We start from the raw sequence: 57,066 nt of genomic DNA, 5'->3' as shown, positions 1-57,066 counted from the left end.
TGAGGCCGCTGCTGGAGTCCGTTGGAATCCAGAAGGTCGGCTTCAACGTCAAGTTCACCTCGGTGATGCTGGCGCAGCACGGAATCACCCTGCGCAACATCGACGATGCGCAGCTCATGAGCTACGCGCTCGATGCCGGCCGCGGCTCGCATGCGCTGGAGGCGCTCGCCGAGCGCTGGTTCGGCCACGCCGTCGTCAATTACGGCGGCCTCGTCGGCAGCGGCAAGGGCAAGCTGACCTTCGATCAGGTCACGATCGACAAGGCCAGCGAATATGCGGCCGAAAGTGCCGACGTGATCCTGCGGCTGTGGCGGGTGCTGAAGCCGCGTCTCGTCGCCGAGCGGATGACGACGGTGTACGAGACGCTGGAGCGGCCGCTGGTCTCGGTGCTGGCGCGGATGGAGCGCCGCGGCATCTCGATCGATCGCCAGGTGCTGTCGCGGCTGTCGGGCGATTTCGCCCAGACCGCTGCGCGCGTCGAGGCCGAGATCCAGGAGATCGCCGGCGAGCCGGTCAATGTCGGCAGCCCGAAGCAGATCGGCGACATCATCTTCGGCAAGATGGGATTGCCCGGCGGCAGCAAGACCAAGACCGGCGCGTGGTCGACCACCGCGCAGGTGCTCGACGAGCTCGCCGAGCAAGGCCACGAATTCCCGAAGAAGATCCTGGAGTGGCGCCAGGTCTCGAAGCTGAAATCGACCTACACCGACGCGCTGCCGACCTATGTCAATCCGCAGACCCATCGCGTCCACACCACCTACGCGCTGGCCGCGACCACCACGGGCCGGCTGTCGTCGAACGAGCCGAACCTGCAGAACATCCCTGTTCGTACCGAGGACGGCCGCAAGATCCGCCGCGCGTTCATCGCGACGCCGGGCCACAAGCTGGTGTCGGCCGACTATTCCCAGATCGAGTTGCGGCTGCTCGCCGAGATCGCCGACGTGCCGGTGCTGCGCCAGGCCTTCCGCGACGGGCTCGACATTCACGCCATGACCGCTTCCGAAATGTTCGGCGTGCCGATCAAGGATATGCCGAGCGAGGTGCGCCGCCGCGCCAAGGCGATCAATTTCGGCATCATCTACGGCATCTCGGCGTTCGGCCTCGCCAACCAGCTCGGCATCGCGCGCGAGGAGGCCTCGGCCTACATCAAGAAATACTTCGAGCGCTTCCCGGGCATCCGCGCCTATATGGACGAGACCAAGGATTTCTGCCGCCGCAACGGCTATGTGACGACGCTGTTCGGGCGCAAGTGCTACTACCCCGACATCAAGGCCTCCAACGCCTCGGTGCGCGCCTTCAACGAGCGCGCCGCGATCAATGCGCGGCTGCAGGGCACCGCGGCCGACATCATCCGCCGCGCCATGATCCGCGTCGAGGACGCGCTCACCGAGAAAAAACTCTCGGCGCAGATGCTGCTCCAGGTGCATGACGAACTGATCTTCGAGGTGCCCGACGACGAGGTCGCGGCGACGCTGCCGGTGGTGCAGAAGGTGATGCAGGACGCGCCTTTCCCGGCGGTGATCCTGTCGCTGCCGCTGCAGGTCGACGCCCGCGCCGCGAACAATTGGGACGAGGCGCATTAGAATCCGCCTCGCCCCGCTTGCGGGGAGAGGTCGGATCGCTCTTGCGATCCGGGTGAGGGGGGACAGGTCTCACCTCGGTCCTTGCACGTTGAGAGAACCCCTCACCCCCAACCCTCTCAGAGCGAGCTTCGCTCGTCTCGACCCCGCATCCGCCTTCGCCCGAAGGCGGGCTTCGGCGGACAAGAGAGCGGGGCGAGGGAGCGCACCACCGCCCCGCCACATTGCTCCGAGAGCAATTCCGCGATGGCCGCGCGGCGGACGGCACGCTAGAAGCGTGCGCATCCCTCGCGAGACCCGTCATGCCCCACACATCCGCTTTGCTCGGCTTTGCGCTCATCTGCCTTGGCATGGTGCTGACGCCGGGGCCGAACATGATCTACCTGATCTCGCGCTCGATCACGCAGGGGCCCGCGGCGGGCATCGTCTCGCTCGGCGGCGTGGCGCTCGGCTTCGTGTTCTACATGCTGTGCGCGGCATTCGGCATCACCGCATTGCTGTTTGCGATTCCCTACGCCGATGACGCGCTGCGCTTTGCCGGCTCGGGCTATCTGCTCTGGCTGGCGTGGCAGGCATTGAAGCCCGGCGGCCGCTCGCCGTTCCAGGTCAAGGCGCTGAAGGTCGACGGCCCGCGCAAGCTGTTCGCGATGGGCTTCGTCACCAATCTGCTGAACCCGAAGATCGCGATGCTTTATCTGGCGCTGCTGCCGCAGTTCATCGATCCCGCCGGCGGCAGCGTGCTGACGCAGTCACTCGCGCTCGGCTCGATCCAGATCGTGATCAGCGTCAGCGTCAACGCGATGATCGCGCTCGCCGCCGGCTCGATCGCGGTGTTTCTCGGCACTCGCCCGACCTGGCTCCTGGTGCAGCGCTGGCTGATGGGCACGGTGCTCGCAGGGCTGGCGATGAAGATGGCGCTCGAGGCGCGGCGGGCCTAGCTTTCTTCACCTCGCCCCGCTCTTGCGGGGAGAGGTCGGCGCGTAGCGCCGGGTGAGGGGCGCATCCGCAAATTCAATTCCCACCGTTATCGGGGAGATAGCCCCTCACCCCACCCCTCTCCCCGCAAGGGCGGGGCGAGGGAGAAGATCAATCCAGCTTCGCCTCCATGCCCCGCTTCGTCGCCGGGCGAGCCATCAGCGTCTCGTACCAGCGCTTGACGTTGGGGAAGTCTGATAGCTCGACCTTGTGGCGCGGATGGCGCCAGGCCCAGCCGAGGATGGCGAAATCGGCGACCGAGAGATCGCCGGCGACGAATTCGCGCCCCTGAAGCCGGCGGTCGAGCACGCCGTAGAGCCGCCGCGTCTCGCCCATGTAGCGCTTCAGGCCGTAGGCGCGGTCCTGCTCGTTCTCCAGCGCGATGAAATGGTGCACCTGGCCCGGCATCGGGCCGAAGCCGCCCATCTGCCACATCAGCCACTCATAGACCGGGATTCGCTCGGAGAGCGGCTTCGGCAGGAACTTGCCGGTCTTCTCGCCGAGATAGAGCAGGATCGCGCCGGACTCGAAAATGCTGACCGGCTTGCCGCCCGGCCCATCCGGATCGACGATCGCGGGGATCTTGTTGTTCGGACTGATCGCGAGGAAGGCGGGCGCCATCTGCTCGCCCTTGCTGATGTTCACCGGGATCACCTGGTAGGGCAGCCCCATTTCCTCCAGCGCCACCGAGATCTTGCGGCCGTTGGGGGTGTTCCAGGTGTGCAGCTCGATGGTCATTTCCGTTTCCCGTGCAAGTGTTTGGGCAAGTGTTCGGCCGAGTGTTTGGCGCCTGCTTACGGGGAACGGAACGGCCGCACAACCGCGCTTTGCGGAAAGCACGCCCGCGGAAATCGCGGCTTGGGCACTGTTGACGGCCCGATTTCCACGCTGGAATGTGCCGGTAAGCGTGGATAGATTGCCGCCCGCCTCAAACCCTCAAGGGAAAAAGTCTTTGTCCAAATCAGCCTCCCGCGCCCGCCTCGCCGAGATCATCCGCAAGCGCTCGTTCGGCCGCGGCGAGATCACGCTGGCGTCGGGCCGCAAGAGCGACTTCTATTTCAACCTGAAGCCGACGATGCTCGATCCCGAGGGCGCGGCGCTGCTCGCCGAGCTCACCTATGAAGCGCTGAAGGACGACAAGCTTGATTTCGTCGGCGGGCTCGAGATGGGCGCGGTGCCGCTCGCCGGCGCCATCGCGCAACTGTCCTGGCTGAAGGGCCACCCGATCGCGGCGTTCTTCGTGCGCAAGAAGCCGAAGGAGCACGGCGCGAAGCTGTCCGTCGAAGGGCTGGCGAAGGGCGAGAGCCTTGCGGGCAAGCGCATCGTCATCGTCGAGGACGTCACCACGACGGGCGGCTCGGCGCTGAAGGCGGTGGAAGCCGTGCGCGAGGCCGGCGGCGAGATCGCCCTGGTCTTCACCATGGTCGACCGCGAGGAAGGCGCCACCGAGACGTTCGCCGAAGCCGGGCTCCAATTCCGCGCGCTGTACAAGGCGGGCGAGTTCCTGAAGGACTGACGGTCTCTCTTCTCCCTCGCCCCGTTCTTACCGGGGCCTCTCTCCGCGCTTGCAATTGTCGAGAGACCTGGACCCCCTCACCCGGATCGCATCTTACGATGCGACATAGCCGAAGCCTTGCTTCGGCGTTCTTGAGGACGGCCGCCGAAGGCGGCCTATGCCTCTCCCCGCAAGCGGGGCGAGGTAAGCGAGATTCGCTTTCCTGTGACGCAGTCACGCTCAATCAATCGCTCGTTTACCATCACGCCTTAAGGTGAAGCCGCCGGGGCAGCTTGTCGCCGCGGCGTGGCGCGTCGGGTGGAGTTGGCGTTGCGTACAGAGTTGAGTGATCGGCGCATGCGGCGCCGCGTGATGCTTGCCGCCGCGGCCTTTGCGGGTTCCATCCTGGTGGTGCCCGCGCCTGTGTCGGCCGAAGGGCTGTTCGACTTCTTCTTCGGCGGTTCCCAGAAGCAGCAGAGCCGGCAGGCGCCGCCGCAAGCCAATTTCTTCGCCGACCCGTTCGGCCTCAACCAGCAGGCTGAACGGCAGCCGTCCGCCCCCATCTCGGCGCCGCGCGTGGCCGGTTCCGGACCGGCGTATTGCGTGCGCAGCTGCGACGGCAAATATTTTCCGCTGACGATGCGCGGCAACGCCACGCCGGCGCAGCTTTGCCAGGCCTTCTGTCCGGCGAGCGCGACCAAGGTCTATTACGGCAGCCATATCGACAGCGCCGCATCGACCGCCGGCGAACGCTACGCCGACAGCGAGAACGCCTTCGCCTATCGCAAGGCGTTGCGCGCCGACTGCACCTGCAACGGCCGCGACCCGGCGGGGCTCGCGCCGGTCGACCTCGCGCTCGATGCCTCGCTGCGCGCCGGCGACGTGATCGCGACCACCGACGGCCTCGTCGCCTACACCGGCATCCGCGTCGGCAACGAGCAGTCGTTCGACTTCACGCCGGTCGCCTCCTATCCCGGACTGACTTCGGCGGTCCGCGCGCGGCTCGGCGAAATGAAGGTCGCCCCCGTCAGCGCCGAGATCGCGGGCGACGCACCACTGCCGGAAACCAGAAGCGATGTCGCGCCGTCGCCGCCGTCGCCGCCGTCGCCGCCGTCGTCTGTTGCGCCGAAAGGCAACGCCGCAAAGCCGGCAAGGCGCGCCGAAGTGAACTGACGGGCGTCAGCCCGTCATTCCGGGATGGTGCGTAAGCACCAGACCCGGAATCTCGAGATTCCGGGTTCGATGCTTCGCATCGCCCCGGAATGACATCGCGACAACTATCAGCGCGCCACGATCACGCCGATCACGTTCGGCGCGGCCATGTATTTCTCCTCGATCGCGGCCCGAGCGGCCGCGCGGTTCTCCGGATTGAGGATGCCGCGCTTCTCGGCGAGGATCATCCAGCAATAGCCCCACCAGTCCGTCAGCATGCCGTGGTCGTCGACGAGATCATAACCCTGCTCGCCGGCGAAGATCCGCGCATGCGCTTCATCGAGCGAATCGAGCCAGGCGTGATCCTCGTCCGAGAACAGTTCGTCGCTGAAATCATCCGTGGTGTAGCCCCAGATCGACATGCAGACCGCGTTGAACTCGCGATCGAGCTGGTCGTCGTCGATCGGCTGGCGGCGCGAGGCCTGGTGCAGCCGCGACAGCGACCGCGCGAAATCGGCAATCCGGGTCAGGGCGAATTGATCGAAGGCGATGGTGGACATGTAGTCCTCGCAGAGACTGAAAGACCATAGATATTGTGTCGGCGCAGCCGCCGAATCACAATGATATATCAAAGACTTGCTAAAGTGTTCTTAATTCGTTCCGCGCCTGATCCGAAGACGTGGAGACTTTCGCCAATTGGTAGGGGCACCAATTTTGGAGAGCTGAGGAATGAGACTACGAGATGCGATCCGGATGGCAGTAGAGCTTGGCCGCTCGACGGGAGCCATCACATTCGACCAATTCAACGACCTGCTGCCGCAAACGACGACAACGCCCGAAGACGTCGAGGCGGTCATGGAGGCTCTGAGCGACGAGGGAATAAACCTCATCGAGAACGACCAATCTTGACCCATCTAGAGCAGTGAGAAGCTGCAGAAGCGTTGCGGGCCCCGGCCTTCGCCGGGGCGACGAATTGCGGTGACTGCCCTCGCCTCATGAGAAAGCTGACACACAGCCCCCCAAAAGCAATTCGGGCCGCTGACCAGGTCAGCGGCCCGTTGAAAATGGCTTCGGAATGAAATGCGTCGGAGCTGAAAAACGTGCCCGCCCCACGGGCGACAGCTGTGTTTGTAAAGGCTCCGTTAAGGCTTGGAAATCCGTATCACCACGGTGTCCCGATCGAGCGTGAAAGCGCGTTGCGCGGCTGCTCAATTCATCGCCGAGAGCAGCTTGTCGCCGCAGGCATTCGCGAAGAACTTGCCGCCGCATTGCCGCTTGATGGCGGCACAGCGCGCGGCGGCCGATGCGTTCTGCGCCACGCTGAAGCCGCAACTCAGGCCGTCGGCGCTGCGGCCCGGTTTGCCCGCCGCATCGGCTGCGCTGGTCGCCGTGATGCACACCACGAGCAACGCCGCGGCCGCGATCTCGATCAAGAGTCTCATCACGCATCCTCCGGTCAATTTTCGCGAAATCCCGGCTTCTGCAGCGCCATCGTAGCACCCATGACCGCTGGTCCGGAAGGTTCCCGAAGCGGCCCGGTCCTTGCATAAAATCACGGCAGCGCTGTGTATGGCATCGTCCCTGACGGTTTCGATTGCCATGCAAGGCGGGTATCATTGCGCTGGAGCGTGATCGGAAGGCCGCGGAACCGGGATTTCCGGGGGAACCATGCTCGACCAATGAGATGAGGACATGATGCGGGTCGTCGCGTCGTGTTCCGGTTTGAACGGCAGGGATTGGGCGCGTTGCAGGAACAGACAAACTACCCGGCATTGAACCAGCCGATCGACGAGCTGGCGCTGACCGAGATCAAGAGCGCGATCCTGGCCAAGCTCCGGCTTGCAATCGGCAAGGACGCCACCGTTGCGACCAGGCGCGACTGGTACAAGGCCGCGGCGCTGGCGCTGCGCGACCGCATCGTGCACCACTGGCTGACGGCCGAGAAGCAGAGCTACGACGCCGGCGCCAAGCGCGTCTACTATCTCTCGCTCGAGTTCCTGATCGGCCGCCTGTTCACCGACGCGCTGAACAATATGGGACTGCTGCCGCTGTTCGAGGCGGCGCTCGGCGACCTCGGCGTCGATCTCTCGGACCTGCGCAAATGCGAGCCGGATGCGGCGCTCGGCAATGGCGGCCTCGGCCGGCTTGCGGCCTGCTTCATGGAGAGCATGGCGACGCTGGCGATCCCCGCGACCGGCTACGGCATCCGCTACGATTTCGGTCTGTTCCGCCAGATCATGAACCATGGCTGGCAGCAGGAATATCCCGACGAGTGGCTCGCCTTCGGCAACCCCTGGGAATTCCAGCGGCCGGAGGTGGTCTACAACGTCCACTTCGGCGGCAATGTCGAGCATGTCGACGACCGCGGCCGCGACCGCGCCACCTGGCACCCGGCGGAAACCGTCGAGGCCATGGCCTACGACACGCCGATCGTCGGCTGGCGCGGCCAGCACGTCAACGCGCTTCGCCTGTGGTCGGCGCATGCACCCGATCCGCTCGAGCTCGACGTCTTCAACACCGGCGACTACGTCTCGGCCAGCGCCGAGCAGGCGCGCGCGGAAGCAATCTGCAAATTCCTCTATCCGAACGACGAGAGCGCGGCAGGCCGCGAGCTCCGGCTGCGCCAGGAATATTTCTTCGTCTCGGCCTCGTTGCAGGATCTCGTCAAGCGGCATCTCGCCTCCGACGGCGGCCTGCGCAACCTTGCGCAGAAGGCGGCCGTGCAGCTCAACGATACCCATCCGAGCCTTGCGGTCACCGAGTTGATGCGCATCCTGGTCGACCTGCACAATTTCCGCTGGGACGAGGCCTGGAAGATCACGGTCGCGACCCTGTCCTACACCAACCACACGCTGCTGCCGGAGGCGCTCGAGACCTGGCCGGTCGAACTGTTCGAGCGGCTGCTGCCGCGGCATCTCGAGATCATCTACCGCATCAATGTGGCCCATCTCGCGCTCGCCGAGGAACGCTTCCCCGGCGACATCGAATATCGCGCCTCGGTCTCGCTGATCGACGAGCGCAGCGGCCGCCGCGTGCGGATGGGCCAGCTCGCCTTCGTCGGCTCGCACCGCATCAACGGCGTCTCCGCGATGCATTCCGACCTGATGAAGGAGACCGTGTTCCACGACCTGCATCATCTCTATCCGTCACGCATCACCAACAAGACCAACGGCATCACCTTCCGCCGCTGGCTGATGCTGGCCAACCCGCGGCTGACCGCGCTGCTGCGCGAAACCTGCGGCGAGGCCGTGCTCGACGACTTCTCGCTGCTCGAGCGCCTCGAGACCCATTCGAGCGACCTGGAATTCCAGAAGCGCTTCCGCGACGTCAAGCATCACAACAAGCTGGCGCTGGCGCGGTTGATCCGCGAGCGCAACGGCATCCAGGTCGATCCCTCGGCGCTGTTCGACGTGCAGATCAAGCGCATCCACGAATACAAGCGGCAGCTGCTCAACATCCTGGAGACGATCGCGCTGTATCACGCGATGAAGGACGATCCGCGGCGCGACTGGGTGCCGCGCGTGAAAATCTTCGCCGGCAAGGCGGCGGCGAGCTACCGCTACGCCAAGCTGATCATCAAGCTGATCAACGACGTCGCCGAGGTCGTCAACAACGACGCTTCGCTCCGCGGCAGGCTGAAGGTCGCCTTTCTCGCCGACTACAATGTCAGCCTCGCCGAGGTGATCATTCCGGCCGCCGATCTCTCCGAGCAGATCTCGACCGCCGGCATGGAGGCCTCCGGCACCGGCAACATGAAGCTCGCGCTGAACGGCGCACTGACGATCGGCACGCTCGACGGCGCCAATATCGAGATCCGCGACAATGTCGGCGAGGAGAACATCGCGATCTTCGGCCTCGAGGCCGGCGACGTCATGGTCCGCCGCAAGCAGGGATTGGACGCCAGCGACGCGATCCGCAAATCGCCACGGCTGGAGCGCGCGATCCGCGCCATCGAGAGCGGCGAGTTCTCGCCCGGCGATCCCGCACGCTTCGCCTCGATCGGGCACGCGCTGCGCTACCTCGACCACTACATGGTCTCGGCCGATTTCGATTCCTACTACGACGCGCAGCGCGGCATCGACGCCCGCTGGATGGTGGCGCCGGCCTGGACCCGCGCCTCGATCCTCAACGTCGCGCGTATGGCCTGGTTCTCCTCCGACCGCACCATCCGCGAATATGCCGAGGACATCTGGCACGTGCCGGTGCATCCGGGCGCCTCGCCGCAGCTCGGCAACCAGCGCGAGGCGAAGGGATAATCCCGGGACGCGGAAATCGATTACGCCCGACGTCATTGAAATCAGCGCAATTGCTCGCGATATTGCATGACGAACGTCATTGCTCGTCATTGCGTGTGGCGATACGGAAGCGCCAGTCGATATTGAAAGATCTGCATGCTCACCAAGACCCCGCACCTTTTCGATGAAGCAACCGCCGTGACCGCCGGCGACAGCCGCTGGCAGGGACGGACCAGCCCGGATTACTGGGCGTTCGTCGGCCCGTTCGGCGGCTGCACCGCCGCGACCATCCTGCGCGCGCTGATGCAGCACCCGCAGCGCGCGGGCGATCCGCTGGCGCTGACGGTCAACTACTGCGCGCCGGTCGCCGAGGGCGCGTTCGACCTCGATGTCCGCCTGGTCAAGGCCAACCGCTCGAGCCAGCACTGGTCGGTCGAGATGACGCAGGGCGGCGGCGAGGTCGCGACGCTGGCAACCGCCGTGTTCGCCGAGCGCCGCCCGTCCTGGTCGCACCAACCGGCCGGGTTTCCGGGCGCCGTGCCGTTCGACGAGCTGCGGTCCTTTCCGAAGCTCAAGATGACCTGGGCCAACCAGTACGATTTCCGTTTCGCCGAGGGCGAGCCGAAGTTCGCCGGCGGCGGCGGCGCGAAACAGCCGTCGAGCCCGTATTCAAAGCTCTGGATCGCCGACCGTGTGCCGCGCAAGCTCGATGCGCTGTCGCTGATGTCGATGTCGGACGCGTTCTTCGGCCGCGTCTTCCACGCAAGGCACGAGCTGGTGCCGTTCGGCACCGTGTCGCTGACGACCTATTTCCACGCCGACGCGGCCGACCTGGATGCGGAGGATACCACCCGCGTGCTCGCCACCGCGGACGCCAAGATCTTCCACAAGAGCTACGGCGACCAGCACGGCGAATTGTGGTCGCCGTCCGGCCGGCTGCTCGCGACCACGACGCAGATCGCTTATTTCAAGGCGTAGCCAAATATCCACATTGGTCTGTTACGACCGCATTGCCTATTTCAAGGGTTGAGGGAACATTGGCACGTCGCTTCTGTTCCACACCTTTGGGAGCACTGCTGCATGTCCGAAGCCGACACTTCAAAGCCCTCGCGCATCGCCCTGCTTGGCGTTCCCATCGAGATCGGTGCATCGCAGGCCGGCCCGCTGATGGGACCGGATGCGCTGCGCACCGCGGGCATCGCGCGCCTGCTCGAGCAGCTCGACTTCCAGGTCGATGATCACGGCAACCTTGCGATCCCCGCCGTGGTCGCCGACGGCCCGGTGCCGGCCAACACCAGGTTCTATGACGAGGTGAAGACCTGGACCCGCGCGCTCTCCGAGCGCGCCTATTGGCTGGCGCATTCCGGCGCGATCCCGATCTTCATGGGCGGCGATCACTCGCTGTCGATGGGGTCGATCAACGGCGTCGCGCGCTACTGGCAGGAAAAGGGCCGGCCGCTGTTTGCGTTGTGGGTCGACGCGCATGCTGACTACAACACGCCGGCCACCACCATCACCGGCAACATGCACGGCATGTCGGCCGCGTTCCTGTGCGGCGAGCCCGGTCTCGACGATCTGCTCGGCGGACTGCCGCGCGCCTCGATCCCGCCCGATCAGCTCGACCTGATCGGCACGCGCTCGGTCGATCCGCTGGAGCGCAAGCTGCTGCGGCAGCGTAATGTGTCGATCGCGGACATGCGCCAGATCGACGAGTTCGGCGTCGCCGTGCTCACGCGCCGCGTCATCGAACGCGTCAGGGCGAAGAACGGCGTGCTGCATGTCTCGTTCGATGTCGACTTCCTCGATCCGGCGGTGGCGCCCGGCGTCGGCACCACGGTGCCCGGCGGCGCGACCTATCGGGAAGCCCATCTCATCATGGAGCTGCTGCACGATTCCGGGCTGGTGCGCTCGCTCGACATCGTCGAGCTCAATCCCTTCCTCGACGAGCGCGGCCGCACCGCGCGCGTCGCGGTCGAATTGATCGGCAGCCTGTTCGGCCTGCAGATCACCGACCGGCAGACGCCGAGCAACGCGGTGCTGCCGGAGATGGGGGAGTAGTGGAGCGTGCTCTACTCTAACCCGTCATCCTGAGGAGCGCGAAGCGCGTCTCGAAGGATGGACGGCCGCAGGCGGGCCGTCGACCCTTCGAGACGGCCGCTGCGCGGCCTCCTCAGGGTGACGGATCGAAAAGTGCGCGCTCCGCCCCGTCCCGTCATCCTGAGGTGCGAGCGGAGCGAGCCTCGAAGGATGCACGGCCCGGCCGTGGCCGTCGACGTTTCGAGACGCGCGCGATGCGCTCCTCAGGGTGACGGAATTAGCAGTCGCGCGCGCTCGCCAGACATCAAAACAAAAAGGCGGCCCTCGTGGCCGCCTTTTCAAATCGCGTATCGCTTGCGCGGCTTACTCCGCCGCCAGCTTCACTTCCGGCGCGGCGGCGCGGACTTCGGCGTCGACCTGCGCTTCGAACTTGGCGAAGTTCTTCTGGAACATGCCGACCAGCGCCCGCGCGGTCTTGTCGAACTCGACCTTGTCGGCCCAGGTCTTGATCGGATCGAGGATGTGCGGCTCGACGCCGGGCAGCGAGGTCGGCACCGCGAAGCCGAAATACTTGTCGGTGCGGAAGTCGGCGTTGCGGAGCGAGCCGTTCAGCGCCGCGGTGAGCAGCGCGCGGGTCACCTTGATCGGCATGCGGCGGCCGGTGCCGTACTTGCCGCCGGTCCAGCCGGTGTTGACCAGCCAGCAATCGACATTGTGCTTGGCGATCAGCTCGCGCAGCATGTTGCCGTAGACCGACGGATCGCGCGGCAGGAACGGCGAACCGAAGCAGGTGGAGAATTCCGGCTGCGGCTCGTTGCCGAGGCCGCGCTCGGTGCCTGCGACCTTCGCGGTGTAGCCGGACAGGAAGTGATACATCGCCTGCGCTGGCGTCAGCTTGGCGATCGGCGGCATCACGCCGAAGGCGTCGGCCGCGAGCATTACGACGTTCTTCGGATGCGGCGCGCAGCCGGTGCGCGAAGCGTTCGGGATGAAATCGAGCGGATAGGCCGAGCGAGTGTTCTCGGTCTTCGAGCCGTCGTCGAAATCGGGCACGCGATCATTGGCGCCGAGCACGACGTTTTCCAGCACCGCGCCGAAGCGCTTGCTGGCGGCGTAGATTTCCGGCTCGGCTTCGCCCGACAGCTTGATGCACTTGGCGTAGCAGCCGCCTTCGAAATTGAAGACGCCGTCCTCGCTCCAGCCATGCTCGTCATCGCCGATCAGCGTGCGCTTGGGATCGGCCGAGAGCGTGGTCTTGCCGGTGCCGGACAGGCCGAAGAAGATCGCGGTGTCGCCGTCGGAGCCGACATTGGCCGAGCAGTGCATCGGCATCACGCCCTTCTCGGGCAGGTAATAGTTCAGCGTGGTGAACACGCTCTTCTTCATCTCGCCGGCATATTGCGAGCCGCCGATCAGGACGATCTTGCGGGCGAAATCGATCGCGACGACGTTCTCCGACTTGCAGCCGTGGCGCTTCGGATCGGCGCGGAAGCTCGGCAGGTCGATGATCGTCAGTTCGGGCACGAAGCTCGCGAGCTCAGATGTTTCGGGACGAATGAGCAGCGTGCGGATGAACAGCGAGTGCCAGGCAAGCTCGGTGAAGACGCGGGTCTTGACGCGATGCTTCGGATCGGCGCCGCCGTAAAGATCCTGCGCGAACAGCGTCATGCCTTCGGCATGCTTGAGGAAGTCGGCATGGAGCGTGGCGAACTGCTCCGAGGTGATCGACTGGTTGCCGGCCCACCACATGTTCTTGTCGGTGAGATCGTCGCGGACCGTGAACTTGTCCTTCGGACTGCGCCCGGTGAACACACCGGTGTCCGCGCAAAGCGCGCCATCGGCCGACAGCACCGCTTCGCCGTTACGCAGCGAATGCTCGTAAAGCTGAGGTGCGCCATAATTCCAATGCACGCCCTTGAGATTTTTTAAGCCGAATTTGTCGGCGCCGAAGGCACCGTTATGTACGCCCGTCTCTTGCACGAAGAACCTCCTCGAACCCGCGTATCCTTGTTCGCGCGAATGTCGCCAATCGCGCCCCGCCGCGGTGACCGTGATCAGAATATAGCCTCTCGGCTTCGGTCCGGCGACCTAATAGTGGGGATCGCCAAGCTTGCCAAGCCAATCGAACGGCTTTTGGCTGATTCCAAGGCAGGCCCATCATCTGGCGCAAATACCGCAGCGCGAAACCCTTTCGTCTTGCTTTCGTTTTCTCGTTGTTTTGCCGGCAGTCGGGCGACGTTTCATCGCCTTTCCCGCCGCGCACGGAGCTTTGCGATGCACAAAAAGTGCCAGCCGGCGGGCGGCGCGTTCGCCGATCGAGGCGGACGGCGCGGAGAATGCCGGGTATGCATTTCGCGCTGAGGATGTATCGTTGAGATGAGCCGCCGCGCGTTGACGCAGCGCTGCAGAGCCGAGCATGACCATCGTGTTGCACGCGGCACCACCTGATCGGCATTGAGCTGCAAGTGAGAAGCTGCTGATGAGCAGTTTCGATTGCGCTCAACACGCCTTCGTCGAAGCCCGATTGGTACAACGCTCAACTGCGGTGAACGTTCCGCAACGCGTAGCGTTCGGCGGCGAGGCGATCGCTGACCCCGCGATCGATGACCCCGCGATCGATGATAACGCAATCAGCGTGGTCGCACGCGCGCGTCATCGCGGTCGACATCGCGATCCGGCTGATTTTCGGATGCAGCCGCGCCAGACATTCTTGCATGCAGATCGAGCCAACGGGCGATGACACGACACGCCCGTGCGAAATGATCGCGCTGTCAAATCCGGACCGCGCAATCGCGCCGCCGCAGCCATGCGACACCATGCCTCGCCACGGCCGCAGCGCCGCCGTGCGGACAGGTCTTTCTCCTATCCTTGCTATCCGTTGGCGCGCGCCTCGCCGGCGAGCCGCACCAGCATCTTGCGCAGCTCGGTGCCGGTGGTGACGCGCTCAGGGAAATCCAGCCGCAGCGTGTCGCGGCCGGCCTGCATGTCCATGCCATCCGGATCGCAGCCGGTGCAGAGCCATTCGGCACTTTCCGCACCGAGCAACCGCGTCGCGTAAAGATTCATGGCCTCACGGTGATCCCCGTTCATATGCGCCACCGCGCCGGGCTCGGCTTCGAGCAGCGCCTCGGCTCCGCCGAGATCGGTCAGGAATTGCGCGGGTTTGAGGTCCACGATGCGGCCGAACCCGGCGACCAGATGGGCACCGCTTGGCTTGATCCGAAAGAACGAGAAATCCTTAAATTCCACAAAGGCTTCCGCTGACGGATGGGCAGCGAGATAGCGCCTTCGGACGAGCTCCCGCCCGGCCTCCCCGACCTCTTCCGCCTTGCCCGCCAGCATGATCCGGGCGCCCTCCAGCGGATCGCCCTCGGCGCGCTCGTCCAGCATCAGCGACACCCGGCTGTCGGCCAGGATGTTCTTGGTATGCAGCGCCAGCCGGGAAATCAGCAGGATCGGCGAGCCGTCGGGATGGCTGGCCAGATTGACCAGCGAGCAATAGGGATCGCCGGTGCCGGCCATCAACGTGGCGAGGGCGCCCTGGCGGCTGCGGCGGAGCAGCGAGCGGGCAAGGTGGGCAGGATCGAAGTCGGCGGTCGGTTGCATGGGCCTATCGGGTCATTTTATGGACGAATCGGGCGGGTTCCCTATGAAAAAAGGGCCTTTTCTCATGGTCTAAGGGTGCTATATGGGGACCCATCGCGTGGGTCGCAGAAGCGGATTTTTGCGGAACTCGGTCACACTTCAGCCCAGCTTGCATTGCTCGTTGACCGCGTTCGAAGCCCAATTCTACGGCGCGTCGCCAGAGTGCCCGCCGTCTAAGCCACTCTCATTGTGAAAGCAGCACATGCCCACAATCGCCCTGGTCGACGACGACCGCAACATTCTCACTTCGGTTTCGATCGCGCTCGAAGCCGAAGGCTATCGCATCATGACCTACACGGACGGTGCGTCGGCGCTGGATGGGTTTCGCACGTCGCCGCCCGATCTCGCGATCCTCGATATCAAGATGCCGCGCATGGACGGCATGGAAACGCTGCGCCGGCTGCGCCAGAAGTCCGACCTGCCGGTGATCTTCCTCACCTCGAAGGATGAGGAGATCGACGAATTGTTCGGCCTGAAAATGGGCGCCGACGATTTCATCCGCAAGCCGTTCTCGCAGCGCCTGCTGGTCGAACGGGTCAAGGCCGTACTCCGCCGCGGTCAGCCGAAGGATCCGACCGCCGCGCCGAAGGAGCCGGACGCCCGCGCGCTGGACCGCGGCCTGCTGCGGATGGATCCGGAGCGCCACACCTGCACCTGGAAGAACGAGCCGGTGACCCTCACCGTGACCGAATTCCTGATCCTGCAGGCGCTCGCCACCCGCCCCGGCGTCGTGAAGAGCCGCAATGCGCTGATGGACGCGGCCTATGACGACCAGGTCTATGTCGACGACCGCACCATCGACAGCCACATCAAGCGGCTGCGCAAGAAGTTCAAGGTGGTCGACGACGACTTCGAGATGATCGAGACGCTGTACGGCGTCGGCTATCGCTTCAAGGAAGCCTGATCTGCGCTTCCCGGGCGGCTTGTTAACTGACAGGCTCCGCACGGCTGGGGTAAGCTCGGGCGAACGATTGCTTCGCGGGACGACATCCATACCAACCGGCAGCTTTGCCAGTGCTTGATCGAACGCAGCTCGAGCAAGGCCTGAATACCGAGGACGCGTCACAGCTCCTCGATCAGGACGCCGTTGCCGAAGACGTCGCGCAGGACAAGGGCTGGCGCCGTCCGCTCGGCTGGCTGCGCCGCGCCGGTCAGTTCTTCTTCGCGCTGTCGTTCTCGAGCCTGACGCGCCGCATCGTCTCGCTCAACCTTGCCGGCCTCGTCGCGCTGGTCGCCAGCATCCTCTATCTCTCGCAATTCCGTGCCGGCCTGATCGAGGCCCGCACCCAGAGCCTCCTGGTCTATGCCGAGATCATCTCGGAGGCGATCGCGGCCTCGGCCACCGTCGAAGGCAATACCGTCACGATCGATCCCGATCGGCTGCTCGACCTCAAGCCCGGCGAAAGTTATGGCCAGCCGGATGAATCGGCGGATTTCCCGATCAATCCCGAGCGGGTCGCGCCGGTCCTGCGCCGCCTGATCGCGCCGACCAAGACGCGGGCCCGCATCTTCGACCGCGATGGCGGCCTGATCCTCGACAGCCGCAATCTGTTCGCGCGCGGCGACGTGCTGCGCATGGAGCTGCCGCCGCCGTCGGAGAAGCCGTCGCTCTACGAGAAGACCAAGGCGACAATCAAGACCTGGCTCAACCGCGGCGACCTGCCGATCTATCGCGAACTCGGTCCCGAAGGCGGCAAGGGTTATTCCGAAGTCGCGCAATCGCTCGAGGGCATGAAGGGCAGCGCCGTGCGCGTCACCGAGCGCGGCGCGATCATCGTGTCGGTTGCCGTCCCGGTGCAGCATTTCCGCGCCGTGCGCGGCGCGTTGATGCTGACCACCCAGGGCGACGACATCGACCAGCTGGTGATGTCCGAGCGCCTCGCCATCCTCAAGATCGGCGGCGTCGCCTCCGCCGTCATGATCATGCTGTCGCTGTTGCTGGCGAGCACGATCGCGGGCCCGGTGCGGCGGCTCGCCGACGGCGCCGAGCGCGTCCGTCACCGCATCCAGACCCGCGTCGAGATTCCCGACTTCACCGGGCGCCGCGACGAGATCGGCCATCTCTCCGGCGCGCTGCGCGACATGACCAACGCGCTGTACAGCCGCATCGAGGCGATCGAGATGTTCGCCGCCGACGTCGCCCATGAGCTGAAGAATCCGCTGACCTCGCTGCGCTCCGCGGTCGAGACGCTGCCTTTGGCGCGCAACGACAACAGCCGCGCGCGGCTGCTCGCCGTGATCGAGCATGACGTCAGGCGGCTCGACCGCCTGATCTCCGACATCTCCGACGCCAGCCGGCTCGATGCCGAATTGCAGCGCCAGGACATGGCGCCGGTCGATCTGCGGCGGCTGCTGACGACGCTGACCGGCGTCGCCAACGAGACCAGGCTCGGCCACGACGTCGCCGTCGAAGCCCGCTTCGAGGGCCGCGGACCGACCGATACGCTGTCGGTGCCCGGCCATGATTCACGGCTCGGCCAGGTGATCTCGAACCTGCTGTCGAACGCGCAATCATTCTCCAAGCCGGGCGACAAGGTGCGCATCGTCTGCCGCCGCAGCCGCGGCGAGGTCGAGATCGTGGTCGACGATGACGGGCCCGGCATCGGCGAGGACGCGCTGGAGCGGATCTTCGAGCGCTTCTACACCGACCGGCCGCATCAGGGGTTTGGCCAGAACTCCGGCCTTGGGCTTTCGATCTCCAAGCAGATCATCGAAGCACATGGCGGACGCATCTGGGCTGAGAACCGCGCTGGCCCTGCGGACGCAGACGGCAAACCCACCATCGCCGGCGCACGCTTCGTGGTCAGGCTGCCGACACTATGAGCGACAATTCAAGCGTGCACGCATCCGCCGTTCTGGTCGGCGAGCGTGCGGTGCTGATCCGCGGCCCGTCGGGCGCCGGCAAGTCGCGTCTCGCCTTCGACCTGATTCTCGCCGGGCGCACCGGAGCGCTTCCGCCGGCCATTTTGGTGGGGGATGACCGTGTCCATCTCGACACAGCCGGCGAACAATTGTGGGTTCGTCCGGTCCAGCAATTGGCTGGCCTGATCGAGATCCGAGGCCTCGGAATCCGCCATTGTCCGTTCGCAAGTGAAGCCGTGGTCGGCTTGATCGTCGACCTCGCCGCTGACGACGCCGAGCGGCTGCCGCCGCCGGAGACGCTCACGATTCGCCTTAATGGTGTTTTGTTACCGCGAATTCCCGTCGGCACTGGCTTCCAACCCCTGCCGCTGGTTGTCGCCGCGCTGACGACAACCTGAAAGTTCATGTTCCCGTAATCTTGCGGCCAATTGTGGGAAGGGAATTGGTAACCATATCACATCCACTATCGCGTCGGATTTTGCCGGCGCAGCCTCCCCTCTCTACCGCCAGGAACCGGGAGACTAGCCAAGATGCCCTCTTGCGCAGGGCCTCTGGATGGTCAAAGTGGCGCGTTCGTGCGGTGCACCAAAGGGCGCCCGCGAGGAGTTTCCGATGATTGGTCTAGTGCTGGTGACCCATGGGCGCCTTGCCGACGAGTTCAGAGCGGCGCTCGAACACGTCATGGGTCCGCAGAAACAAATTGAAGCGATTACGATCGGGGCCGAGGACGATTCCGATCTCTGTCGAAGCGACATCATCGAGGCGGTGAACCGCGTCGATAGCGGCGACGGCGTTGCGATCCTCACCGACATGTTTGGCGGCACACCGTCCAACCTTGCGATCTCCTGCATGAGCCGCCCGAAGGTGGAAGTGCTCGCAGGCATCAACCTTCCCATGCTGGTCAAGCTTGCCAAGGTTCGCGAGGAGCGTTCGCTGCCCGACGCGATCGCGATGGCCCAGGAAGCCGGCCGCAAATACGTCACCATCGCCAGCCGCGTTCTCGCAGGCAAATGAGCGACGAGGCCCCGGGCGGAAATCAGGTCGGCCCGGGCGTGCCAGCGGGCGCCATTTCCCGTGAACTCCTGATCGTCAACAAGCGCGGCCTGCATGCGCGGGCATCGGCCAAGTTCGTCCAGCTGGTCGAGCGATTCAACGCCGAGATCTGGGTCACCCGCGGCACCGAGACCGTCGGCGGCACCTCGATCATGGGCTTGATGATGCTCGCCGCCGGGCCAGGCACCACGGTCGTGGTCTCAGCAAAGGGCGACGAAGCGCAGCAGGCGCTCGACGCCATCGCCGAGCTCGTCGCCAGCAAGTTCAACGAGGAAGGCACGTAAGGCAGTCACCTCTCACCTCGCCCCGCTTGCGGGGAGAGGTCGGATCGCATCGAACGATGCGATCCGGGTGAGGGGGTACAGGTCTATCGATAGATCGCCATCGCGGCGAGAGCCCCTCACCCCAACCCTCTCCCCGCAAGCGCGGGGCGAGGGAGCGACAGCTACTTCGCCGGCGGCACCAGATAGACCTTCCACACCGTCGACGGACCGGGATGGCCGTTGAAGAAGCGCATGGTGGTCATCACCAGCGGCTCGGCGTCCTTGGCGTGCTCCGCCATCCACGCCTCGCAGGGCTTCAGGAACACCGGATCGGTGGTGTCGCAGACGCCGATGAAGCCGAGACGCTTGGCTTCGTCGAGCGACGTCAGCCCCGACGACCAGGCTTCGCCCGGCACCAGCGATGCCGGATGATCCGGACTGTAGAACGTCATCGGCTCGCCGATATCGGACCGCGCGACGACCACGGCCCAGCGTGAATGGAATCTGTCCTGCCAGGTCTGGGTGAGTTCGCGCGCGAGCTCGGAGCGCGCGGCGTAGGTCGAGCCGCCGATATGGTTGGACGCGATCTCCTGCGTGGCGATGCTGGGCGCGGCGATCAGCGTGACGATCGTGGCCACGAACCAGATCGCGGTGATCGAGAACAGCGCCATGCGCGGGAAGCGAAGCGAGGGAATCGCGACCAGCGCAAGCGGCACCAGGAAGAACAGCGGGATGCCCCAATCGGTCTTGATATAGACGGTGAACGCCAGCGCGCCGAGCGGCGGCCCGATCGCGACGATCAGCTGGATGATCCAGACGTTGAGCGCCTGCGGAAGGTTGACGGCGGGATTGGGTCCGCGCGACCAGATCCGCGCCAGCACGTCCGACGGCCGCCACGGCACCGAGCCCAGCAGCAGCGCCACAAGGCCCAGCACGACGGGAATCGCGAGCAGCCCGACATTGTGCACGACATAGCCGATCACGAGCTGGACATTGAGTGCGCGGCTCGACAGTGCGTAGACGTCACCGGCATAGGTGAACGGCACGAAGTCCACCTCCTCCAGCCACACCAGATGCGGGATCATCGCCACCGCCATCGTGCCGATCGCAACCCATGGCGCCAGCGAGCGCAGGAATTGCGTCCGTTGCGGATGGATCAGCGCGGCCAGCCCGACGGCCCCGATCATCGTCACCACCCAGTACTTGGTCATCAGCGCCAGCATGCCGGCAAAGCCGAGCCAGAGACCCGATTTGAAGCTGCGCTTCTCGAACGCGTTCAGATAGGCCAGCACCAGCAGCGGCAGCGGCACCAGCTGCGCGAGATCGGCATTGTATTTGAAGCCCTTGAAATTGAAGATCGGGTAGAGCGCGAGCATCACCACCATGAAGAACGCGCGGCGGCGATCGACGACGCGCAGCGCGATCAGCCAGCACACCACCAGCGCGAAGCTGACCGTCGTCATCGCAAGCGCATAGGTCGACCAGTTGGTGACGGGAAAAATCCTGAACCAGACCCCGGCGATCCAGCCCGACAGCGGCGGATGCTTGCCATAGCCAAGCAGGAAGCGCTGGCCCCAGGCATAGGCTTCCGCAACATCCATATGGATGTCCTGTGCGGCCTTGAGCTTGACCAGGATCAGCGTCCACAGCACCGCATGAACCAGCGCAAAGCCGATCACGAACCACAGGCTGGTGCTGGGATCGGTGGCGCGCGAGGCGATCCAGGCGGCGATCCGCCGGATCGTCAGCTTGCGGGTGGTGCGCCGGGCGGCGGGGAGCGTGGAGGCGGTCGACATGGCCTGTGCCTGAGGCATGCCCGGAAGAGTGGAAAGCGGTTTCCCGGAAGGATCATGCCCGAATGGAAGCGGAAGCGCGATGAGTGCTCATCCGCATTTCAACGCGCTTTAGCGCGTTTTTGTGGCCAGTGAAATCAGCTTGGCGTGAGAACGCCTCCAGCCAGCGGATTCACTTTCGGGGAAGTCCGGCCGGTGCTCGAAATGGATGGTATCGCAGTGATACCATTTGCCGCCCCAGATGAAGCCGTGACGCTCGAAGATATCGACGATCTCGCGCGGCATCCGGTTCTCGTAAGGGATGGTCTTGCCTTGCCGGCCCACAGCCGGTCATCCCGAACTTTCAGGTTGAGGTCGATGGCGGCGGCGTAGCCGTGCATGCTCATCCGCCAGGTGTCGGCAACGCGAACGACGATTTTCGAGCTGCCGGACCTGGCAGGAACATGCCCGGAAATCGGTCACGGCAACCCAGCCGGAAACGGCGCCGTGATTCGCCGTCACACCGCTGCAAAATACCGCAATTTGGTTGCCCGCGCGGGGGTGCGGATGCTATCCCGCGCCCATGACAACTGCCCCGATTTCGAACATCCGCAACTTCTCCATCGTCGCCCATATCGACCATGGCAAATCGACCCTTGCTGACCGCCTGATCCAGATGACCGGCGGCCTGTCGGATCGTGAAATGGCGGGCAAGGAGCAGGTGCTCGATTCGATGGATATCGAGCGCGAGCGCGGCATCACCATCAAGGCGCAGACCGTCCGGCTGAACTACCGCGCCAAGGACGGCAAGGATTACATCTTCAACCTGATGGACACGCCCGGCCATGTCGACTTCGCCTACGAGGTCTCGCGGTCGCTGGCGGCCTGCGAGGGTTCCCTGCTCGTGGTCGACGCCAGCCAGGGCGTCGAGGCGCAGACGCTCGCCAATGTCTATCAGGCGCTCGACAACAATCACGAGATCGTGCCGGTCCTCAACAAGGTCGACCTGCCGGCAGCCGAGCCCGAGAAGGTCAAGCAGCAGATCGAGGACGTGATCGGTATCGATGCGTCCGACGCGGTGATGATCTCGGCCAAGACCGGCGTCGGCGTGCCCGACGTGCTGGAAGCAATCGTCACCCGCCTGCCGCCGCCGAAGGGCGACCGCGACGCGACCCTGAAGGCGCTGCTGGTCGACAGCTGGTACGACGTCTATCTCGGCGTGGTCGTCTTGATCCGCGTCGTCGACGGCGTGATGAAGAAGGGGAGCCGCATCCGCATGATGGGCACCGGCGCCGCCTACGACATCGAACGCGTCGGCTTCTTCACGCCGAAGATGGAGCAGGTCGAGGAGCTCGGCCCCGGCGAGATCGGCTTCATCACCGCGGCGATCAAGGAAGTCGCCGACACCCGCGTCGGCGACACCATCACCGATGACAAGAAGCCGATCAGCGAGATGCTGCCGGGCTTCAAGCCGGCGATTCCGGTCGTGTTCTGCGGCCTGTTCCCGGTCGATGCCAACGACTTCGAAACGCTCCGCGCGGCGATGGGCAAGCTGCGGCTCAACGACGCAAGCTTCTCCTACGAGATGGAAACCTCCGCCGCGCTCGGCTTCGGCTTCCGCTGCGGTTTCCTCGGCCTGCTGCATCTGGAAATCATCCAGGAGCGGCTGTCGCGCGAATTCGACCTCAATCTGATCGCGACCGCGCCGAGCGTGATCTACAAGATGAAGCTGACCGACGGCACCGAGCTCGAGATCCACAACCCGGTCGACATGCCCGACGTGGTCAAGATCGCCGAGATCGAGGAGCCGTGGATCGAGGCGACGATCCTCACGCCCGACGAATATCTCGGCAGCGTCTTGAAGCTGTGCCAGGACCGCCGCGGCTCGCAGAAGGAGCTCACTTATGTCGGCTCCCGCGCGATGGTGAAATACGACCTGCCGCTCAACGAAGTGGTGTTCGACTTCTACGATCGCCTGAAGTCGGTCTCCAAGGGCTACGCCTCGTTCGACTATCATCTGACCGACTACAAGCCGGCCGATCTGGTCAAGATGCAGATCCTGGTCAACGCCGAGCCGGTCGACGCGCTGTCGATGCTGGTGCATCGCACCCGCGCCGAAGGCCGCGGCCGCGCCATGGTCGAGAAGATGAAGGAGCTGATTCCGCCGCACATGTTCCAGATCCCGATCCAGGCGGCGATCGGCGGCAAGGTGATCGCGCGCGAAACCGTCCGCGCGCTGCGCAAGGACGTCACCGCGAAGTGCTACGGCGGCGACATTACGCGCAAGCGCAAGCTTCTGGAGAAGCAGAAGGAAGGCAAGAAGAAGATGCGGCAGTTCGGCAAGGTCGACATCCCGCAGGAAGCCTTCATCGCCGCGCTCAAGGTGGACAGCTGAGGCGGCGCTAGCGGCGCGACTGTTGCCCATTCTTGTCCCAGCAACAAAACGCACCATGATTTGAATCGCCACTGCATCGCGCTCCGACTAGACTGCGATCATGTTGCGCATCCTGTCCCTCCTTATCGTCATCCTCGCACTGCTGCAGCCGGACCTGAGCTCCGCCGCCTCCTCGAAGAAGCGGCACGGCAGCACGCGCTGGCATGGCTATGGCTTCCTGCCCGGCTACCGGCAGCCGCCGAACCAAACCATTCCGGTGTTCGGCCCGCGCGGCGCCGCCCGCGGCTACCCGGACTATTCGCCGCAATATTGGTATGGCGGGGACTGGTACTATTTCGGCCGCCCCGGATTCTACCGCGGCCGCTACAATGGCGGCAGTTTTGGCCCGTGCTGGACCTGGACGCCGATCGGACGCGCCTGGCAGTGCGGCTAGAGCGTTTTCGAGCGAAGTGGCTCCCGGTTCGCGTGAAGAAAACGCGTCAAAGCAAGAATCTAGAGCCCCGTTCGGATTCTATCGGAACGGAAAAGGCTCTAGCTGCGCGTCGCTGCGACATCTTGCGCATGCAAGGCCCAATCCGCTGATCCCGGAATGAGAGGCATGTTGCCCGTCATGTTGCCCCTGGACCTCAGATAGGCCAGCATCCTCCCTGCGCGCACCACAACAAACAACAGCGCCGGGGAAACGCATGAGCAAGGCCGCTCGGTTGGATTATGGCTGGGTCGTCGTCGGCGCGGGCGCGCTGATGACCTGCGTCGGCTTCGGCACCATGCTGTCGCTCGCGGTGTTCCTGCAGCCGATCTCGGATGCGATGGGCTGGTCGCGCGCCGGCATCTCGGCGGCGGCGACGCTGGATTTCCTCTGCATGGGTTTTGCGGCGTTCGCCTGGGGCGCGCTGTCCGACCGCTTCGGTACCCGCATCGTGGTGCTGGCGGGCAGCCTGTTGCTAGGGCTTGGCTTAGTGACGGCGAGCCAGGCGCAAAGCCTGTGGCAATTCCAGCTCTGCTTTGGCGTGCTGATCGGAATCGCGGCCGGCAGCTTCTATGCGCCGATGATGGCGCTCGCCAGCGCCTGGATCGACAAGCATCGCAGCCTCGCGGTCGCGCTGGTGTCGGCCGGCATGGGCGTGTCGCCGTTGACCGTCGCGCCGTCGGCAAGCTGGCTGATCACGGCCTATGACTGGCGCTTCGCGATGCTCGTGATCGGCATCGCCGCATGGGCGCTGTTGATCCCCGCGTCGTTCCTGGTGCGCCCGGCGCCGCAGGGAACGGACGTCGCAATCCCGACCGCCGCGAACGCGCCGCAAACCGAATGGACCGCGGCGCAGGCGCTGCGTACGCCGCAATTCATCACGCTGGCGCTGGCGCATTTCGCCTGCTGCGCGGCGCATTCGGGCCCGATCTTCCACATGGTGTCCTACGCCATGGTGTGCGGCATCGCGCCGCTCACCGCGGTCACGGTCTACAGCCTCGCCGGCTTCTCCGGGCTCGGCGGCCGGCTGCTGCTCGGCGTGCTCGCCGACCGGCTCGGCGCCAAGCCGGTGCTGGTCGGCGGCCTCCTGGTGCAGGCGCTGTCGATCGCGACCTATCTCGCGGTGGCGCAGCTCGGCGAGTTCTACGCGCTGTCTGTCGTGTTCGGGCTCGCCTATGGCGGGGTGATGCCGCTCTACGCCGTGCTGGTGCGCGAGTTCTTCGGCGCGCGCATCATGGGCACGGTGTTCGGCGCGGTGTCGGCCTTCGCGAGCCTCGGCATGGCGCTCGGGCCGTGGGCCGGCGGTTACGTGTTCGACACGTTCCACGGCTATACGTGGCTGCACGCCGGTTCCTTTGCGATCGGCCTTGCAGCGGTGGCCGTGGCGCTGAGCTTTTCCACCAAGCGCCAGCCGTCGCTCGATCTCGGCCGCGCCGCCGCCTGAGCGCGGATGCGTTCGTCGCACTCTCGCACACACAGCCGATGGATAGCTGATCTGCATCGGCGCCGTCCCGCCTTGCCTTCCCTTGCCCTCTCCTGCCGGATGAGCCACCATCGCCCGGCCTGCCCAACAAGAATGACAGAAGGCGCCGAGGACACGCATGAACAAGCCGCAGGGATTCGACCTTGTCGAGCGGGCGCGCGCGCTGGCGCCGCTGATCACGAGTGAAGCCGACGAGATCGAACGGACACGGCGACTGACGCCATCCGTCACCGCGGCACTGGTCGAGAACGGGCTGTATCGCGCGCTGCTGCCGAAGCGTTTTGGCGGCGCCGAGGCGACACTGGACGCCTTCATGCAGATGCAGGAGGAGATCGCCAAGGCCGATGCATCGACCGCCTGGTGCCTCGGCCAGTGCAGCGTCTGCGCCATGACCGCGGCCTATCTCGAGCCCGACGCGGCCCACGAGATCTTCAACACCGCGCCCGGCATCCTGGCCTGGGGCGCGATCGCCCATGAGGTCCGTGCGGAGCCCGGAGGCTATCGCGCCAGCGCGCGCTGGGATTTCGCCTCGGGCTCGCGGCAGGCGAGTTGGCTCGGCGCCCATGTCCGCGTCGTCGAGGCCGACGGCTCACCGCGCAAGAAGGCCGACGGTTCGCCGGAGATCCGCACCATCCTGTTCCCGATGTCGTCAGCGACAATGTATGACGTCTGGGACGTGATCGGTCTGAAAGGCACCGGCACCGATTCCTACTCGGTCGACAACCTCTTCATTCCGGAGCAGTTCGCCGCGCTGCGCGACGATCCCGCCGCGTGCCGCGAGCCGGGGCCGCTCTACAAGCTCTCCACCAACATGGTGTTCAGCATGGGCTTTGCCGCCACCTCGCTCGGCGTCGCGCGCGCCATGCTGGACGCAGCGACCGAGCTTGCCCGCGGCAAGACCCCGCAAGGCCTCAAGGCGATGCGCGACAACAACGCCGTGCAGGGCCAGATCGGCCGCACCGAGGCGAGCCTGCGCGCCGCGCGCGCCTATCTGTACACGACGGCCCGCGACGTCTGGAGCGATCTCGTCCGCGGCGATCCGATCACCGAGGCGCATCGCGTCGCGATCCGCATCGCCTCGACCTGGACCATCCACCAGTCGGCCGCGGTGGTCGACATCGCCTATCACATGGCGGGGGCAACCGCGGTGTTCGCCAAGAACCCGTTCGAGCGGCGGTTTCGCGACATGCACGCGATCGCGCAGCAGATCCAGGCCCGCGACACCCAGTACGAGGATGCCGGCAAGGCGATTTTGGCAGGCAATCTCGGCGCTCCGCCGACGACGCGCTGAAGCGCGAAGACGTCAGATTGAGCCAGGACGCGTACTCATAAGTCCGCTGTGTCGGCTCTGCTCCCTAAAACACGACATCGCCGGGTAATCATGGCATGTCGGCTTTGGGCCAACAGTGGGCATGACGACTGGCGGCCCTCGCAATCTGAATTCTGTCCCCGACTGTGCAAAATGGATTCTGTCGACTGCCCGGATTTTTCAGCGGTGCGGTAACGCATTGAGCTCGCAGAGGGCAGCCGTCGCGCTTGGTACAGCCAAAATTCGCAATCTTGGTGCTGTTTTATGAGCAGGCGCGGCGCATCTATTCGTTCGTACTAAGCGACCGAACTGCCTTGGCAGTTCTTGGATAGTCGGCGCGTCCGCGCGCTCTGCAGCAGTTCCACCAAGAGACAAGGAGTATTCCCATGAAGGCCATCGTTGTAACGGACCAAGCCGCGGGAACGGCCGGGATGAAGCTGGTGGACAGGCCCGAGCCGCAGGCAGCGATAAACGACGTCGTCGTTCAGGTTTATGCGTCGAGATTTGTCCCGACTGAGCTGGCGTGGCCCTCGACCTGGACCGATCGCCTCGATCGTGACCGAACACCGTCGATCCCGGGGCACGAGCTGGCCGGAGTGGTCACCGCTCTCGGATATGGCACTACAGGGCTATCGGTGGGACAGCGGGTGTTCGGTCTAGCGGACTGGTATCGCGACGGCACGCTGGCCGAGTATGTGGCGATCGAGGCGCGCAACCTCGCGCCGCTACCGGGCGACGTCGACTTCACAATGGGTGCAAGCCTTCCGGTCTCGGGCCTGACGGCATGGCAAGGACTATTTCAGCACGGCCGCCTCCAGGCGGGGCAGAGCGTCCTCGCACACGGCGCGGCCGGCGCAGTCGGGTCGATGGTGACGCAACTCGCGCGAGAGGCCGGCGCGTATGTGATCGGCTCCGGGCGGTCCGCCGACCGTCAGACTGTGCTCGACTTCGGCGCGCAGGAGTTCGTCGATCTCGACAACGACGCCCTTGAGGACGTCGGCAAAGTCGATCTGGTGTTCGACGTCATTGGCGGTGAAATCCAGAAGCGGTCGGCAAAACTGATTCGAGGCGGAGGAACGCTGGTGACGATCGTTGGGCCGGCCGAGGCGCGACCCTCCGACGGCCTGGCGGTCGACTTCGTCGTCGAGTCCGATCGTTCCCAACTGACTGAGATCGTCCAGCGGGTGCGGGACGGACGCCTGCGGACGAACATCGGCAACGTCACGACTCTCGACGAGGCCGTCGCTGCCTTGAATCCGACCGGTCGACGCAAAGGGAGTACGATCATCCGCGTTCGCCCCTGAGTGACACATGCCTATTGATGCGCGCAGCCGGCCGGCCCTGTCAGGCCAGACGTTGAACAGTACGAAAGTAGCACCGGCGGCCATGGTCGCGGCACGAATACCGGCGGCGCAACATCCGGTTGTTAAGCTTTTTCTGCGACTTTGCGGACGGCGCTAATGCCTGGAGTTTCGCTGGTCCCATGTTCACGCTTCGATCGATTGCCGCCCGCCCGATTCTGGCGATTTCGCTGACTGTCGCGGTCGCCTGCGCCATCCTCGGCGGCTTCTCCATCAGCCAGCAGCGGGCGCTGACGCGGCTCGCGCTCGATCAGCAGCTCAAGCTGCAATATGACAGCGTGATTGCGGCGATCGACTACGAGGGGCGCGCCGCGCTTGCGGTCTCGGCTGTCATCGCCGCCCTGCCGCCGGTCGAAGATGCTATCGCCAAGGGCGACCGCGACGGCCTCGGAAGGCTGCTCGGCGCCTCCTGGGCAGCGATGAAGGCGCAGGGCATCCCGCTGATCTCGTTCTGGCAGCCCCCGGCAACTGGCTTCTACCGGGTCCACGCGCCGAAGGTATTCGGCGACGACGCCTCGACGCGGCGCACCACGGTGGTGGAATCGAACAGGACCGGCAAGCCGATCGTCGGCGTCGAGCCCGGCCGCGAAGCGCTTTCGATCTTCGGCATGACCCCGATCATGCACGAGGGCAAGACGCTGGCCAATGTCGACGTCGGCGCCGCCTTCGGCAAGGAATTCGTCGACCGCGCCAAGAAGCGCTTCGGCATCGACCTCGCGGTGCACTCCTTCGACGGCCAGAGCTTCAAGCGGCTGTCCTCGACCTTCGGCGACACCGTGGTCGCGACCCAGGACGAGCTCAAGCGTGTGATGAACGGTGCGGCCCTGCTGCGCGACGCCGTTCTCGACGGCCATGCGGTCGAGCTCTATCTCGGCCAGATCAAGAACTACGCCGGCGAACCGGTCGCCGTGCTCGAGATCGTCAAGGACACCAGCGACTATGAAGCCGCCGCCGCGAGCGCGCAGCGCAATCTGATCCTCGGCGTGATCGCGATCATGGCCGCCGCCGTGCTGCTCGCGTTCCTGCTCGGCCGTGGCCTGTCGCGGCCGCTCACCGCGATCACCGCGGTCATGAACCGCCTGTCCAGCGGCGACACCAGCGTCACCATACCCGGCAGCGAGCGCCGCGACGAGCTCGGCACGATGGCGAAGGCGGTCGATGTGTTCCGCCGCAGCATGGTCGAAACCTCCTCGCTGCGCGAGGCGCAGGAGGCCGACAAGGTGAAGGCGGAGGCCGACAAGCAGGCCTTGCAGCGGCAGATGGCCGATCGTTTCGAAGCCGACGTCAAGGGCATGGTCGCCGCCGTCGCGCGGTCCTCGGGCGACATGCAGCGCGTCGCGGGCGAGATCACCGCCAGCGTCAACGGCGCCTCCGAACGGACCTCGGCGGCAGCCGCCGCGTCCGAGGAAGCATCCGCCAGCGTCAATGCGGTCGCAGCCGCAACCGAGGAGCTGGCGTCCTCGATCACCGAGATCGGCCGCCAGGTCACCCATTCCAGCCGCGTCGCCGACAGCGCCGTGACCAAGGCCATGGAGACCACCGAGATGGTGACGAGCCTCGCCGCATCGGCAGAGAAGATCGGCGACGTGCTGCGCCTGATCAGCGCGATCGCGAGCCAAACCAATCTGCTGGCCCTCAACGCCACCATCGAGGCCGCACGCGCCGGCGAGGCCGGCCGCGGCTTTGCCGTGGTCGCTGCCGAGGTGAAGGACCTGGCGAGCCAGACCGCGAAGGCAACCGAGGAGATCGCTGGCCAGGTCGGCGCGATCCAGTCCGCCACCGGCAACTGCGTCAGCGCGATCGGCGACATCAGCGGCACCATCCGCGAGATCTCGGGTATCGCCACCGCGATCGCGGCCGCCGTCGAGCAGCAGGACTCGGCGACGCGGGAGATTGCCCGCAGCGTGCAGCAGGCGTCCACCGGGACCGTCGAGGTCTCCGCCAATATCGCGGGGGCGAGCGAGGCCGCCGGCCAGTCGCGGGCCCTCACCGGCAATGTGCTGGATACGTCCGGCCAGCTCGGCGATCACGCCGCCGCGCTGTCGCACAGCGTCGACACCTTCCTCGCCGGACTGCGCAACGCCGCCTGAGCGGCGGCGCCGGGCTTCAAGTCATGGCCAGGGCAGCACGGGCGGCGGAGCGGACCGGTCGGACTTGTCGTCCGGCCGAGCGTCGACCCGCCCCCAATCGCGCATGAACGGCATCTTCAGCAATCCGCGCAGCGACTGCTTCTCGGGATCATCGAAGCCATCGAGACCGTAGCGCAGCTCCGCGAAGCGCGGACCACGATTATAGGTGCCGCCGAGCCGGTCCCAGATCGAGAGCAGGTTCGAATAATTGCTGTCGGTCTCCGGCTGATGACGCGAATGATGCATCTTGTGCATGTTCGGCGTCACGAAGACGAGCCGCAGCCAGCGGTCGAGCCGCTTGGGCAGGCGGATATTGGCGTGCTCGAACTGGGCGTTCAGCGCCGACAGCGTCAGATAGCTGACCAGCACCCAGGCCGGCGTTCCGAACACGACCACGCCGGCGATGTGCCAGCCGATCCGCCACAGCGTCTCGCCGGGATGCTCGCGGAAGGCCGTGGTGACGTCGACGAAGCGGTCGGCATGGTGCATGCGGTGGAAGCGCCACATCCAGCCGAGCTTGTGCATGGAGACGTGGGCGAAATAGGCGAACAGGTCGAGCCCGATGATGCCGAGCAGGAGCTGGTTCAGAGGTGACAGGCCGAGCCAGTGCGACAGGCCGAATTTCGCATCCAGCGTCCATTGCGCGGCCAGCGGCGACAGCGGGCTGAGCAAAAGGTTCACGCCGACGAAGATCAAGGTGATGGCGGCGTTGCGGCCGATATTGCGCAGCCGGTCACTGCGGCCATAGCTGAACAGCGGAAACGCGGCCTCGAACAGCAGCACGATCGCGAACGACGCGAGCAGGAACGCGATGCGCGCGCCGGTCGACGGCAGCTCGACATGAGCCATCTCAGCCGCGCCCGGATGCCACAGAAGCTTTGCAAAGCCGATCATGCCGACAGCCCTCCCCTCTTTACAAAACGAATATCCTTTCTTTATAGTGACGGCGAATGATCGTCAAGCCCGCCGCATCGGCCGGCCGCGACCTGTCAAGGACCCGACAATGCCGAAGGTGAAACCCGAAACGCTCGCGATCCGCCGCGAGGAGATTTTGCAGGCCGCGGAGATCTGCTTTGCCCGCCAGGGATTTCACCAGACCACGATCCAGGACGTGATCAAGCAGTCCGGGCTCAGCGCCGGCTGCATCTACGGGCATTTCACGGGCAAGGAGGAGCTGATCCAGGCGATCGGCGAAAGCCGCCATGGCCGCGACAGCGCGCTGCTGGCGCTTGAGGGTCCACCGGACGACGTGTTGCAGAGCCTGCGCTCGATCGCCCGCGGCTTTCTCGGCGACCTGCAGAAGGAAGAAGGCCTGCGCGCCCGCCGCGTCGCGTTGCAGCTCTGGGCGGAGGCGCTGCGCGACGACGTGGTCCGCGACCAGGTGGTGAGCGGAATTCGCCAGCCGATCGCCCTGATCGTGGACCTGCTGCGGCGCGGCCAGAAGAGCGGCGCGATCGACCGCGGCGTGCAGCCGCGCGGCGCGGCGCGGGCAATGGTCGCGATGTTCCAGGGCATCGTGCTGCAACGGCTGTGGGGCGAAACCGTCTCGACCGCGGAGGCGATGCACGCCTTCGACATCTTCCTTGCCGGCCTTGCCGCCAGGCGCTGACGGGGGATGCGGTGATCGTCCACGACCTCCTCGCCGGCATCGGCACGGGCCTCGCCGGCGGTCTGACCGCCGGGCTGCTCGGCGTCAGCCCCGGCGGCGGACTGGTCGTGTTCTCGGTGCTGCTGCTCGGCGCCGGGCAGCACGTCGCGCAAGGCATCTCGCTGGTCGCGCAGGTGCCGCCGACCAGCCTCACCGGGATCCGGCGCTATTGGCAGAGCGGCAACCGCACACCGTTGCGCTGGATCGCGCTCTTGACAGTCGGCTTCGTCGCCGGCGGCGCGGCCGGCGCACTCGCCGCCAACCATGTCGTTGAGTCCGCGCTGCGCTGGACCTACGTGGCATATCTCGTCGTGCTCGACGCGATGCTGATCCTGCGCGGCGGACGTGACCAGGCGAAGCACGACGACAAGGGCACCGCGCGCGAAATATCCTGGCCGGCGCTGCTCATTGTCGGGCTGCTGGCGGGCCTGTCGTCGGGCTTTCTCGGCATCGGCGGCGGACTGGCGACCGTAGTGGGCTTAAGCGCCGTGCTCGGGGTGCCGCAGCATCAGGCGCAGATGGCGAGCCTCGTGATGTCGCTGATCCCGACCACGATCCCCTCGGCCTGGATCTATTGGAGCGAGGGCTCGCTGGCGTCCTGGCCGGTGCTGGCGGGCGTGATCGTCGGCCTGCTGGCCGGCACCGATCTCGGCGCCCGCGCCGCCAACCGCATCGACCGCGCGCGGTTACGCAGCGCGATGATCGTCTTCGTCTCGCTGATGGCGGTCTATATGACCTTCAAGGCGCTGTGGTAGATAGATCTAGGTACGTCCTCCTCACGGAGCCCATTATGCGCAAGCCGGCAACATCGACCAGCAAGGCGGCGCGACGGCCGCACACCAAACCGGCAGCTGCGCTGTTCGACGCGTACCCTGCCCCGGTCAAAGCCAAGCTGCTGGCGCTGCGGCGGCTGATCTTCGAGACCGCGAAGGCAACCAAAGGCGTCGGCGCGCTGGAAGAGACATTGAAGTGGGGCCAGCCGAGCTACCTCACGCCGGAGACCGGCAGCGGCAGCACGGTCCGGATCGATCAGGTGAAGCCGGCTGCCGACCAGGTCGCGGTCTACTTCCACTGCCAGACCAATCTGGTCGAGACCTTCCGCGAGCTCTATCCCGAGCTCAGCTACAGCGGCAACCGCGCCATCCTGCTCGATGTCGCGGGCAAGCTGCCGGAGCCCGCGCTGCGCCACTGCGTGGCGCTGGCGCTGACTTATCATCTCAACAAGAAAGAATCGTAGGGCGTGAAGGCGACGGCGGTGCGCTCCCTCTCCCCGTTCTTACGGGGAGAGGGTTGGGGTGAGGGGCCGTCTCCGCACATTCGGTAATAGCTGCGTTCGCGGAGAATCCCCCTCACCCGGAACGCATCTAACGATGCGTTCCGACCTCTCCCCGCACGCGGGGCGAGGTAAGGGGAGCCCGACGCTCGATCGAGGTAACATCTCTGCCTCTAGGCTCCACTACGCCACCAGCGCGGTCGCGACGCGCTGCGCCTTCAAGAGTCTGATGACCTCGGCGTTCGGCCGGGCGCGGCTGAACAGAAAGCCCTGGCCCTCGTGGCAACCCTCGGCGCGCAGGCGGCTCAACTCCGCCTCGGTCTCGACGCCCTCGGCGGTGATGGTGACGCCGAGCCCGATGCCGAGACTGACGATCGAACGCACGATCGCCTGCGCGTCCGGGTTCGCGCCGAGGTCGCGCACGAACGACTGGTCGATCTTGATCTTGTCGAACGGAAAGCTGCGCAGATAGCTGAGGCTCGAATAGCCGGTGCCGAAATCGTCCATCGACATCCGCACCCCGAGCGCGCGGAGCGCATGCAGCGTCGCCAGCACCTGGCTGCTCTTCTCGAGCAGCAGCGTCTCGGTGATCTCGAGCTCGAGCCGCCGCGCCGGCAGGCCGGATTGCCGCAGCGCGTCGGTGACCAGCGCCAGCAGGTTGCCGGTACGGAATTGCAGCGGCGACAGGTTGACCGCAACACGCACGTCATCCGGCCATTGCGCCGCGTCCATGCAGGCGCGATGCAGCATCAGCGCGCCCAGCGGATTGATCAGCCCGGTCTCCTCGGCCACCGGGATGAACTCGCCCGGCGAGATCATGCCGCGCTCCGGATGCGGCCAGCGCACCAGCGCCTCGAAGCCGGTGATGCGCCCGGTCGCAAGATCGACCAGCGGCTGGTAATAGGGCCGCAGGCCTTCGTTCTGGATCGCATCGCGCAGGTCGATCTCGATCTTGCGGCGGCTCTGGGCACGCGCGTCCATCTCCGCCTCGAAGAAGGAGAAGGTGCCGCGGAATTCGCTCTTGGCGCGCGACAAGGCCATGTCGGCGCTCTTCAGGAGCTTTTCGGAATCCTCGCCGTCACCGGGCGACATCGCGATCCCGATGCTGGCGCCGATCACCACCGAATGCCCCTCGAGCAGATAGGGCTCGCCGATCGCGTCCAAAATCCGCCGCGCCAGCAGCACCGCGTCCTCGGGCCGCATCACGCCGCCCTGCACGATGGTGAACTCATCGGAGTTGAGACGGGCCAGCGCGTCTTCCTCGCGCAACGTCGAGCGCAGGCGCTTGGCGACCGCGCGCAGCAGCTTGTCGCCGATGGCGTGACCGAGCGTCTCATTGACCGCCTTGAAATTGTCGAGACCCAGCATCAGCACCGCAACCTTGTCGGTCGAGCGGCGGGTGTGCTGCAGCATCTCGTCCATCTGCTGGCGCAGCAGATTGCGGTTGGGCAGGCCGGTCAGGCTGTCGTGCTGGGCCATAAAGGCGAGCCGCGCCTCGGCGCGCTTGCGTTCCGTGATGTCCATCAGCGCGAGCAGCATCGCCGGCTGGTCGCCATGCATCAGCTGGCGCGAATAGATCGCAAGGTCGATCAGCGTACCGTCGGCGCGTACATGCTTCCAGGTCCGCGCCGCCTGCTCGTCGCTGCTGCGGCCTGCCGCCCAAGGCAGCTCGGCATCGAACGCCTGCAGGCTCCTGATCGTCATCCGCTCGAATTCGGCGCGGACATAGCCGTAATGCGCGATCGCGGCGTCGTTGACCGCGAGGATCCGCTCGCCGTCGAGCGCGCACAGGATCATCGGCACCGGATTGCCGTCGAACAGCAGGCGGAACGACGCCTCGCGCTGCTTCAGTTCAGTGATGTCGACGCGCAGGCCGACGATGCCGCCATCTGCGGTCAGCCGCTCCTCGATCAACACCACGCGGCCGTCGGCCAGCACCTGCTCGTGCCGCTCGCCGGGCTGGTACATCTTCCTGAGCCGTTCGGCGATCCACTCTTCCTCGCGGCCGGCAGCCTCAGGATAGTCGCCGCGCGCGACACCGATGCGGATGGTGTCTTCGAGGCGCGCGCCGTGCTCGAACAGGTCGGAGCTGCGCTTGTAGATTTCCGAGTATTTCTTGTTCCAGAGTGTGTAGCGGCCTTCCGGATCCAGGAACACGATGCCCTGCGGCAGGATGTCGATCGCCTCACGCAGCCGCGCGTTGGATTTGCGCGCCTCGGCGATCGCGGCCTCGGCCTGCGCGCGCTGGCGCACCAGTTCGCCGATCTCGACCGCGGGGCGGCGCGATCTGCCCGACACTTTCGGCATCGGTGTGGGACGACGGCCCCGAGGACGGGACAGTTTGGCCTGGTTCGGTTTCTTGGTGTTTTTCTTCGGCCGCATCATCGGTATCGCACGCCCCACGCGCATTCCAGTTCGGCGATATATCTGCGATAAGTCTCTGAAAAATTGGTATCTCTTGGCGAGTAGCTGCGCTGCCTGAGAAGCCCTTGCATGCCTGCTTTGCAGGCGAATTCACGCCGGGCGCGAGTTCGTTTCCGGTGGGCCAGCGGCGCACGGCACAGATTCGCAGCATGGAAGCGCCGGCGCTTGGTGAAGGAAGCGTAAACCGGCGCGCGATTGCACAATGAATGCGCCGAAGACGCTTCAAGCGCACCAATGTTTGTCAGCGTGCGGCAGGGTTATCGTGCGGTTAATCCGCGGTGCGCCTCAGCCTTCGCATTTTTGCCGGATCATACCTTAGTTGGTGATCTCAATCCGCGTGCCGCCGCGGCCGTTGCGCTCGACCAGCCCATAGAGCATTGCGGCGTGCGAGGGATGCAGGCGCACGCAGCCATGCGAGGCCGGCCCGCCAAGGCGCGTGAGTTCGTATGTTCCATGGATGGCAAAGCCGCGGTGGAAGAAGATCGAGTGCGGCATCGGCGAGTTATAGTACTTCTTCGAGTACCAGCGGCGCGCCAGCATCTGCGGACGAAAGACTCCACTCGGCGTGCCATAGCCGCGGCGGCCGGTCGACACCGGCCAGTTGTAGCGTCTCGCGCCGTCGACGCTGACCGCCATGCGCTGCGACGATTTATCGATGTGAACGACGACGTCGGCCCGCGCCGGCGAGAGCGCCAAAATCGGCGCGGCAATCGTGGCGGCAAACGCCAGCCGTACGCACGATACGCTTGTCACAATAACGCCTACCCTGAAATTATTGCGGACATGATGTCGCCCACAACGTGCGCTTGTAAAGTGGCGTGGCTCACATCGGAGCCTGGAAGCCGCGGGTAATCTTAATCCACCCTGTGGGCGATCAAGCGAATGGGATGAAAGCGCGGTCCGCCTGCTCCGAATCCATGCTAGCCTTGCGCCGACAGAGTGATCCGAATGACACCCCGCCTGCGTCTGTTCCCACTCCTGATCTTAGCCGTCGTCGCCTGCACCATCTCCGCGCGGGCGCAGGACAGGGGCTCGCTCAATCCACAGCCGCTGCCGCCGCTCGCCAACCCCAACGATCCAAAGATCGGGGCGAAGCAGCTGTTCGCGCGCAAGGTGCTGCCGGCGGCGTTGCCGACCCGGTCGATCGGCGGCTACACCAAGGGTTGTCTCGCCGGCGCCGCGCAGATGCCGCTCAACGGCGAGACCTGGCAGGTGATGCGCCTGTCGCGCAACCGCTACTGGGGTCACCCCAACATGATCGCGCTGCTGAAGCGGCTTGCGGCCAACGCGCACAAGGACGCCGGCTGGCCGGGCATCCTGGTCGGCGATATCGGCCAGCCGCGCGGCGGCCCCGCGCTCTCCGGTCATGCCAGCCACCAGATCGGACTCGACGCCGACATCTGGTTGACGCCGATGCCCGATCGCAAATTGTCGCGCGAGGACCGCGAGGAGATGTCGGCGGTGATGATGGTGCGCGACGACCGGCTCGACATCGATCCGCGCGTCTTCACGCCGGGCCACGTACTCGTTATCCGCGACGCGGCGCGGGAGCCGGCGGTGCAGCGCATCTTCGTCAATCCCGCGATCAAGAAGGCGCTGTGCCGCGAGGCCACGGGCGATCGCGGCTGGCTGTCGAAGATACGGCCGTGGTGGGGCCACGACTACCACTTCCACATTCGCATGCGATGTCCGTCCGGCAGCCCGACCTGCGAGAGCCAGAAGGCGCAGGCGGAGGGCGAAGGCTGCAAGCCGTCCGATCTCGCCTTCTGGTTCAAGGATTCGGTGCTGCATCCGAAGCCTCCGCCGAAGCCGCCGAAACCCCGCCCGCCGATGACGCTGGCGCAGATGCCGGCTGACTGCAGGACGGTGCTGAACGCCCCCGACGCCAAACAGCAGCTGCCAGGGCAATAACATCTTCGTCAGGCGGCTATGCCGGCCGGCTCGAACTGCGATATGATCTCGTGCCGTCGCGCCGTAAGCGCGTTCGGGCGATGGATCGGGGCGGCTGATCTGTTTATCCGTCATCATGAATGGACCAGACATGCGCAAATCGCTCCTCGCCGCATCGCTCGTGCTCGTCTCGACTTCCGCTGTCGCGGCGGAGGAGCCGAGCGGCTGTGACAAGTTCAAATGGTCGATCGACCGTGCGCGCGCCGCGCTGACCGCGTCCGATCGCGCCAAGGTCGTATCAGGGAGCGAGCAGACGGCGCTGCCGGCGACCGCGATCACGCTGGCGCTGGTGGCCCCCGGCGACGCCAAATTGCCGGCTCCGCCGGAGCGCGCGCCGAAGGAGGGCACCTTCGCCGGCTTCACCAGCTTCAAGGCCGCGCCGAAGGCCGGGCTCTATACCGTCAGCCTGTCGGCCGGGGCCTGGGTCGACCTGGTGCAGGACGGGCATCTCCTGAAGCCCAAGGCGTTCAGCGGCGCGACCGATTGCGACGGTATCCGCAAGACCGTGAAATATGACCTCGCCGCCAGCCCCTTCGTGCTGCAAGTCAGCGGCTCAAAAGAGAACTCGCTGTCGATCGCGATCCAGCCGGCGGATGAATAGGACGAACGGTTAGACAAACGGTCGCCTTTACCGTAAGCCCCAGCCTGCTATGTTTGCAGTGCGATATCCCTGAGGACCGTAAGTCCGTCGGGGACCAGCGGAACAGCGCTTCCGTCCGTCGCAGGCCAGACCTCACTCAACGCCTGATTTGCGCGCCCGTTCGCGCGTGAACCCGCACGGAGCGCTTTCCATGTCACGACTTTCAATTTCACGACCTGCCGGACTTTTCACCGCCTTCGTCATCCTGCTCGGCGCGCTGCATTCGCCCGCGAGAGCGGAGGACAAGACGCTCACCGTCTTTGCCGCCGCCTCGATGAAGAACGCGCTCGACGATATCGACGCGGCCTATACCGCCAAGACCGGCGTCAAGATCACCGCCAGCTATGCCGCGAGTTCGGCATTGGCAAAACAGATCGAGCAGGGCGCGCCGGCCGACGTGTTCGTCTCCGCCGACACCGACTGGATGGACTATGCGATCAAGCAGAAGAACATCAATGAGCAGACGCGGGTGAACCTGCTCGGCAACTCGATCGTGCTGATCGCGCCGAAGGATTCCAAGATCGACAACGTCAACATCGGCCCGGGCTTCGATCTCGCCAAGCTCGCCGGCGACGGCAGGATCGCGACCGGCGACGTCAAGGCGGTGCCGGTCGGCAAATACGCCAAGGCCGCGCTGGAGAAGCTCGGCGCCTGGCAGGCGGCGGAGCCGAAATTCGCGATGGCCGAGAGCGTGCGCGCGGCGCTGACGCTGGTGGCGCGCGGCGAAGCCGTGCTCGGCATCGTCTATTCGACCGACGCCAAGGTCGAGCCGGGCGTCAAGATCGTCGGCACCTTCCCGGCCGACACCCATCCGGCCATCATCTATCCGGTCGCGGCGACCACGACCGCGAAGCCGGAGACCGCCGAGTACCTTGCCTTCCTGCGCTCGTCCGCGGCGAAGACGATCCTCGAGAAATACGGCTTCAAGTTCCTGATCAGCCCGACGACCTAAGCACGTGTTCGAGATCTCGCCGACCGAATGGACGGCGATCCTGCTGTCGCTGCGGGTCGCCGTTATCGCAACACTGGTGGCGACCCCGTTCGGGGTAGCGCTCGCCTGGCTGCTGGCGCGGCGCGATTTCTGGGGCAAGTCGCTGCTCGATGCCGCCGTGCATCTGCCGCTGGTGCTGCCGCCCGTCGTCACCGGCTATTTGCTGCTGTTGACCTTCGGCAAGCGCGGCCTGGTCGGCGGCTGGCTGGCCGACCATCTCGGCATCGTGTTCGCATTCCGCTGGACCGGCGCGGCGCTCGCCTGCGGCGTGATGTCGTTTCCGCTCCTGGTGCGCCCGATCCGTCTCTCGATCGAAGCGGTCGACCGCCGGCTCGAGCAGGCGGCCGAGACACTCGGCGCCGCGCCCTGGCGGGTGTTCGCAACCGTGACGCTGCCGCTGGCGCTGCCCGGCGTGCTGGCCGGCATGGTACTCGGTTTTGCCAAGGCGATCGGCGAGTTCGGCGCGACCATCACCTTCGTCTCGAACATTCCCGGCGAGACCCAGACCATTTCGTCGGCGATCTATTCGCTGATCCAGACGCCGGATGGCGACCCCGCCGCCGCGCGGCTCGTGATCATCTCGATCGTGCTCGCGGTCGGCGCACTGGTCGCGGCTGAAGTGTTCGCGCGTCGCGCCACCGCGCGCCTGCATGGGCAATAGAGCATGATCCGGAAAAGTGTGAAGCGGTTTTCCGAAGAGGTCATGCTCAAACAAGGAGCTAAAGCGCGATGACGATTCAACTCAATCTCATCGCGCTTTAGCCATGCTGCGCGTCGACATCACCAAGCAGCTCGGCGAGTTCTCGCTTGCGGCCTCGTTCAGCAGCGAGGGCCGCGTCACCGGCCTGTTCGGCGCGTCCGGCTCCGGCAAGACCTCGCTGATCAACACCATCGCGGGACTGTTGCGTCCCGACCGCGGCACCATCGTGATCGACGGCGAGACCGTCGACGATACCGCGACCGGCATCCACGTCCCGAGCTGGCGCCGCCGCATCGGTTACGTGTTCCAGGACGCGCGGCTGTTTCCGCATCTCGATGTCCGCCAGAACCTCGACTACGGCCGCCGCATGAACGGCCTCACCGAAGATCCCGCCCAACACCGGCGCGTCGTCGACCTGCTCGACATCGGCGCCCTGCTCGACCGCCGTCCCGGAAAGCTCTCCGGCGGCGAGCGCCAGCGCGTCGCGCTCGGCCGGGCGCTGCTGTCCAAGCCGCGGCTGCTGCTGCTCGACGAGCCGCTGGGGGCGCTCGACGAAAGCCGCAAGCTCGAGATCCTGCCCTATCTGGTCCGGCTGCGCGACGAGGCCGGCGTCCCGATGGTCTATGTCAGCCACGACGCGGCCGAGCTGCGCCAGCTCGCCACCCAGATCGTGATGCTGCGCCGCGGCCAGGTGACCGCGTTCGGCGGTGTCAAGGTGCTGACGGCGGGCGGGTAGCTGGCCGTTTTTCCGAAAGTCGGCATAAGATAGCCTATCTTGTCTGCTAGGCCCGCGTCGGGGACGTCCGATCGGGGATGGGGAAGGGTGAATTTGTGCGACTGACTGGCTGGGTGTTGCTGCTGATCGGCGGGCTGCTGTGCGCCACGATTTCGTGGGCCGCGCTCGGCTTCCTGCTGATGGGCGTCGGCCTGATCGCGCTGCAGGTCGACGAGCGGCGCCGGCGTCCGGCCGATGCTGCCGTGCCGGCCGGCGCCTCGGGATTTACCCCGCCTCGCCTCAGCGACGGGCTGCAGCCGCCGACCCTCGACCCGATCGCAGGCCAGGATACCGGGCAGCGTCAGCCGCGCCGGGTGGCCTGGCCCGACAAGAAGGGGGACGCGGCTTACGACCGGGAGACTTACGACCGGGAGGCCTGGCGCCGGCTTGTCGACAGCGATCCCGACCTCGCCCAGATCGCCAATGTGCTCGCCGATTACGGCCCGCAATATGTCGACGAGCTGGCGGCGAGCTATCTGGCCGCACCCGACAAGGGCCGCCTGGCGGCGATTGTCGACGGCATCATCGCGCGCGCCGGGGATGGTCAGCCGATCCCGCCGCCGCCCGCACCAGTCGAAGCATCTCGGCCGCCTCCGCTGCCGCCCCCGCCGCAGCCAAAGCAGGTGATCATCCCTTCCGCCAAGCCGGCGGCTTCGCCAAGCAATCGCGCAAACGCTCTCGAAGCGTCCCTGCTCGCCACGGTCGAGGAGGCTTCCGCCAAGATGGCCGCCGAACGCGCGGGTCTCTTCAAGCCTGCCAAGGAGCCTGGCAAAGAGCCGGGCAAGGCCACCGACAGCCGGCCGCAGGCGGCGATCCCGCGGGAACCGCTGTTCGGTCGCGCAACCCGGGACGCGAAGCCCGCCGCTTCGCCGCCGGTACCGGTCACACCGCCGCCGATGCCAGCTACACCGCCGCCCATGCCGGCCGACACGCCCGCCGCTCTCGAAGCATCGTTGATCGCCGCCGTCAGCGAGGCCGCCGCCCGGCGGGCGGACGCCCCCAAGGATGCGTCCAAGGATGGATCCAAGGATGCGTCCGAGCCGGCACCGGAATCAGCGTCGCCGGCGAGGCGCGAGGCCGAAATCCGCGCGGTCGCGCCCACCCCACCGACGCCACCTCCGCCGGCTCCCGCTGCGCCCGCCACGACGACACCACCTGCGAAGACAGCGGCCGACAATCTCGACGAGACGCTGCTCGCGGCGCTGGCCGAGATTTCCGGCCAGAGAATCAAGGGCGAGACCAAGCCGGACGCGGCGTCCAAGGGCTCGTCCGGTCCGCCGGCCGACGACGGGCTGTCCGACATGATCAAGAAGTTCGCGCCGGATTCGAACTTCCTGCGCAAGACGTAACGGCGCGGCTCAGACCCCCGCCACCGACGCCCAGATATCGGCGAGCTTGCGCTTGACGATCTGCATCCGCGTTTGCGGCGCGACCTTCTCCTCTTCCTCCGGCAGGCGCAGGCCGACGACGTTAACGCGGCCACCGCTGATGCTGCGCGCCACCAGCACGATCTCGTCGAGCGCCAGTTCGGCCCCTTCCTTCGGCGCGCGGTCGAGATTGACGTCGAAATAGTCGGCGAGCGTCAGCTTGGCCTGGTGCTCGTCGACCTTGACGCCGTAGATCTCGGCGAGCTCGCCGAGCGTATGCTCGGCCGACACCATGAAGTCGCCGAGCAGATGCGGATCGGGCGCGCTCGACGGCGCCATGTCGACGAAGAAGCGGTCGAGCGCCTCGGCGCGCTCCGGCGGCGCCAGCAGGTAGATGTAGTCGCCAGGCGCGACCGGATCGGCCTCGGTCGGCGTCAGGATCCGCTCGTCGCGGATCACCAGCGTCGGCTTCGACCAGGACGGGATCAGCCCGCGGCGGAAATACAGGCTCTTCGGCCGCACCGGATAGCCGACCAGCTGCTGCTCGAGCTGGCCGGGCAAATCGAGCTCGACGCGGCGCGGGCCGCGTTCGGCGCGCGGCAGCGCGACGTGCAGCCGCCGCGCCGCCGGCGCCAGTGTCCAGCCCTGCAACAGCAGCGAGATGATGACGACGACGAAGGCGACGTCGAAATAGAGATAGGCCTTCGACAGGCCGACCAGCATCGGGATCGAGGCGAGGAAGATCGCGACCGCGCCGCGCAGGCCGGTCCAGGCGATGAAGACCTTCTCCCGCCAGTTGAACTTGAACGGTGCGAGGCAGATCAGCACCGCCAGCGGCCGCGCCACCAGCATCAGCGCGAACGCCACCAGTACCGCGCCGCCGGCGCTGGAGAGCAGGCGATGCGGCGAGACCAGGAGGCCGAGCAGCACGAACATCACGATCTGCGCCAGCCAGGTCGCGGCGTCGAGGAACGTCACCACCGAATTATGCGCGCGGGTCGGCCGGTTGCCGATGATGATACCGGCGAGATACACCGCGAGAAATCCCGAGGCATGCACGATCTGCGAGCCGCCGAAGATCACCAGTGCCGCCGTGGTGACGAACGGCGCATGCAGGCCCTGCGGCAGCGCTACATAGTTCAGCGCGATCACCACCAGCCGGCCGCCGATCACCCCGATGATGGCGCCGAACACCGCCTCCTGGATGAACTCCAGCGCGATGTGCGAGGCCGAGCTCTGGCCGATCGAGATGAACTCGACCAGCATCAAGGTGAGGAAGATCGCGAACGGATCGTTGGTGCCGGATTCCGCCTCCAGCGTCGCGCCGACGCGTGGGCGTAGCCGCAGACCCTGGGTGTGCACCAGCAGGAACACGGCAGCCGCGTCGGTCGAGGCCACGACGGCGCCGACCAGCAATGACTCGGTCCAGTTGAGGTCGAGCACGAAACGGGCGACCGGCGCTGTGATCAGCGCGGTCAACAGCACGCCGGCGGTCGCCAGCACCATCGAGGGCACCAGCACGGTGCGGATGCTGGCAAACCGCGTCTTCAATCCGCCGTCGAACAGGATCAGCGCCAGCGCCACCGAGCCGACCAGATAGGTGGTGCGGACGTCGTCGAACTGCAGCCGGCCGGGGCCGGAATCGCCCGCCAGCATGCCGACCAGCAAGAACACCAGCAGCAAGGGAGCGCCGAACCGCAAGGCCAGCAGGCTCGACAGGATGCCGGCCATCACCAGCACCGCACCGAGCAGGATCGCTATACTGACGGAGTCGAGGGATGCCATGCGCCTTCGGAGGTCTCAAATACTTGCAATTGCATCCTTATCGTCGCCACACTGGGACGCCAACCGATTTCTGACATAAGCGGCAATGTGCCCGGTCTCATCATCCCTAGGTCGCCCCGACACTGTGTTGTATCGATGGTCGCGTGCGCGCCTTTGTGAGATTCTGCCTGCGCATTCGAATCACATTTGGCTGACCCGCGCTTCGAGTTGAGATTTTGCCGATGGACATGAACTGGAAGGACGTCCTCGAATCGATCCAAATGGCGGCGCGCTCGGTCGGCGCCGAGGTCGCCTCGCCCTGGTTCTATCTGCAATTCGGCATCATCCTCGCCGCCGCGGGCCTCGCCTACGCCGCCGATACCGCCATTCATGCGCGGGTCGACATGTCGTCGCTGGCGATGCGCTGGCCGCTGCCGCTCCGGCACTTCGCCCGCGTGATGGTGAAGAGCGCTTCCACCGCCGTGTTCGCGGTCCTGATGATCATCTCCCGCATCGTGATGTGGCACGCGACCTGGCCGAGCCGCAGCTATCTGATCGCGGTCTCCGCCAAGCTGGCGCTGGCCTGGCTGGTGATCCGCCTCGTCACCTCGGTGATCGACAACGCCTTCATCGTGAAAACAGTCTCGATCGCGGCCTGGGTGGTCGCCGCCCTCAGCATCATCGGCCAGCTCGATTGGGCGGCCGACACGCTAGATGCATATGCGGTCGTGGTCGGCGGCCTCCGCCTTTCGCCGCTGCTGCTGATCAAGGCCGGCGCGCTCCTGATCGTGGCGCTGTGGCTGACCAACCTCGCCGGCAATTTCGCCGAGAGCCGGATCAACCGCGCCACCGATCTGACGCCGTCGATCCAGGTGCTGCTGGTCAAGATCATCCGCATCGGATTGATGGTGACGGCGATCGTGATCGCGCTCGGCGCGGTCGGCATCAACCTCTCCGCGCTCGCGGTGTTCACCGGCGCGGCCGGCGTCGGCATCGGTCTCGGCCTGCAGAAGATCGTCGCCAATTTCATCAGCGGCCTGATCCTGTTGGTCGACAAATCGGTCAAGCCCGGCGACCTCGTCACGATCGGCGACAATTCGGGTCGGATCAGCGCGATGAAGACCCGCTACATCTCGGTCGCCGCCGGCGACGGCCGCGAGTTCCTGATCCCGAACGAGGACCTGGTGACGCAGAAGGTCACCAACTGGACCTATACCGACAAGAACACGCTGGTGAAGATCGCCTTCTCCACCAATTACGACGCCAATCCGCGGCAGGTCTGCAAGCTCGCGATCACGACCGCGGCGGCCCATCCGCGCGCCACCAAGGGCCGGACGCCGAACTGCATCCTGACCGAATTCGCCGAGGCCGGGATGAAATTCTCCCTGACCTTCTGGATCGCCGACCCCGACGGCATGGACAATGTGAAGAGCGACGTCATGCTGTCGCTGTGGGACGCCTTCAAGCAGGAGGGCATCCGGGTGCCCTACCCGGTGCGGGAACTCCGCATCCGCGGCGGCGCGCTGCCGGTCGAGAGCGTGGTCGAGGTCTCCAATTAGCGCTTGAGCGCGGTCTTTTCGCCGCAGCGGTGGCCGCTGTTCCGGATATGGCCTGAAAATCAAGCCGTTTGGACATGTCCCCATGCCCAACCTTGGCTTGCGCCGGGCGCGCCGATCATTAAATTAGGGCCTGAAATCAGCCCCTTGCCCGCAGAAACAGCCCGCCCATGAGCTATATCGACGCCACCGACACCTCGCTTCGCAAGACCGGTCAGATCAAGCTGCACGGACCGAGCGGCTTTGCCGGCATGCGCAAGGCGGGCGCCCTGGTGTCGAAATGCCTCGATGCGCTCACCGACATCGTCAAGCCGGGTATCCCGACCTCCGTCATCGACGAGTTCGTCCGCAAGTTCGCCTTCGACCACGGCGCCTATCCGGCGACGCTGATGTATCGCGGCTATCGCTACTCGACCTGCACCTCGATCAATCACGTGGTCTGCCACGGCATGCCGGGCGACCGGCCGCTGAAGGAAGGCGACATCGTCAATGTCGACGTCACCTTCATCGTCGACGGCTGGTACGGCGACTCCAGCCGCATGTATGCGATCGGCGCCATCGCGCGGAAGGCCGAGCGGCTGATCGAGGTGACCTATGAGGCGATGATGCGCGGCATCGCCGCGGTGAAGCCCGGCGCCACCACCGGCGATATCGGCCATGCGATCCAGAGCTTTGTCGAACCGCAGGGCATGAGCGTGGTGCGCGACTTCTGCGGCCACGGCCTCGGCCGCCTGTTCCACGACGAGCCGAACATCATCCATATCGGCCGCCCCGGCGAAGGCGCGCCCTTGAAGCCCGGCATGTTCTTCACCATCGAGCCGATGATCAATCTCGGCAAGCCGCATGTGAAGATCCTGTCCGACGGCTGGACCGCGGTGACCCGCGACCGTTCGCTGTCGGCGCAGTTCGAGCACTCGGTCGGCGTCACCGCGGACGGCGTCGAGATCTTCACGCTGTCCGAACGCCATGGCGAGAAGCCGTGGGTTCAGGTCTAATCGGGTTCAGCTGTAACCGTCCTCGTCAATAATCGCTGCGCGTGCGCTCGATGATCTCCTCGGGCGTGTGGTTCTCTCCGATCGACATCGCGCAGATCCGCGACAGATGCAGATAGGACAGTCCGGTCTCCTCCGCCCAGGCGTTGAACTGCGCCTGCACCTTGGCGAGATCGCGCTTCGACTTGACCTCCTCGGCGATATCGAGGCCGGCATCGCGCAGGCAGGCGACGACGTCGCGCGAGGTGACGAAGCCGTCCCAGCCGAGGAAGCGCAGCAGCATCTGTCCGGTGTTGCCGCCGAGCCGGCTGCCGCGCTTGGCCAATAGCTCCAGCAGTCCGACCTCATCCGATGACGGCCAGGCGCTAAGGAATTTGCCGAAGCTGCCGTGCTCGCGCGCGATCTCCTGCACGAAGCGGCCGTTGTCGCGCACCGACATGATCTTGGCGCCGTTGCGCACGATCCTGGCGTCGCTGACGAGCTTCTCCCAGAATTCGTCGGGCTTGAAGGCGAGCTTGGCGGGCTGGAAGCCGAGGAACGCCTCCTCGAAGCCCGGCCATTTGGCGTCGATCACGCTCCAGGCAAAGCCCGCGCAGAACACGCGCCTGGTCATCTCGGCCAGCACGCGGTCGTCACCGAGCTTGGCCAGCGCCTTGGCGCCCGCCGGCGGCCGCAGCAGCTTCTCCAGCGCCTTCGGCCCGCCCTTGCGCTTCTCGGCGCGCGAGCGGATCACCTTGAATGATGTCACGCGACCCTCCCCCTCTTTGCTCTCGAACCGTTGCGGCCGACGGTAATTCGCCGGTCGCATTGTGGCAAACCGGAGCGGCATCGGCCCTTCAGGATCGCCCCTTGCAAAATGCGGCCGGCACGGCATGGTTGTGGCCGATGCCCACCAAGCCCGATACCAGCGACGACGAAGCCGACGAGACGCCGCATTATCACGGCCATCGCGAACGGCTGCGCGAGCGCTTCTATGCGGCCGGGCCCGGCGCGCTGACCGACTACGAGCTATTGGAAATGGCGCTGTTCGCCGCGATCCCGCGCCGCGACACCAAGCCGTTGGCCAAGGCGCTGCTGAAGAAGTTCGGCTCGTTCGCCGAGGTGGTGCATGCGCCGGTGGCGCGGCTGCGCGAGGTCGAGGGCGTCAAGGATGCCTCGATCAACCAGATCAAGCTGCTCGCCGCCGCCGCCGGCCGGATCGCCAAGGGCGAGATCAGGCGCAACATCGCGCTGTCGTCCTGGAACGACGTCATCGACTATTGCCGCACCGGCATGGCGTTCGCCGACAAGGAGCAGTTCCGCCTCCTGTTCCTCGACAAGCGCAACCAGCTGATCGCCGACGAGGTGCAGCAGACCGGCACCGTCGATCACACCCCGGTCTATCCGCGTGAGGTGATCAAGCGCGCGCTGGAATTGTCCGCCACCGCGCTGATCCTGGTGCACAACCATCCGTCCGGCGACCCGACGCCGTCGCAGGCCGACATCCAGATGACGAAAGCCATCGTCGACATCGCAAAGCCGCTCGGGATCGCCGTGCACGATCACATCATCGTCGGCAAGAACGGGCATACCAGCTTCAAGGGCATGCGGCTGATTTAGCATTGCACTCAACAAGCCCTCCGCTGTCGTCCCGGCCTAGTGCGCAATTGCCCACGGGGCCGGGACCCATAACCACAGGGTTGCGTTGTCGAAGCACGCTGTGGCTCCAGCTTTGCAAGCCAATTTGCTTTCGTGGTTATGGGTCCCGGGTCGCGCTGCGCTTGCCCGGGACGACATCGAGATTGTGGCAGAGAGTCATACGACCGCATTCTCGCGACATCTCTTGCCGAGCCTTGCATCTCGTTCCGCCCGCGTCATACGAACCAAGCGTAACTGCCGCTAAACTAGCCCATGCAACGTTTCCCGCGCGGCGGCGTTTGTTGCAGATTGATCTGACGGCCTGTCAGGGGCCTTGGGGGACCGATGTCCGATTACGTCATTGAGGAGGGGCTGCCCTATCCGCTGGGCGCCCACTGGAGCGGCCACGGCACCAATTTCGCGGTGTTTTCCGCCAACGCCACCAAGGTCGAGGTGTGCCTGTTCGACGGCGAGCGCGAGACGCATCGCTTCGAGCTGCCCGAATACACCGACCAGGTGTTTCACGGCTTCATCAATGGCGTGCAGCCGGGGACGTTCTACGGCTATCGCGTTTACGGTCCCTACCAGCCGGACGGCGGCCACCGCTTCAACCCGAACAAGCTGCTGCTCGATCCCTACGCCTGCGCCCATGCCGGCAGCCTGACCTGGAATCCGGCGGTGTTCGGCTACAAGATGGAGAGCGGCAACGACCTCACCTTCGACGAGCGCGACAGCGCGCCGTTCATGCCGAAATGCGTGGTGGTCGATCCCAATTTCGACTGGGTCCAGGAGGCGCAGCGGCAGGACGTGCATTGGGACGAGACCGTGGTCTACGAGACCCACGTCAAGGGGTTTACCAAACAGCACCCGGGCATCGACGAACATTTGCGCGGCACCTATGCCGGCTTCGGCTCGAACGCTGCGATCGACCATCTCAAGGCGCTCGGCATCACCTCGGTCGAGCTGCTGCCGGTGCATTCCTTCATCAACGACAGCAACCTGCTCGACAAGCACCTGACCAATTACTGGGGCTACAACACCATCGGCTTCTTCGCGCCGGATCCGCGCTACGCCGCCGACGTGCCGAACAGCCTGCGCGAATTCAAGGAGATGGTGTCGCGGCTGCATGGCGCCGGCCTCGAAGTCATTCTCGACGTCGTCTACAACCACACCGCCGAAGGCAATGAGCGCGGCCCGACGCTATCGTTCAAGGGCATCGACAATGCGAGCTATTACCGCCTGCTGCCGGACAAGCGGCGCTACTACATCAACGACACCGGCACCGGCAACACGGTGAACCTGTCGCATCCGCGGGTGATCCAGATGGTGATGGACAGCCTGCGCTACTGGGCCGGCCACATGCATGTCGACGGCTTCCGCTTCGATCTCGGCACCATCCTGGCACGTGAGGTCTACGGCTTCGACGAGCAGTCCGGCTTCCTCAAGGCGATGAACCAGGACCCGCTGCTCGCGACCGTCAAGCTGATCGCCGAACCCTGGGATTGCGGCCCCGGCGGCTACCAGGTCGGCGGCTTCCCGGCGGGCTGGGCGGAGTGGAACGACAAATACCGCAACGTTGTGCGCGATTTCTGGCGCGGCGAGGCGGCGCCAGGCAGCCTGGCACCGCGGCTGCTCGGCTCGCACGACGTGTTCAACCGCGAGGGCCGCCGCACCTGGGCCAGCGTCAACTTCATCACCGCCCATGACGGGTTCACGCTGAACGACTGGGCGAGCTACAACAACAAGCACAATGAGGCCAACGGCGAGCACAACAATGACGGCTCGTCGGACAACCACTCCTGGAATTGCGGCGCCGAGGGCCCGACCGCCAATCCGGATATCCGCACTTTGCGCGAACGGCAGAAGCGCAACATGCTGGCGACGCTGCTGGCCTCGCAGGGCACGCCGATGCTGCTCGGCGGCGACGAGTTCGGCCGCACCCAGCGCGGCAACAACAATGCGTACTGCCAGGACAACGACATCTCGTGGTTCGACTGGAATTTTTCCGACGACGGCGGGAAGCTGCTCGCCTTCACCAAGCGGATGATCAAGCTGCGGCGCGACTACCCGATCCTGCGCCGCAGCCGCTTCCTCTCCGGCGATCGCGATCCCCAACTCGAGATCCGCGACGTGGTCTGGATCAGCACGACAGGCGTGGAGATGACGCAGGCCGACTGGAGCACCGGCTGGATCAAATGCTTTGGCGTCGTGCTCGACGGCCGCGCCCGCAAGACCGCGATCGCGCGCGAGGGCGAGGACGACACGGTGCTCGTTATCCTCAACAGCTTTGAGGGCGAGGTGGACTTCAAGCTGCCGCGGACGTCAGCCGGACCGCGCTGGTCGTTGCTGCTGGATACCAACGCGCCGGAACAGCCGGCAGGCGCGCAGTTTGCGTTCGACGGCACGTACAGGGCAGTGGGGCGTTCGTTCGTGCTGCTCACGACCGGCGAGATGAAGTCATCCCCGTAGCCCGGATGCAGCGCAGCGAAATCCGGGAATGCCCTCGCCCGTTGCACGACCGCCCCGGATTACGCGGAGCTCCATCCGGGCTACGCCTTCTCCTTCCCCCTGAAAGGGGGAAGGTCGGGATGGGGGTCAGCCGCAGGCGATGCTGCAAGCCGAGAGAGCAGATCCCCACCCGCTTTGCTCTCACGAGCAAAGCGACCTCCCCTTTGCAAGGGGAGGTAAGAGTCCCGCGACGCCGTCGGCCAATTGACATTCGGCCGCGGACTGCCAGACTTCGCGGAAAATTAGGGGTGGAGACCTCTGGATGGCCAATCTTTCGGCCTCAAATCACGTCGCCCGTGTTCTGTCGGCGGCCAACCAGGTGGCCGGCGTCGACACCGAGACGCGGATCGCAGCGTCCTGGCGGCGCTGCCTGGTCAATCACAACCTCGATCCGGCCCGGCGCGGGCCGCCGCAGACCCTGACCGAGGCCGAGATCCGGCACATCGCCGAGCCGATGGAGGATTTGATCCAGGTCGCGATCCCCGAGCTCGAGGACCTCGCCCGCGTGCTCCACGACTCCGGCTACTGCGTCAATCTCGCCGATCCCAACGCCACCATGCTGGTGAGCCGGTTGCCCGGGGGCGACTACGCGCGGATGTTCCTTGAGTGGAAGATCTACACCGGCTCGAACTTCGCCGAGACGTTCGAGGGCACCAACGGGCTTGGCACCGCGCTCGCCGAGCAGCGGCCGATCCTGGTGCATGGCGACGAACATTTCCGCGAGCAGTGGCACATGTTCACCTGCGCGGTGTCGCCGCTGTTCGATCATGCCGGGCGGCTCGCCGGCGCCGTCAACATCACCTCGTGCCGCAGCGACCTCGGCCGCAGCGCGCATGAGCTGGCGCTCGCCGTCACCACGGAGGCGACGCGGCGGATCGAGCAGTCGTTCTTCCGCCGGCGCTACCGCGCCTCCTGGATCGCGATGCTGCCCGGCGACGGGCACGGCATGCTGGCCTATGACGACGATCGCCGTGTCGTCGGCGCCTGCCGCACCGCGCGCGCCGCGTTCGGGCTGACCGATGCGATGATCGACGACGGCATCGACCTGTCGCATCTCATTCAACTCGACGATCGCGCGACGCGGGCCGCGGACGAGCAGGTCGCGCTGCGTCGCGCCGACGGCACGCCGTGGGGACGCGGCCGTCTGGCGCCGCCGGTGCGGGCGCGTTCGCCGCGTCCACCATCCACACCGCCGCGCGAGAAGCCGGCCGGACAGTTTTCCGGCCTGCACCGGCTGGCGGGCCGCGATCCCGTGCTGATCAAGGGCGTGAAGCGGCTGATGACGGTCGGCAATCTCGATCTGCCGATCCTGCTGCATGGCGAGACCGGCGCCGGCAAGGACGTGTTCGCGCGCGCCATCCATGCGGCGAGCAATCGCGCCGGCCGCAACTACGTCGCGCTGAACTGCGCGGCGATGCCGGAGAGCCTGATCGATGCCGAGCTGTTCGGCTACGAGGCCGGCGCCTTCACCGGCGCGCGGCGCGAGGGATCGAAGGGGCTGATCGTACAAGCCAGCGGCGGCACGTTGTTCCTCGACGAGATCGGCGACATGCCGCTTTCGCTGCAAACCAGGCTGCTGCGCGTGCTGGAAAACCGCGAGGTCTGGCCACTCGGCGCGCTGAAGCCCGTCGCCGTCGACATCCGCCTGATCAGCGCCACGCACCGCGACCTGGCGCGGATGGCTGAGGACGGCAGCTTCCGCTCCGATCTGTATTACCGGCTGCGCGGCATGGAGATCCGCCTGCCCGCGTTGCGCGAGCGTGCCGACCGCAAGGACGTCATCGCACAGATCGCCGACGAGGAAGCGCCGCACTGCCGCATTGCAGCCGACGCCTGGGCGCAGCTGATGGCCTATCCGTTCCCCGGCAACATGCGCCAGCTTCGCCACGTGCTGCGGCTCGCCGGCGCCACCGCGGAGGACGGCGTCATCACCGAGGCCGATCTCGATCTGCCGCCGTTCAGCGCACGCGGCGCGGAGGCCGATCACACCGCGAGCGAGCGCACCGCGATCGTCGATGCATTGCGCGCCAATGACGGAAGAGTGACGGACGCGGCCAGGGCGCTCGGGCTCAGCCGCGCGACGTTGTACCGGAAGATCAAGGCGTTAGGGATCGCGCTGGACAGCTAGATCGGAACGCCCCCGCTGTTCCGGCGGTGCGGGAAAGGTGATATCGTACTGCTTTCGCCTTCAACGCCACGGAGCGGGTCCCATGACACGGTTTCCCCTCGCTGTGGTCGTTGGCCTCATTGCCGCGACCATTTCGCAGCCTGCCGCCTCGGATTCTACCGAGCAACGATTGGGCAAAGTCCATTTCGTGACATCCTGCAAGCCTGAAGCGCAGGAGCTGTTCGATCGCGCCATGCTGTATCAGCATTCGTTCTGGTACAGCGCGTCGCGACGCACCTTCGAGGAGGTGCTGGAGGCCGACCCGCAATGCGCCATCGCCTATTGGGGCATCGCGCTCAGCTATCTCTACAATCCGCACGCGCCGCCGCCGCCGGAAAACCTTCCGCTCGGCCTTGAAGCTGCGAAAAAAGGCCAGGCGCTGAATGCCGGCACCCCGCGCGAGCGCGAATACATCGATGCGATCGCGGCGATGTATGTCGACTACGACAAGGTCGATCACCGCACCCGCGTGCAGCGTTTCCTCGCCGCCGAAGAGCAGGTCGCGACGCATTATGCCGACGATGACGAGGCGCAGATCGCCTATGCGATCACGCTCAACGTCGCGGCCTCCCCGGCCGACAAGACCTATGCCAACCAGCTGAAGGGCGCGGCGCTGCTCGAACCGATCTTCAAGCGCCAGCCCGAGCACCCCGGCATCGCCCACTATCTGATCCATCTCTACGACTACCCGGCGCTCGCGGCGAAGGGCCTCCCCGCGGCGATGCGCTATGCCAAGATCGCCGAACACGCGCCGCATGCCCAGCACATGCCGTCGCACATCTTCACGCGCGTCGGCTACTGGAAGGAGTCGATCGCCTCGAACAGGGAATCCGCGCGCATCGCCAAGCAAGACGGCGAACAGCAGGACCAGGCGCACGCGATGGACTATCTGGTCTATGCCTATCTCCAGCTCGGCCAGGACAAGGAGGCACGTGCTGTGATCGACGAGCTCGGCAAGCTCCAGTTCAAGCTCGACCGGTTCGCAGGCCCCTTCGCGGTGGCGGCAAGCCAGGCCCGCTATGTCTTCGAACGCGGCGACTGGAAGGGTGCCGCCGCGCTTCAAGTGCATCCCACCAAATACGCCTATGCGGATGCCATCACCTATTTCGCCCGCGCGGTCGGCGCCGCGCGCTCCGGTGACCCCGCCGCCGCCAAAGCCGATGTCGCCAAGCTGATCGAGCTGCGCGACAAGTTGAAGGACGCCAAGGACGCCTACTGGTCCAACATCGTCGACATCCAGCAGCAGATCGCGAGCGCCTGGGTGCTGTACGCGGAAGGCAAATACGACGATGCGCTCAGCGCGATGAATGCCGCCGCGGAGGCGGAAGACAAGACCGAGAAGCATCCCGTCACGCCGGGACCGCTGGCGCCGGCGCGCGAGCTCTACGCGGCGATGCTGCTCGATCGCGGCATGGCCAGGGAGGCGCTCGCCGCCTATGAGGCCGTGCTCAAGAAGGAGCCCAACCGGCTGGCGACTTATCTCGGCATGATCAAGAGCGCCAAGGCGGCCGGCGATCAGGCCAAGATCCGGGAATGCGCCGATCAGATTGCCCGGCTCACCGCGGATGCCGATCTGTCGCGGCCGGAGCTGATCGAATTGCGCCAGACGACCGGAAGCAAGCTGTGATGCCACGGGCGACATGGCGCAACGGTGGAGCGGCGCTGCTCGGCGCCGTTGCGCTATCGCTTTGCCATACGCCGCCGCTCGGTGCGATGGAGATCCTCGGCCAGGCCGGCGTGCTCGGCGAATGGGAGCTGACCGGACATCTCACCGAGAGCGCGCCGGGCGCGCTAAGGCAGTTCTCCGGACCGCTCAAGATGAAGCATGTCGGCATCTGCACGCAGGACGGGCCGGACGAACGCGCCGGAGAGATCAGGCTGCAGATCAGTGCGGATTCGCAGGTCACCGCCGAGCTGGTGCTGGACGGCGCGCCCTGCACCTACAGCGCCCGCAAGGCGCGCAACTACGAGGGCACGCTGTCCTGCGAAGGACGCGCGCCCGTCCCGCTGCTGGTGTGGCTCAAATAGCCGATACCGTCAGGCGGCCGGCCGCGCGCGGCGCAGCCATTCGTTCAGATCGATGCGGCCGAGGCGCGCCTCGCCGAGCGGCACCAGCGAGTGCTGCTCGACCCGGCCGCCCCAGTAAAGCGCGTCAGGGTCTTTCACCACCTCGCGCGGGTCGCCTTTTGCCTTCAGGTACCGCGCCACGATCTCGTTGAACGGCGCGCGGTCGGGACCTGCGATCTCGACGATGCCGTTGCGCGGCGGCTCGAGCGCGATATCGGCGACGAGCGCGGACACGTCCTCCGCCGCGATCGGCTGGAACAGGCCGGGCGAGAGCCTGACGGTGTTTCCGACTGCGCCCGCATCGGCGATCGCGCCGACGAATTCCATGAACTGGGTCGCGCGGACGATGGTGTAGGCAATCCCGGACGCCTCGATCAGCTTCTCCTGCGCCACCTTGGCGCGGAAGTAGCCGTTCTCGGGCGTGCGGTCAGTGCCGACGATCGACAGCGCGACATGGTGCTTGACGCCGGCCGGCTTCTCCGCCGCCAGCAGGTTGCGGCCGGAGGTCTCGAAGAATTCCATCACCGCCTTGTCCTCGAACGAGGGCGAATTGGCGAGGTCGATCACGACGGCCGCGCCGGCCAGCGCCTCGTTCAGCCCCTCGCCGGTGATGGCGTTGATGCCGTTCTTCGGCGAGGCGGCGACGACCTCATGGCCGCGCTGGCGCAGGATGGCAACGGTCCTTGAGCCGATCAGTCCGGTACCGCCGATCACAACGATCTTCATGGTGATACTCCTTGTCGGTGACGAGGTTTCTTGAGACATGCTTGCCGGATCGTCATGGATACGTCGATCCGCAGCAACTTCGATAGTTGCCGCGCGCGGTCGCCCACGGCAGCGGGGAGAAGGATTGGTGAGTTGGCGCTACCTCCTCGATCGCTCTCCCGCACGCAACCATACTATAGCATGCCACGGCTGTTCTGATGTCGCGGAACCTGTCATCCGATGCGTCGTCTGACGAGCATGAGACGTTGGTGGCTACGCTTGCTGAACCTCTTACCGTCACGTAGACTAATGCGTGCGTTCCAGCCAGCGTGCTGGGGTACCGAAAGCTTCGGCCGCTGCCGGGATATCACCGCGGGCTCTCTTTCGTGCTGCAACGCAAATGCTGGGCATGACGTATAGCCCGCTGTGCACTCCTTGATTTGATTTCAGCAAACGCAGGAGGAGTCTATGCGGAATTTTATCACCTTTTTCGTTTCCAGCGCGGCAATCGTCGTTGCGGGGTCGACCGCGTTAGCGGGTGAGAAGGTGCTCGAGTTCAAGCTCGTCACCAAGCCTGTCGACGTCAAGGTCATCGAGGCAGCAAACGTCGAGGGGCAGACGGTCGTTTCCGGCAAGTTCTTTGGTGTCGCCATCTTCAGTGATGGCCATATCGGGGTGAAGGAGTTCGTCCATTCAGGAGACATGCTGAAGGGCTCGGGCTCCTATTACGGTTACAGCACCTACACGTTCGAGGAAGGCGCGATCACCGCGCGTTACACCGGCGCGATCAAGGACGGAAAATCAAACGGCGAATATACGATCCTCTCGGGCACGGGCGCCTATGCGAATGCGACGGGCACAGGAACGATCGAAAGCGCGCCGAACCCCTTCAAGGGGGTCAATCTTCTGAACATCAAACTGGTCGTGAGAACGCCGGGGTCATAGCAGCGCAGCGTCCGCGGGACCACGGCAAGGACAGCGACGCCTCACATGAGCGTTGGCTCGGCCAGCGGTCGCACGGCCGCGCCGGGCCCACGCCATCAAACGCGGCGCCGCGGTAAGCCGTGTTCAGGCTCTGCCACGGCCGGCTCACCATGACAGTGGCAGCGGTTTGCCCTTTTCAAGCCGGGTCAGACGGGCCGCCAGATTGAACTTTGCGAAGACGTCCAAAAGCTGGTCCTGGCTTTCGCGCAGATGGCCCCAACCTTCGTTGTGGACCGCGACAAGTGCTGCGTCGGGAAAGGCATGCGCAGCTTCCAGCGCATCCTCGCTGCCCATCGTCATATGGAAACGGCCACGGGGCTCCGCGGCGCCCGTGAACAGCACGACGAGCTTGGGCGAAAACCGCCTCGCGACCTCGGCGGTGCCTTCGAACCAAAGCGTATCGCCGGTGACGTAAAGCAGGTCTCCCGGCTGCTCGGCGCCGAGCGCAAATCCAACCACGTCGCCGGCATCGACCCCGATGGGTCCATGGCGGGCCGGCGTGGCGGTCACAAACAACTTCTTGCGTTCGCTCTCGAGGACGCGGGTCTCGAATGGAGCAAGGCCCAATGCGTTCCCGCCGAGACGCTGCGCGCCGGAATTCGTCGTGTAGGTTGTGCCGGCGTGCGGAAGAAGCGCGCGGCCGGCATTGTCGAGATTGTCGAAGTGGTGGTCGTGACTGAGCAAGACTGCGTCGAGCTTGCCGATCCGTTCGACTGAAAGGGC

51 protein-coding genes (2 of these 51 cut by a window edge) are annotated in these 57,066 nt (G+C 65.6%); 36 read left to right on the top strand and 15 right to left on the bottom strand.

What is annotated here, in order from left to right; translation table 11 throughout:
- Positions 1-1,583, top strand: the 3' portion of a protein-coding gene (gene polA / locus J2R78_RS20085; protein ID WP_253606375.1) for a DNA polymerase I. Its footprint begins 1,456 nt before the window's first position; only the last 1,583 of its 3,039 coding nucleotides appear in the window; its start codon lies off the left edge, out of view; the stop codon is at positions 1,581-1,583.
- A 299-nt stretch (positions 1,584-1,882) separates the two neighbouring features.
- Positions 1,883-2,518 carry a LysE family translocator gene (locus J2R78_RS20080; RefSeq protein ID WP_253606374.1) on the top strand — a complete coding sequence of 212 codons (636 nt, stop codon included), beginning with the start codon at positions 1,883-1,885 and terminating at the stop codon, positions 2,516-2,518.
- A 148-nt stretch (positions 2,519-2,666) separates the two neighbouring features.
- Here J2R78_RS20080 and J2R78_RS20075 read toward each other — a convergent pair whose 3' ends face one another.
- A complete protein-coding gene (locus tag J2R78_RS20075) occupies positions 2,667-3,293 on the bottom strand; it encodes a glutathione S-transferase family protein (protein ID WP_253606373.1) in 627 nt (208 codons plus the stop codon).
- Positions 3,294-3,507: 214 nt separating this feature from the next.
- Here J2R78_RS20075 and pyrE point away from each other — a divergent pair, with 214 nt between their 5' ends.
- Entirely contained in the window at positions 3,508-4,071 is a 564-nt protein-coding gene (gene pyrE, locus J2R78_RS20070) for an orotate phosphoribosyltransferase (RefSeq protein ID WP_057019495.1), read from the top strand.
- Positions 4,072-4,407: 336 nt separating this feature from the next.
- Entirely contained in the window at positions 4,408-5,223 is an 816-nt protein-coding gene (locus J2R78_RS20065; RefSeq protein WP_253609868.1) for a DUF2865 domain-containing protein, read from the top strand.
- Between the two features lie 107 nt (positions 5,224-5,330).
- Here J2R78_RS20065 and J2R78_RS20060 read toward each other — a convergent pair whose 3' ends face one another.
- The gene (locus tag J2R78_RS20060) at positions 5,331-5,762 is read right to left on the bottom strand and encodes a hypothetical protein (protein WP_016843277.1); all 432 of its coding nucleotides are present in this window, start codon (positions 5,760-5,762) and stop codon (positions 5,331-5,333) included.
- 193 nt (positions 5,763-5,955) lie between these two features.
- Here J2R78_RS20060 and J2R78_RS20055 point away from each other — a divergent pair, with 193 nt between their 5' ends.
- Positions 5,956-6,111, top strand: a complete 156-nt coding sequence (locus J2R78_RS20055; protein ID WP_253606372.1) for an RNA polymerase sigma factor region1.1 domain-containing protein — start codon at positions 5,956-5,958, stop codon at positions 6,109-6,111.
- 299 nt (positions 6,112-6,410) lie between these two features.
- Here J2R78_RS20055 and J2R78_RS20050 read toward each other — a convergent pair whose 3' ends face one another.
- Positions 6,411-6,644, bottom strand: coding sequence for a hypothetical protein (locus tag J2R78_RS20050; protein WP_253606371.1), 234 nt, complete (start codon positions 6,642-6,644; stop codon positions 6,411-6,413).
- A gap of 294 nt (positions 6,645-6,938) precedes the next feature.
- Here J2R78_RS20050 and J2R78_RS20045 point away from each other — a divergent pair, with 294 nt between their 5' ends.
- From J2R78_RS20045 to rocF, 3 genes are all read left to right on the top strand, one after another.
- Positions 6,939-9,458 carry a glycogen/starch/alpha-glucan phosphorylase gene (locus J2R78_RS20045; RefSeq protein WP_375167128.1) on the top strand — a complete coding sequence of 840 codons (2,520 nt, stop codon included), beginning with the start codon at positions 6,939-6,941 and terminating at the stop codon, positions 9,456-9,458.
- 135 nt (positions 9,459-9,593) lie between these two features.
- Positions 9,594-10,415 carry an acyl-CoA thioesterase II gene (locus J2R78_RS20040; protein WP_253606368.1) on the top strand — a complete coding sequence of 274 codons (822 nt, stop codon included), beginning with the start codon at positions 9,594-9,596 and terminating at the stop codon, positions 10,413-10,415.
- 102 nt (positions 10,416-10,517) lie between these two features.
- Complete coding sequence (gene rocF / locus J2R78_RS20035) at positions 10,518-11,495, top strand: arginase (protein WP_076831116.1); 978 nt, start codon at positions 10,518-10,520, stop codon at positions 11,493-11,495.
- 342 nt (positions 11,496-11,837) lie between these two features.
- Here rocF and J2R78_RS20030 read toward each other — a convergent pair whose 3' ends face one another.
- The 3 genes from J2R78_RS20030 to J2R78_RS20020 form a co-directional block, all read right to left on the bottom strand.
- Entirely contained in the window at positions 11,838-13,454 is a 1,617-nt protein-coding gene (locus tag J2R78_RS20030) for a phosphoenolpyruvate carboxykinase (RefSeq protein ID WP_253606366.1), read from the bottom strand.
- Positions 13,455-14,010: 556 nt separating this feature from the next.
- Positions 14,011-14,292 carry a hypothetical protein gene (locus J2R78_RS20025; RefSeq protein ID WP_253606364.1) on the bottom strand — a complete coding sequence of 94 codons (282 nt, stop codon included), beginning with the start codon at positions 14,290-14,292 and terminating at the stop codon, positions 14,011-14,013.
- A 53-nt stretch (positions 14,293-14,345) separates the two neighbouring features.
- Entirely contained in the window at positions 14,346-15,080 is a 735-nt protein-coding gene (locus tag J2R78_RS20020; protein WP_253606362.1) for a HugZ family protein, read from the bottom strand.
- Between the two features lie 241 nt (positions 15,081-15,321).
- Between J2R78_RS20020 and J2R78_RS20015 the strand changes: the two genes are divergently transcribed.
- From J2R78_RS20015 to J2R78_RS19995, 5 genes are all read left to right on the top strand, one after another.
- Complete coding sequence (locus tag J2R78_RS20015) at positions 15,322-16,023, top strand: response regulator transcription factor (protein WP_016843287.1); 702 nt, start codon at positions 15,322-15,324, stop codon at positions 16,021-16,023.
- Positions 16,024-16,133: 110 nt separating this feature from the next.
- Positions 16,134-17,942, top strand: a complete 1,809-nt coding sequence (locus J2R78_RS20010) for a sensor histidine kinase (protein WP_309145006.1) — start codon at positions 16,134-16,136, stop codon at positions 17,940-17,942.
- Positions 17,939-18,379 (top strand): HPr kinase/phosphorylase, encoded by a 441-nt coding sequence (locus J2R78_RS20005; RefSeq protein WP_225163650.1) that lies wholly within the window; start codon positions 17,939-17,941, stop codon positions 18,377-18,379. Before J2R78_RS20010 ends, J2R78_RS20005 begins: the two co-directional genes overlap by 4 nt.
- 214 nt (positions 18,380-18,593) lie before the next feature.
- On the top strand, positions 18,594-18,995 hold the full coding sequence (locus J2R78_RS20000; RefSeq protein ID WP_021076632.1) for a PTS sugar transporter subunit IIA: 402 nt from the start codon (positions 18,594-18,596) through the stop codon (positions 18,993-18,995).
- Complete coding sequence (locus tag J2R78_RS19995; protein WP_028335869.1) at positions 18,992-19,318, top strand: HPr family phosphocarrier protein; 327 nt, start codon at positions 18,992-18,994, stop codon at positions 19,316-19,318. The genes J2R78_RS20000 and J2R78_RS19995 overlap by 4 nt, the downstream gene beginning before the upstream one ends.
- Positions 19,319-19,479: 161 nt before the next feature.
- Here J2R78_RS19995 and J2R78_RS19990 read toward each other — a convergent pair whose 3' ends face one another.
- Positions 19,480-21,093, bottom strand: coding sequence for a glycosyltransferase family 39 protein (locus J2R78_RS19990; protein ID WP_253606360.1), 1,614 nt, complete (start codon positions 21,091-21,093; stop codon positions 19,480-19,482).
- Positions 21,094-21,201: 108 nt separating this feature from the next.
- Positions 21,202-21,375, bottom strand: a complete 174-nt coding sequence (locus tag J2R78_RS19985; RefSeq protein ID WP_253606359.1) for a M15 family metallopeptidase — start codon at positions 21,373-21,375, stop codon at positions 21,202-21,204.
- A 277-nt stretch (positions 21,376-21,652) separates the two neighbouring features.
- Here J2R78_RS19985 and lepA point away from each other — a divergent pair, with 277 nt between their 5' ends.
- From lepA to J2R78_RS19955, 6 genes are all read left to right on the top strand, one after another.
- Positions 21,653-23,464 (top strand): translation elongation factor 4, encoded by a 1,812-nt coding sequence (gene lepA, locus J2R78_RS19980; RefSeq protein ID WP_057019506.1) that lies wholly within the window; start codon positions 21,653-21,655, stop codon positions 23,462-23,464.
- A gap of 100 nt (positions 23,465-23,564) precedes the next feature.
- Entirely contained in the window at positions 23,565-23,897 is a 333-nt protein-coding gene (locus tag J2R78_RS19975) for a hypothetical protein (protein ID WP_172648920.1), read from the top strand.
- A gap of 253 nt (positions 23,898-24,150) precedes the next feature.
- The gene (locus J2R78_RS19970; RefSeq protein ID WP_253606357.1) at positions 24,151-25,377 is read left to right on the top strand and encodes an MFS transporter; all 1,227 of its coding nucleotides are present in this window, start codon (positions 24,151-24,153) and stop codon (positions 25,375-25,377) included.
- Between the two features lie 157 nt (positions 25,378-25,534).
- Positions 25,535-26,707, top strand: a complete 1,173-nt coding sequence (locus tag J2R78_RS19965; RefSeq protein ID WP_253606356.1) for an acyl-CoA dehydrogenase family protein — start codon at positions 25,535-25,537, stop codon at positions 26,705-26,707.
- 404 nt (positions 26,708-27,111) lie between these two features.
- Positions 27,112-28,029, top strand: a complete 918-nt coding sequence (locus J2R78_RS19960) for an NADP-dependent oxidoreductase (RefSeq protein ID WP_253606354.1) — start codon at positions 27,112-27,114, stop codon at positions 28,027-28,029.
- 179 nt (positions 28,030-28,208) lie between these two features.
- A complete protein-coding gene (locus tag J2R78_RS19955) occupies positions 28,209-30,176 on the top strand; it encodes a methyl-accepting chemotaxis protein (protein WP_253606352.1) in 1,968 nt (655 codons plus the stop codon).
- A 21-nt stretch (positions 30,177-30,197) separates the two neighbouring features.
- Here J2R78_RS19955 and J2R78_RS19950 read toward each other — a convergent pair whose 3' ends face one another.
- Complete coding sequence (locus tag J2R78_RS19950) at positions 30,198-31,109, bottom strand: sterol desaturase family protein (RefSeq protein ID WP_253606351.1); 912 nt, start codon at positions 31,107-31,109, stop codon at positions 30,198-30,200.
- Positions 31,110-31,218: 109 nt separating this feature from the next.
- Between J2R78_RS19950 and J2R78_RS19945 the strand changes: the two genes are divergently transcribed.
- The 3 genes from J2R78_RS19945 to J2R78_RS19935 are packed head-to-tail and all read left to right on the top strand — an operon-like array spanning position 31,219 to position 33,100.
- Positions 31,219-31,824 (top strand): TetR/AcrR family transcriptional regulator, encoded by a 606-nt coding sequence (locus J2R78_RS19945; protein WP_253606348.1) that lies wholly within the window; start codon positions 31,219-31,221, stop codon positions 31,822-31,824.
- A gap of 11 nt (positions 31,825-31,835) precedes the next feature.
- Entirely contained in the window at positions 31,836-32,618 is a 783-nt protein-coding gene (locus J2R78_RS19940; protein WP_253606346.1) for a TSUP family transporter, read from the top strand.
- Positions 32,619-32,653: 35 nt separating this feature from the next.
- Entirely contained in the window at positions 32,654-33,100 is a 447-nt protein-coding gene (locus tag J2R78_RS19935; RefSeq protein ID WP_253606344.1) for a DUF1801 domain-containing protein, read from the top strand.
- 219 nt (positions 33,101-33,319) lie between these two features.
- Here the strand turns inward: J2R78_RS19935 and J2R78_RS19930 are convergent, their stop codons facing one another.
- Positions 33,320-35,518, bottom strand: a complete 2,199-nt coding sequence (locus tag J2R78_RS19930; RefSeq protein ID WP_375167046.1) for a putative bifunctional diguanylate cyclase/phosphodiesterase — start codon at positions 35,516-35,518, stop codon at positions 33,320-33,322.
- A 357-nt stretch (positions 35,519-35,875) separates the two neighbouring features.
- A complete protein-coding gene (locus J2R78_RS19925) occupies positions 35,876-36,313 on the bottom strand; it encodes a L,D-transpeptidase (protein WP_253606340.1) in 438 nt (145 codons plus the stop codon).
- A 195-nt stretch (positions 36,314-36,508) separates the two neighbouring features.
- Between J2R78_RS19925 and mepA the strand changes: the two genes are divergently transcribed.
- The 6 genes from mepA (at position 36,509) to J2R78_RS19895 (ending at position 41,965) form a co-directional block, all read left to right on the top strand.
- Positions 36,509-37,471: a penicillin-insensitive murein endopeptidase gene (gene mepA, locus J2R78_RS19920; RefSeq protein ID WP_253606338.1), complete on the top strand. Its 963-nt coding sequence runs from the start codon at positions 36,509-36,511 to the stop codon at positions 37,469-37,471.
- A gap of 130 nt (positions 37,472-37,601) precedes the next feature.
- Entirely contained in the window at positions 37,602-38,111 is a 510-nt protein-coding gene (locus J2R78_RS19915; RefSeq protein WP_253606336.1) for a hypothetical protein, read from the top strand.
- Between the two features lie 190 nt (positions 38,112-38,301).
- Positions 38,302-39,102, top strand: a complete 801-nt coding sequence (gene modA / locus J2R78_RS19910) for a molybdate ABC transporter substrate-binding protein (RefSeq protein ID WP_253606334.1) — start codon at positions 38,302-38,304, stop codon at positions 39,100-39,102.
- A 4-nt stretch (positions 39,103-39,106) separates the two neighbouring features.
- Positions 39,107-39,802, top strand: coding sequence for a molybdate ABC transporter permease subunit (gene modB / locus J2R78_RS19905; RefSeq protein ID WP_057019516.1), 696 nt, complete (start codon positions 39,107-39,109; stop codon positions 39,800-39,802).
- Between the two features lie 103 nt (positions 39,803-39,905).
- Positions 39,906-40,577, top strand: a complete 672-nt coding sequence (gene modC, locus J2R78_RS19900; protein WP_253606332.1) for a molybdenum ABC transporter ATP-binding protein — start codon at positions 39,906-39,908, stop codon at positions 40,575-40,577.
- A 113-nt stretch (positions 40,578-40,690) separates the two neighbouring features.
- A complete protein-coding gene (locus J2R78_RS19895; RefSeq protein WP_253606330.1) occupies positions 40,691-41,965 on the top strand; it encodes a hypothetical protein in 1,275 nt (424 codons plus the stop codon).
- Between the two features lie 9 nt (positions 41,966-41,974).
- On the opposite strand, the gene J2R78_RS19890 is transcribed toward J2R78_RS19895, so the two are convergent.
- On the bottom strand, positions 41,975-43,768 hold the full coding sequence (locus J2R78_RS19890; protein WP_057019518.1) for a potassium/proton antiporter: 1,794 nt from the start codon (positions 43,766-43,768) through the stop codon (positions 41,975-41,977).
- 221 nt (positions 43,769-43,989) lie between these two features.
- Here J2R78_RS19890 and J2R78_RS19885 point away from each other — a divergent pair, with 221 nt between their 5' ends.
- Both J2R78_RS19885 and map read left to right on the top strand, forming a co-directional pair.
- Positions 43,990-45,306, top strand: coding sequence for a mechanosensitive ion channel family protein (locus J2R78_RS19885; RefSeq protein WP_057019519.1), 1,317 nt, complete (start codon positions 43,990-43,992; stop codon positions 45,304-45,306).
- A 167-nt stretch (positions 45,307-45,473) separates the two neighbouring features.
- The gene (map, locus tag J2R78_RS19880) at positions 45,474-46,298 is read left to right on the top strand and encodes a type I methionyl aminopeptidase (protein ID WP_028340441.1); all 825 of its coding nucleotides are present in this window, start codon (positions 45,474-45,476) and stop codon (positions 46,296-46,298) included.
- 25 nt (positions 46,299-46,323) lie between these two features.
- On the opposite strand, the gene J2R78_RS19875 is transcribed toward map, so the two are convergent.
- On the bottom strand, positions 46,324-47,043 hold the full coding sequence (locus J2R78_RS19875; protein WP_168858339.1) for a DNA-3-methyladenine glycosylase I: 720 nt from the start codon (positions 47,041-47,043) through the stop codon (positions 46,324-46,326).
- A 137-nt stretch (positions 47,044-47,180) separates the two neighbouring features.
- On the opposite strand from J2R78_RS19875, the gene radC reads away from it, so the two are divergent.
- The 5 genes from radC (at position 47,181) to J2R78_RS19850 (ending at position 54,615) form a co-directional block, all read left to right on the top strand.
- Positions 47,181-47,894 carry a DNA repair protein RadC gene (radC, locus tag J2R78_RS19870; protein WP_253606328.1) on the top strand — a complete coding sequence of 238 codons (714 nt, stop codon included), beginning with the start codon at positions 47,181-47,183 and terminating at the stop codon, positions 47,892-47,894.
- Positions 47,895-48,257: 363 nt separating this feature from the next.
- Positions 48,258-50,381, top strand: coding sequence for a glycogen debranching protein GlgX (gene glgX / locus J2R78_RS19865; protein WP_253606326.1), 2,124 nt, complete (start codon positions 48,258-48,260; stop codon positions 50,379-50,381).
- A 301-nt stretch (positions 50,382-50,682) separates the two neighbouring features.
- The gene (locus J2R78_RS19860) at positions 50,683-52,548 is read left to right on the top strand and encodes a sigma-54-dependent Fis family transcriptional regulator (RefSeq protein ID WP_253606324.1); all 1,866 of its coding nucleotides are present in this window, start codon (positions 50,683-50,685) and stop codon (positions 52,546-52,548) included.
- 82 nt (positions 52,549-52,630) lie between these two features.
- Complete coding sequence (locus J2R78_RS19855) at positions 52,631-54,214, top strand: hypothetical protein (protein ID WP_253606322.1); 1,584 nt, start codon at positions 52,631-52,633, stop codon at positions 54,212-54,214.
- A complete protein-coding gene (locus J2R78_RS19850; protein ID WP_253606320.1) occupies positions 54,214-54,615 on the top strand; it encodes a hypothetical protein in 402 nt (133 codons plus the stop codon). The genes J2R78_RS19855 and J2R78_RS19850 overlap by 1 nt, the downstream gene beginning before the upstream one ends.
- 9 nt (positions 54,616-54,624) lie before the next feature.
- Here the strand turns inward: J2R78_RS19850 and J2R78_RS19845 are convergent, their stop codons facing one another.
- Positions 54,625-55,380, bottom strand: coding sequence for an SDR family oxidoreductase (locus J2R78_RS19845; RefSeq protein ID WP_253606318.1), 756 nt, complete (start codon positions 55,378-55,380; stop codon positions 54,625-54,627).
- Positions 55,381-55,827: 447 nt separating this feature from the next.
- Here J2R78_RS19845 and J2R78_RS19840 point away from each other — a divergent pair, with 447 nt between their 5' ends.
- Entirely contained in the window at positions 55,828-56,304 is a 477-nt protein-coding gene (locus J2R78_RS19840) for a hypothetical protein (RefSeq protein ID WP_253606316.1), read from the top strand.
- A gap of 144 nt (positions 56,305-56,448) precedes the next feature.
- Here J2R78_RS19840 and J2R78_RS19835 read toward each other — a convergent pair whose 3' ends face one another.
- On the bottom strand, positions 56,449-57,066 hold the 3' portion of the coding sequence (locus J2R78_RS19835) for an MBL fold metallo-hydrolase (RefSeq protein WP_253606314.1). The gene runs 156 nt beyond the window's last position; 618 of the gene's 774 nt are visible here — the last part of the coding sequence; its start codon lies off the right edge, out of view; the stop codon is at positions 56,449-56,451.

Source organism: Bradyrhizobium sp. USDA 4538, from assembly GCF_024171045.1.
Lineage (GTDB): Bacteria > Pseudomonadota > Alphaproteobacteria > Rhizobiales > Xanthobacteraceae > Bradyrhizobium > Bradyrhizobium australafricanum.
This window is presented reverse-complemented; position numbering and strand designations above follow the sequence as displayed.

Excerpts from the sequence above, each read along its gene's own strand:
- J2R78_RS20005 (WP_225163650.1), top strand. The coding sequence starts at position 17,939 with ATGAGCGACAATTCAAGCGTGCACGCATCCGCCGTTCTGGTCGGCGAG.
- J2R78_RS20060 (WP_016843277.1), bottom strand. The coding sequence starts at position 5,762 with ATGTCCACCATCGCCTTCGATCAATTCGCCCTGACCCGGATTGCCGAT.
- glgX (WP_253606326.1), top strand. The coding sequence starts at position 48,258 with ATGTCCGATTACGTCATTGAGGAGGGGCTGCCCTATCCGCTGGGCGCC.
- J2R78_RS19960 (WP_253606354.1), top strand. The coding sequence starts at position 27,112 with ATGAAGGCCATCGTTGTAACGGACCAAGCCGCGGGAACGGCCGGGATG.
- J2R78_RS19965 (WP_253606356.1), top strand. The coding sequence starts at position 25,535 with ATGAACAAGCCGCAGGGATTCGACCTTGTCGAGCGGGCGCGCGCGCTG.
- J2R78_RS19845 (WP_253606318.1), bottom strand. The coding sequence starts at position 55,380 with ATGAAGATCGTTGTGATCGGCGGTACCGGACTGATCGGCTCAAGGACC.
- J2R78_RS20065 (WP_253609868.1), top strand. The coding sequence starts at position 4,408 with ATGCGGCGCCGCGTGATGCTTGCCGCCGCGGCCTTTGCGGGTTCCATC.
- J2R78_RS19855 (WP_253606322.1), top strand. The coding sequence starts at position 52,631 with ATGACACGGTTTCCCCTCGCTGTGGTCGTTGGCCTCATTGCCGCGACC.
- J2R78_RS20055 (WP_253606372.1), top strand. The coding sequence starts at position 5,956 with ATGGCAGTAGAGCTTGGCCGCTCGACGGGAGCCATCACATTCGACCAA.
- J2R78_RS19990 (WP_253606360.1), bottom strand. The coding sequence starts at position 21,093 with ATGTCGACCGCCTCCACGCTCCCCGCCGCCCGGCGCACCACCCGCAAG.
- J2R78_RS19950 (WP_253606351.1), bottom strand. The coding sequence starts at position 31,109 with ATGATCGGCTTTGCAAAGCTTCTGTGGCATCCGGGCGCGGCTGAGATG.
- J2R78_RS19955 (WP_253606352.1), top strand. The coding sequence starts at position 28,209 with ATGTTCACGCTTCGATCGATTGCCGCCCGCCCGATTCTGGCGATTTCG.
- J2R78_RS19935 (WP_253606344.1), top strand. The coding sequence starts at position 32,654 with ATGCGCAAGCCGGCAACATCGACCAGCAAGGCGGCGCGACGGCCGCAC.
- J2R78_RS20015 (WP_016843287.1), top strand. The coding sequence starts at position 15,322 with ATGCCCACAATCGCCCTGGTCGACGACGACCGCAACATTCTCACTTCG.
- J2R78_RS19860 (WP_253606324.1), top strand. The coding sequence starts at position 50,683 with ATGGCCAATCTTTCGGCCTCAAATCACGTCGCCCGTGTTCTGTCGGCG.
- J2R78_RS20000 (WP_021076632.1), top strand. The coding sequence starts at position 18,594 with ATGATTGGTCTAGTGCTGGTGACCCATGGGCGCCTTGCCGACGAGTTC.
- J2R78_RS19840 (WP_253606316.1), top strand. The coding sequence starts at position 55,828 with ATGCGGAATTTTATCACCTTTTTCGTTTCCAGCGCGGCAATCGTCGTT.
- rocF (WP_076831116.1), top strand. The coding sequence starts at position 10,518 with ATGTCCGAAGCCGACACTTCAAAGCCCTCGCGCATCGCCCTGCTTGGC.
- J2R78_RS19915 (WP_253606336.1), top strand. The coding sequence starts at position 37,602 with ATGCGCAAATCGCTCCTCGCCGCATCGCTCGTGCTCGTCTCGACTTCC.
- J2R78_RS19975 (WP_172648920.1), top strand. The coding sequence starts at position 23,565 with ATGTTGCGCATCCTGTCCCTCCTTATCGTCATCCTCGCACTGCTGCAG.
- J2R78_RS19995 (WP_028335869.1), top strand. The coding sequence starts at position 18,992 with ATGAGCGACGAGGCCCCGGGCGGAAATCAGGTCGGCCCGGGCGTGCCA.
- J2R78_RS20080 (WP_253606374.1), top strand. The coding sequence starts at position 1,883 with ATGCCCCACACATCCGCTTTGCTCGGCTTTGCGCTCATCTGCCTTGGC.
- J2R78_RS20050 (WP_253606371.1), bottom strand. The coding sequence starts at position 6,644 with ATGAGACTCTTGATCGAGATCGCGGCCGCGGCGTTGCTCGTGGTGTGC.
- modC (WP_253606332.1), top strand. The coding sequence starts at position 39,906 with ATGCTGCGCGTCGACATCACCAAGCAGCTCGGCGAGTTCTCGCTTGCG.
- J2R78_RS19985 (WP_253606359.1), bottom strand. The coding sequence starts at position 21,375 with ATGCCGCGCGAGATCGTCGATATCTTCGAGCGTCACGGCTTCATCTGG.
- J2R78_RS20040 (WP_253606368.1), top strand. The coding sequence starts at position 9,594 with ATGCTCACCAAGACCCCGCACCTTTTCGATGAAGCAACCGCCGTGACC.
- J2R78_RS19850 (WP_253606320.1), top strand. The coding sequence starts at position 54,214 with ATGCCACGGGCGACATGGCGCAACGGTGGAGCGGCGCTGCTCGGCGCC.
- mepA (WP_253606338.1), top strand. The coding sequence starts at position 36,509 with ATGACACCCCGCCTGCGTCTGTTCCCACTCCTGATCTTAGCCGTCGTC.
- J2R78_RS20020 (WP_253606362.1), bottom strand. The coding sequence starts at position 15,080 with ATGCAACCGACCGCCGACTTCGATCCTGCCCACCTTGCCCGCTCGCTG.
- modA (WP_253606334.1), top strand. The coding sequence starts at position 38,302 with ATGTCACGACTTTCAATTTCACGACCTGCCGGACTTTTCACCGCCTTC.
- lepA (WP_057019506.1), top strand. The coding sequence starts at position 21,653 with ATGACAACTGCCCCGATTTCGAACATCCGCAACTTCTCCATCGTCGCC.
- J2R78_RS19930 (WP_375167046.1), bottom strand. The coding sequence starts at position 35,518 with ATGCGGCCGAAGAAAAACACCAAGAAACCGAACCAGGCCAAACTGTCC.
- J2R78_RS20075 (WP_253606373.1), bottom strand. The coding sequence starts at position 3,293 with ATGACCATCGAGCTGCACACCTGGAACACCCCCAACGGCCGCAAGATC.
- map (WP_028340441.1), top strand. The coding sequence starts at position 45,474 with ATGAGCTATATCGACGCCACCGACACCTCGCTTCGCAAGACCGGTCAG.
- radC (WP_253606328.1), top strand. The coding sequence starts at position 47,181 with ATGCCCACCAAGCCCGATACCAGCGACGACGAAGCCGACGAGACGCCG.
- J2R78_RS20025 (WP_253606364.1), bottom strand. The coding sequence starts at position 14,292 with ATGGTGTCGCATGGCTGCGGCGGCGCGATTGCGCGGTCCGGATTTGAC.
- J2R78_RS19890 (WP_057019518.1), bottom strand. The coding sequence starts at position 43,768 with ATGGCATCCCTCGACTCCGTCAGTATAGCGATCCTGCTCGGTGCGGTG.
- J2R78_RS19945 (WP_253606348.1), top strand. The coding sequence starts at position 31,219 with ATGCCGAAGGTGAAACCCGAAACGCTCGCGATCCGCCGCGAGGAGATT.
- J2R78_RS19885 (WP_057019519.1), top strand. The coding sequence starts at position 43,990 with ATGGACATGAACTGGAAGGACGTCCTCGAATCGATCCAAATGGCGGCG.
- J2R78_RS19970 (WP_253606357.1), top strand. The coding sequence starts at position 24,151 with ATGAGCAAGGCCGCTCGGTTGGATTATGGCTGGGTCGTCGTCGGCGCG.